This window comes from Nocardia sp. NPDC059177, from assembly GCF_042755165.1.
Taxonomy (GTDB): domain Bacteria; phylum Actinomycetota; class Actinomycetes; order Mycobacteriales; family Mycobacteriaceae; genus Nocardia.
In genome coordinates this window covers 112849-169973 of sequence record NZ_JBHZBX010000005.1, presented here as the reverse complement: position 1 = coordinate 169973, position 57125 = coordinate 112849, and the positions used below count along the sequence as shown (strand labels likewise).

Genomic DNA, 57125 nt, shown 5'->3' with positions numbered 1-57125 from the left:
TACACCCATCCGGAGTTCTCCAACTTCGGGTCCTTCCTCGGCTGGGCCCGCGCGCAGGGCAAGCACAGCAATATCGGCTACGACGCACCGAAGGGCATGGAGGAGAACCAGGCCAAGCTGCGTGTCGGCGGCGGCACCGATGCCCGCGTCTCCACCGCCCAGCTGCAGAACTTCACCTGGGAGAACGCCAACACCAACACCACCCGCACCCTGGTCGACGTCGCCAACCGGCTGGTCGACGAACTGCCCGAGGGCACCCCGTCGGACCAGGTGCTGCGCTACTGGCTCGAGACCGCCAGGGCCGAGGACCAGGCGCGCGGGGTCGACTGGCCCAAGGTCGAACCCGATATCGTCGCCAAGAGCGGCACCGCCTGGCAGATCTTCCCGAACTTCCAGATCGGGCACGCGGTCAACAACATGCTGTGCTACCGGTTCCGCCCCTACGGCACCGATCCGGACCAGTGCATTTTCGAGGCCGCGGTCTTCGAACTGTTCCCGGAAGGCGAAGAGCCGCAGACCGAATGGGAGTACACCCCGGTCGGTGACCCCGGCTGGCGCACCGTGCTGCCGCAGGACTTCGACAATATGGCCGCGGTCCAGCAGGGCATGAAGTCGCGCGGGTTCTCCGGTCCCAAGCCCAACCCCTATCGCGAACGCAGCGTGGTCAACCTGCACCACAACCTCGCCCGGTACATGGACACCGGCGCGCCCCGCGATCTCGCCTGAACCACCCTCCAGCAAGGACATCCGCAATGAGCGACTGCGCACCCACGCAGACCCCCGAGGTCGATATCGAGGAACTCCGGGCCACCTACCTCGCCGAACGCGACAAGCGCGTGCGCACCGAGGGCCAGGGCCAGTACCTGGTGACCGACGACGGCTTCACCGACTTCTACGAGGGCGACCCGTACACGAGGGTGGTGCCGAGGGAACCGATCACCGACGACATCGGCATCGCGATCCTGGGTGGCGGCTGGGCCGGTCTGCTCGCCGCCGCCCGGCTCGAGGAGGCCGGGGTCACCGACTTCCGGATCATCGAGCTGGCAGGCGATTTCGGCGGCGCCTGGTATTGGAACCGGTACCCCGGCATCCAGTGCGACACCGACAGCTACGCCTATCTGCCGCTGCTCGAGGAAACCGGCTACATGCCGACCGAGAAGTACGCGCGCGGCGACGAGTGTTTCGAGCACGCGCAGCGCATCGGCAAGCACTACAACCTCTACGGCCGTTCGATCTTCAGCACGCTGGTGACCTCGCTGCGCTGGGACGACGAGCTCGACCGCTGGCGGATCGGCACCAACCGCGGCGACGACCTGCGCGCCCGCTTCGTGATTATGGCGCAGGGCCCGTTCAACAAGCCCAAACTGCCTGGTATCCCGGGCATCTCGGAGTTCACCGGGCACACCTTCCACAGCGCGCGCTGGGACTACGAGTACACCGGCGGCGGTATGCACGGCGGGCTGGACAAGCTCGCGGGCAAGAAGGTCGCGGTGATCGGCACCGGCGCCAGCGGTATCCAGATCGTGCCGCACCTGGCCGAATCGGCCGAGCACCTCTATGTCTTCCAGCGCACCCCGTCCTATGTCTACGAGCGCGGTGACGTGCCGACCGATCCCGACTGGGCGGCGTCGGTGCAGCCGGGCTGGACCCGGGAACGCAAGCGCAACTTCCACACCGCCGCCTTCGAGGCGTTCACTCCCGGCCAGCCCGATCTGATCTGTGACGGCTGGACCGAGGTCAGCCGCAACCTCGAGGCGCACCTGAGCGCCACCGGTGGGTGGGCGACGCTGACCCCGGAGAAGTTCATGGAGCTGCGCGAGCTCGAGGACTACAAGGCGATGGAGCGGGTGCGCCGGCGCGTCGACGAGATCGTCACCGATCCGGCGACCGCCGCCGCGCTCAAGCCGTACTACCGGTTCCTGTGCAAGCGGCCGTGTTTCAACGACCAGTACCTGCCCACCTTCAACCGCGACAACGTGACCCTGGTCGACGTATCGAAAACCAAAGGCGTGGAACGTATCACAGCCAAGGGCATCGTCGCCGACGGCGTCGAGCACGAGGTGGACTGCATCATTTTCGCCAGCGGTTTCGAGATCACCACCGATCTGGACCGCCGCTTCGGCATCGCGCCGTTCGCCGGCCGCGACGGGCTCTCGCTCTACGAACACTGGGGCGCGGGCTACCAGACCCTGCACGGCCTGACCACCCGTGGTTTCCCGAACCTGTTCTTCACCGGGTTCCTGCAGGGCGGAGTCACCGCGAGCACCACCGACATGTTCGACCAGCAGGCCGAGCACATCGCCTACATCCTGAAACAGGCCGTCGACACCGGGGCCACCACCGTCGAGCCCACCGCCGACGCAGTCCGGGACTGGGTGAGCACGGTGCGCGAGACCGCCGTCGACAACAGCACCTTCCAGCGCGAGTGCACGCCCGGCTACTACAACAACGAGGGCGAGCAGAGCATCCGCTCGCATCTCGGCGAACCGTACTGGCCCGGCTTCTACGCCTTCGGCGAGCTGCTGCAGACCTGGCGCGACAGCGGCGAGCTGCCCGGCTTGGAGCTGGGCAGATGAGCGGCGGAGACCGGATGGGGAGGCGAATGCCGTGGCGGAGCTGAGATTCGACGATCGCGTCGCCGTCGTCACCGGCGCGGGCCGTGGCCTCGGCCGCGCCTACGCGCTGCTGCTGGCCGAGCGCGGGGCCAAGGTGGTGGTCAACGATCTGGGCAGCAGTGTCCGCGGCGACACCGTCGAGGGTGATCCCGCCGCCGAGGTGGTGGCCGAGATCCGCGCCGCCGGTGGCGAAGCCGTCGCGTGCGGCGAGTCCGTCGCCACGCCGGCGGGCGGGCAGGCGATCATAAATGCCGCGCTCGCGCACTTCGGGCGCCTCGACATCCTCATCCACAACGCCGGCAATGTCCGCTACGGAACGCTCGGCGAGCTGAGCTACGAGGATTTCGAGTCGGTGCTCGACGTGCACCTGCGCGGGGCATTCCACGTGGTGCGCCCGGCCTTTCCGGTGATGGCCGAGGCCGGGTACGGCCGCGTCGTGCTCACTTCCTCGATCGGCGGGCTCTACGGCAACAAGGGCGTCGCCAATTACGCTGTCGCCAAGGCGGGCATGATCGGGCTGTCCAATGTCGTCGCGCTCGAGGGCGCGGACGTGGGCATCACCAGCAATGTCATCGTGCCCGCCGCGGTGACCCGGCTGGCGGACGGGATCGACACCTCCGCCTATCCGCCGATGGGACCCGAACTCACCGCTCCGGCGGTCGGCTGGCTCGCCCATGAATCCTGCTCGATCACCGGCGAGATGCTGGTGGCCGTCGCCGGACGGGTGGGGCGGGCCTATATCGCCGAAACCCCGGGGGTCCATCGGCCCTCGTGGACGATCGAGCAGGTCGGCGCGCAGATCGACGCCATCCGTGACACCACGGATTCGTGGATCCTGCCGCCGGTTCCGGCCGGTCACACAGATCACCTCAGGAAGAGTTTCGCGCTAGTGACGGAGGCACACCGGCATGTCGGTCAAGGTCTATGAACGGATCCTTCAGCTCTTCGAAGCCGAAGGTATCACTACGATTTTCGGTATCCCCGATCCGAACTTCGTGCACATGTTCCATCTCGCGGAGGAACGCGGCTGGAACGTCATCGCACCGCATCACGAGGAGTCGGCCGGTTTCATGGCCGAGGCGGTCTCCCGGATGACCGGCAAGGCCGCGGTGTGCATCGGCACCCTCGGTCCCGGTGTCGCCAATCTCGCGGGCGCGATGATGTGCGCGAAGGTGGAGAACTCGCCGGTGATCTTCCTGGGCGGTCAGCGTGCCCGGATCACCGAGCAGCGGGTGCGGCGTGGACGCATCCAGTTCGTCAAACAGGCTGCGCTGTTCGAGAATTCGGTGAAGTACAGCGCCAGTATCGAATACGCCGACCAGACCGACGAGATCATTCGCGAGGGCCTGCGCAAGGCGCTCACCGGAACGCCCGGCCCGGTCTATATCGAATACCCCTCGCATGTCATCCTCGAAGAACTCGACGTGCCCGCTCCCCTGCCGCCCTCGGCGTATCGCCTGGTCGGTCAGACGGCGGGTGCGGACAAGATCGCCGAGGCGGCCGAGCTGCTGCGGGCGGCGAAGCAGCCGATCCTGCTGGTCGGTCACGGCGCGCACACCGCGCGCGCCGGTGCGTCCGTGCGCGAACTGGCCGAGCTGCTGGCGGTGCCGGTGATCCAGACCTCCGGCGGCACCTCCTATATCGAGGGCCTCGAGGACCGCACCTTCCCGTACGGCTTCTCCCCCTCGGCGGTGGAGGCCGTGGTGCAGTCGGATCTGTGCCTGGCGATCGGCACCGAGCTGGGTGAGCCCGTGCACTACGGGCGCGGCAGGCACTGGGTCGCCAACGAGGCGAACCGGAAATGGATTCTGATCGAACAGGATCCAACCGCGATCGGGGTCAACCGGCCGATCGATGTGCCGCTGGTCGGCGACCTGCGCGCGGTCGTACCGCAGCTGGTCGAAGCTATGCGCGACACTCCGCGCACCGCAACCCCGGAACTGGCCGGCTGGATCGAGCAGGATGCCGCCCGCCTGGCCGAACTCGCCGAGACCGCACCGTCCGGCCGCACGCCCGTGCATCCGGCGCGCCTGATCGTGGAGGCCACCAAGGCTTTTCCCGCCGACGGCATCATGGTGCGCGACGGCGGCGCCACCACGATCTTCGGCTGGACCTACTCCCAGGCCAAGCCGCACGACGTGATCTGGAACCAGAACTTCGGTCATCTCGGCACCGGGCTGCCCTACGCGGTCGGCGCCTCGGTCGCCGAGGGCCGCAAGCGCCCGGTGATGCTGATCTCGGGTGACTCCTCGTTCCAGTTCCAGATCGCCGAACTGGAAACCGCTGTGCGGCTGAATCTTCCGCTGGTCTCGGTGGTCGCCGTCGACTACGCGTGGGGCCTCGAGGTCGGCGTCTACAAGCGCACCTTCGGGCAGGGCTCACTCGAGACCGGCGTGCACTGGGGCACCGGCACCCGGTTGGACAAGGTCGCCGAGGGCTTCGGCTGCTACGGCGAATACGTCGAACGCGAGGAAGACATCGCGCCGGCGATCAAACGGGCCTACGCCAGCGGCAAACCCGGCGTGATCCACGTGGCCGTCGACCCGAAGGCGAACTCCGAGGAGATGCCCTCCTACGACGAGTTCCGCACCTGGTACGCGGAAGGAACCCAGTAGCCATGCCCACTATCTCCACGTTCTATGTCGGCGGCAAGTGGATCGAGCCGGCAGGCACCGCGACCTTCGAGGTCGTCGATCCGGCCACCGAGGAGGTCTACGGCACCGTCGCCGCGGGCACCGCGGCCGATGTCGACCGGGCGGTGGCTGCCGCGCGCGGCGCGTTCGCGAGCTGGTCGGCGAGCACGGTCGACGAGCGTCTGGCCGTCCTCACCGCGATCGGCACCGAGTTCGAGCGCCGCCGTGGCGACATCGCCGCGGCACTGACCGCCGAGATGGGCGCCCCGGCGGCGCTGGCCAACGGATTCCAGCTGAATCTCGTTGCAGGACATCTCGATACGGCGATAGAAGTGCTCCGCGACTACCCGTTCACCGAGCAGCGCGGCGCCACCCTGATCGCCCGCGAACCGATCGGCGTCGCCGGACTGATCACACCATGGAACTGGCCGTTGAGCCTGATCGCGGTGAAGGTGTTCCCGGCATTGGCGGCCGGCTGCACCGTCGTGCTGAAGCCCTCGGAGCAGTCACCGTTCAGCGCGCAGATCTTCGCCGAGGTCCTCGACGCCGCCGGGGTGCCCGCCGGCGTGTTCAACCTCGTCCACGGCGACGGGCCCGGTGTGGGCGCACCGCTGGCTGCGCACCCGGATGTCGACGTCATCTCCTTCACCGGCTCCACCCGGGCCGGAATCGAGGTGGCCCGCGCCGCGGCACCCAGCGTCAAACGGGTCACCCAGGAACTGGGCGGCAAGAGCCCCAATATCGTCCTCGACGACGACCAGTTCGCTGCCAATGTCGCGGCAGGCATCGGCCCGCTGATGATGAACTCCGGCCAGACCTGTAGCGCGCTGACCCGGATGCTCGTACCGCGCGCCCGGATGAACGAGGCGATCGCCGCGGCGAAAGCAGCCGCCGAACAACTCACGGTCGGCGACCCGACCACCGAGGTCACCCTCGGCCCGGTCGTATCGAAAGCACAGTTCGACAAGGTCCAGGGCCTCATCCAGCGCGGCATCGACGAGGGCGCGACCCTGGTCGTCGGCGGCACCGGCCGCCCCGACGGCCTGACCAAGGGCTACTACGTCAAACCGACGGTATTCGCGAACGTCACCAACGACATGACGATCGCCCGCGAAGAAATCTTCGGCCCCGTCCTGACAATCCTCGCCTACGACAGCATCGACCACGCCGTAGACATCGCCAACGACACCGAATACGGCCTGGCCGGCAACGTCGCCGGCGCCGACCTCGACCAGGCCCGATCAGTAGCCCACCGCATCCGCGCCGGCTACGTCTCGATCAACGACGGCTTCGACTTCCACTGCCCCTTCGGCGGCTATGGCAAGAGCGGCAACGGCCGAGAATGGGGCGCCTTCGGTTTCGACGACTACCTCGAGATCAAGGGCATCCTCGGCTACACCCCGACCACCTGAGGTGACGAGCCCTTTCATCAAGCGCTGCAAGACTTTCCAGAGCTTGATGAAAGGGCCGTGCCCATGAGATCGGACGAGGTCAGACCAGCCTTTCCATCGCACGTTTCGCCTGCTCGCGCACTGGCGGGTGCGGATCATCGAGCAGTGGCTCGATCAGCTGCCGGACATCGGCAGCTTTCATCTGCACCAGCGCTTTGATCGCCGCTTCTCGGGTCGGTCCGTCGAGGTATTCGACCGCAAGATCACGTGCTCGGCGGGTCTTGACCTTGCCGAGAAATTCGATCAGCGGGATCGTCGGCGTTGCCACCGGGAGTTCAGCGAGAAGTTCGGCAATCTGGTCGAAGTTCTTCGCGGTCGCAATGACACGGAGACCCTGGCACGCCCAGTCCTGAATACGGGTGGGCAGCGGCGGCTCATAGCGCATCTGGGCGATGAGCAGGTCGATCGCCCGCTGGTTTCCCCGCGCGGCGGGATCGATGAGATTGCGGACAAGTCCGGACCGGATGGCGGAGCGATGGTCGGTCTCAGGTCCAGGAATTCTCGACTCGAGCTCGCCAAGCCAGTCCACGAAGATCGGGATCCCCTGCGGGATGGTCCGTGGCCCGTTGGCCAAGTCTCCCAGCGTGTAACAGGGCACACCGACGGCCGCGAGTTCTTCCATGATCCGTCGGTCGAAACCTCGCTGACCGTCCACATAGCGAGCCGGTAGATCATTCATCCATGCGGTACCACCGTCCTCACTACCGGGAGGCATCCGCATATATTTTATCTGTTCACGCCGGGGGGTAGGCAAGGGTGTCCAGCTCTTTCCGGATCAGTTGGATTTGTCCTGTATCGGCATAGCCTCGGATGACAGGGGCATCGATTATCGCATCGAATGGGCGGCTGTCGGCACAGGCAAGGTGCGTGTTGGCGCATCAGATATCGGTGCGCTACACGCGACCGACCACGCCGCCGCGCGCCCACTACCAAGGCGCGGGCCGCCCCGAACCGAGTTCTCACTCCCCCTGTCGGTGTCGGATCCTTATACTACCCGCTACGCGCAGCCAGCCATTGCTCCTCAAACTCTTCTGCGGAAATCTCCTCAGCGTCGAACTCTTGCTGCAATCGGATCTCATCCACGGGAGCGATTTCGATTTCAGCCAACCCTGCCGTTGGGGACTCATTATTCTCATCAGCCCACTCGCGGTGACCGTCGCGATAGATTTGAACGCGTCGTGTCTCCCAATTGTCGTCACCGACTTCGTGAAAGTAGACGACCGGCTCTTCATCAAAGTCGTGGTGCCACGCAACCCTGACATACCTCATAGTTTAGCTCCTTCCTGAGCTGACAATTCTTCCAGCGATATCCAGCGGTCCACTGTTTGGAACTACGAAGACACCAGTCCTCCCTTGCACGACATCGAGTCCGGTTACGTCGATTTCGATGAAGTGCGTAAATTTCTGCCCCGCCCATGGTACCCGCAGGAAGGCGGCCGAGAGTTGGCCGAGGGTGCGTGTTCCTGGCACAATGTCCGTGAGATATTGGCCATCACCATATCGAGCATCCTTTGGGTTTTGCTCACGGAGAGACGGCCACATCTCCTGACTGTCAAGTATCCCATCGTGGCCGTCTTGGTTTGTGTAGTGGTAGAGAGTTCGTGGAACCTCTGGAGTCTGACCTGCCGGATTGTTCTGGCCATCGCCTTCACATCCTTCGGGCATCAATCCAAGCGGATCACACCATCTCGCCGGGTTGTGCGGATACCCATACTGGTTCGGAGCCGGAGACAAGCCGAGTGGATCCTGAGATAAATACCTTCCGTGCGTCGGATCAAAGAACCTGTGAAGATTGTAGTGCAGTCCAGTTTCTGCATCGAAATACTGACCAGGGTATCGCACCGGCGTTTTGCATTCACCCCTCCAGGTCACCCTCCCCCACAAGTTGCTGTTTCCCTCAGAAGTAACACGGCCAGTCGCCGGGTCAATCAGCGCTGTAGGAAGTCCGGAGATTTCCACGATCACTGCATGCGAATTTGCTCCTTGAGATTCAGGTGACGCGTCGGTTTGCAACACCGGCACGAATGAATCCGGCAAGTATTGCCACCTGCTGATACCGCCGCGATTCGACTCCTCAATTATTTGAGTTCCATCATATTCGAAGGAAGAGTAATCAAGCCGCTCACCATCGTTGCCGACGCAATGTTTCGCCGTGCGCCGACTCGCCGCATCATAGGCATACTTCCACCAATGACCATCGGGCGTGTAGACGTCGGTTAGCTGATCGAATGCATTGTAGCGAAAGTGCCAAACGGCAGGTTTGCGGGAGATGCGGGTGGTGACCTTGCGAATTAGGCGGCCAGCAGAGTCATAGTAGTAGTGAGTGCGACCGTCTTGGACTAGGAGATTGTTATGATACTCACGCACTTCCACGGACGCAGCAGAGGAAAGCGCCGACTGCGGCTCCGCAGCGAAATCTGGAAGGCTTGCGGTGATATTGGAAAGGGCATCGTATTCATATGCTTCGGCAGTCTGGTTATCGCGGGTGATGGTGTTGACGCGACCAAGGGCGTCGAGGCCGTAGGTTGCGAGTGAGGGCTCTGTACCAGGTCCAGTCGTCGTGTGGTGGGTGAGGTAGTCATCAGGACGGTAGCTGTAGTCGTCTCGACGAATTGTGAAAGGGTCGGGCCGGGCCGTTGGGGTATCGCCGAAGTCGAGAGATGAGGTGGTGGCGGGGAAGCCTGTGACTTCTTGGGTGGCGAGATTGCCATTGGGAGTGAAGGTTCGGTCGATTTGGACGTCGCCGATGCGCCAGCCCGTGAGGCGACCTACGCGGTCGTGGTTGAACGAGATATCGGTGCCGTCGGCGGAGAGGGCCGTGACTTGCCCGAGCACATTGTGACGCCAGGTGGTCACCGCGCCGGTCGGGGTGGTGCGTCGGATTCGCCGTCCGCGGTGGTCGTAGTCATTGACCATGGCGGGCTGGTCATCGAGTTTCTGGGTCGCTACTTGACCGGTAGGGGTGTAGGTGAATTCGAGGGTGTGGGTGACGGAATCATCGATGCCGTTTATCGCGGTGATGACCCGGCCCGCGGGGTCGTGGGTGTAGGCAAGGTATTCGCCGGAGTCAGCGGTGATGGAGGTGAGATTGCCGAGGATGTCGTGTCGGTGGTGACGGGTGATTCCGGTAGCCGGAGTGACGGTGGCGATGCGGCCGGTGATTGTGTGGGTGTAGGTGGTGGTGGCACCGGTGTAGTCGGTTTCCGCGCTCAGGCGCCCGGCGAGATCGTATTCGTAGGTCCATCGTTGGCCGAGGGGGTTGATGACGGCGGTCAGCTGACGCTCGGTGTTGTAGAGGTAGCGGGTGGTCGAGCCGTCCGGGTCGGTTCGGGCGGCGACCTTGTCGAATCCGCCGTAGGTGTAGCGGGTGATTCCGCCGTTGCGGTTGGTGTGGGTGACGAGATTGTTTTCGCCGTCGTAGGTCCAGGATTCGGCGAATCCATCGGGATCGACGCGACGGGCGGGGCGTCCCTCGGGCGTCCACTCGTAGCGGGTGGTGTGGCCGAGCGGGTCGGTGACCTCGGAGGGCCGGCCGAACGCGTCTCGGTGGATTGTCGTCGTCGCGCCGTAGGGATCTGTCACGGTGACAGGTAGGCCGGCGTCATCGACCTCGACGTGGGTTACGGCGCCGTCGGGGTTGCGGATTTCAGTTACCGCACCGCAGGAGCTGTGGGTGTACTCGGTCCGGGCACCGGCGGGGTCGGTCACCGCGATGAGGTTGCCTGCTTTGTCCCACTCCCTGATCGCCGTCGTGCCATCGGGATTGGTGATCGTCGTCGGGCGGTTTGCGTAGGCGTACGCGATGCGAATATCGGTGCCGTCGGGGCGGGTGATGGTCGCGACATTGCCGTTGTCGGTATAGGCGTAGTGGGTGACCGCGCCGTCGGGCTCGGTGACTCGCAGCGGTTTGCGCAGGGCGTTGTATTCGATGTGGCGGTGGCCGCCGTCGGCATTGCGGAAGTCGCGCAGGCGAAGATCGCTGTCGAACCCGTAACCCGAAACACCGCCACGTGAGTTGGTGATCCGGGTGAGCCGGCCGGTGCCGTCACCGAGTTCGAGATATTCGAAGTCGGCGTTCATCACACCGTTGGTGCCGCGCTGAGCGACTACCTGGCCGGATTCGTCGTAGGTGTTGGCGACCCAGCTGCCGTTGGAATCGGTCCACGACAGCATCCGGTGGTGCTCGTCGTAGGCGAAACGGGTCGTGCCACCGACGCCGTTGACCGTGGTGGTCAGTTCGCCGTGCTCGTAGCTGAATTCACGGACCCGGGTGAGGGTGTCGAGTCCGTCTGCTTCCCCAGCGACCGAGATCGCGGTCACACGTCCGTCAGCTGAATCCAGCACGACGCGGTAGCCGCCGGAGTGGGTGACTTCGGTCGGGTCGCCGTTGTTGTTGTAGTGGAAGCGGATTCGGTTGTGGTGGCGGTCGGTGATCGCGGAGATGGCGTAGTTGCCGAGCAGGGTGTCCAACCCGTTCAGGGTTGGTTCGGGCGCGAAATGCCATACCAGTTCCCGGTCCGGGTCCCATAGGCGGTAGCCGCCGGTGTCGGTGCGGGTCAGTTTCCAGCGCTGGCCGCCGGTGATCGGCTCCACGCCGACGCCGACCTCGGCATGCGGGTAGGCCAGCAGCATTCCGTCTTCGAAAACGACGGTGACGCAGTCGTCTTCGATGACGACGCGCATGTCGAGGGTGGCCGACCAGGACGGGCCGAACCAGCGGCCGAAGCGGTAGTTCGAATGGTGGGCGCGTTTGAGCGCCAGGCGGAGGATGCCGGGCAGATCGAGGTCGGTGAGCGGGAGCAAGAATTCACCGGTCGCGAGGTTGACCGGGTCGCCGCCTTCGGTGGTCTGGTCGCGGGTGGAGTCGGTTTCGGGCGGATTGTTCTGGGCGGTGTCGCCCGCGCTGTCCTGCCCGTTGGCGCCGTTGTCATTGCCTGCGCGTAGTTCGGGGCTGTTGTTCGGGTCGGGAGTGTCGCCGTTGTTGCCTTCCGGGCTGGTGCCGTCGTCAGCGTCGCCGTGTGCGCCGTCGTCAGGGGTCGTGGCCGGTTTACCGGAGTCCTGGTCGTCAGAGGTGTCGTCGTGGTTGGCCGGCGAATCATCGTGCTGGTCAGGAGTGGAACCGTCATTGTTCGGAGCCGGGGAGGACGGCGATTCCTGATTCGGGTTGCCGTCGTCCGTATCCGGAGTGGGTTTCGCCGCTGGTGATTCATCGGTGCCGTTCGGTGACGACGGCGCATTCTCACCGGCCTCGGGTGTCGTGTCGCCGGGGTCCGAGCCATCAGCAGCACCGTTCGGGGTCGTGCCGGGTGTGTCGGCCGGTGTGGTCGGCGGAGTGTCGCCCGCTTGCCCGGCGGAGTTCGGCTCGGGGGTGGTAGCTGCGGGGGTCGTGGCCGGCGAATCGCCGGTGTTTCCCGCAGGATCCGAGCTCGGTGTCGAGGGATTGTCCGGGGTGTGGGAGGCGGGCTGGGTGGGTGTGTTCCTGCCCGCCGCCCCGGCAGCGTTGTCGAGAATATTGCGGCCGGTGTTCGCGGTGTCCGCGACGTCGGCAACCCGGTTGACTGTGGTGGCGGCGCCTTTCGCGACACCACCGGCGCCGCCGGTCGCGATGGTGGTCAACGCGTCACCGGTGAGAGCGCCCAACGCCTCGGACGGGTTGGTCTTGAATCCCGAAAGCATCGCCGCACCCGTCGCTTTCGGGTCCGCAGCCGCCAAAACCATCCCGGTGCCCAGGTCCGACATCTTCGACATGTAGTCAGCGGGGTGGGTGATGTTGTAGATATCGACAGGGCTGATCGACCGCACGAACTGCACCATGCCGGTCAGCGAGGTCAACAACCCGGAAGTGAAGTTGACTTTCGCGTGCTCCATCGCCGCGGTCAGGTCTTCGAAGTTGCTCCCCCAGCGGGACAGGAACGGCGGTTCCGTCGGCGCGGTTTCGGTGGCGGCGGTGATCGCTGCCACCGCGGTGTTCGCGGCGTTGTCACGTTGGGTGCGGGCGCCGTCGAGGATCGCGCGGGCCTCGTCGCGGATCGTGGTCCAGGTGTCGGTGAGGGTCTTACCCTCGCGTTGCTCGTCGGTTTTGGCGTTCCAGGCGTTCTTGCGGTCCCGCTCCTCACGGTCGGCGGCTTCCCATTTCGCGATCGCGTCCGCTGCCTTCACCTGAGCGGCGGTGACCTCGTGGTACCAGGCGTCCAACGCGGATTTGGCTTTACCCATCGCGTCGGCGCCGTCCCACCACAGTTTCGGCTGCTTGGCGAACTCGTCGTGAAAGGCCGTGGACGCTTCACCGGACCACTCCGCGACGTCGATCTTTCGTAACGCGTCACCGGTTTGATCGATTGCCGTACCGATCTTGCCGAGGTGTTCGGAAACTTCCTGGATCTTGCCCGGATCGCCTCGAATCAGTTCCTTCGGATCAGTGGTTTCACCCAGTTCCTTCTCCGGGACCGCGCCACCGGTCGCATCGACGACCTTGTCCCCGAGATCATCGAGCCAGTCCGACAGTCCATCGGCGCCAACAGCTTTCGCGACCTTCGACTCCGCGTCGAGAACCGTGTTGTAGGCCTGCCCGACCTTTTCGGCCGCCGTCTCGAGCCCGTCTTCGATCTTGTCCCCGAGGCTGTTGACGAAATCCCCGATCCCCACTACGTGTTCCCCCCACGAGCTTGTTGTTGCGCTTGCTGGATCTCAGCGACCTTCGCCGCCACCCCGGTATCGGGCACGAACATGTCGCCGATGCTGTCGCGTTCCGGCACATCATCGGACACCAAGTACTGCCCCACCTGCCCCAAAGTCGAAACGTTGTCACCCATATGGGAGAACGCGTCGGTGAACGAGGACACGCTGTAATCAGGATTCCTGGCCGTGTTGAAGTTGCTGTTGTCCCAGACCTCGCCCCAGTCCATCTTCTCGATATCGGCCTTGCTCAGGTGCGGGTTGCCGGCCATATGGGTGAACATCTGCTTGAACGTGCTCGAGATCTGCTGATCGATCTCGTAGTACCGGCCCGCCGACAGGTCGAGAACCTCGGCGATCTCGTTACCCGACTGCACCAGCGCGCGCACGCCCCACGACCAGCGTTCGGCGAATGTTTCGAAGCAGGCTTGCACGTTGGCTTTGCCTGCTTCCATCGCCGACATCGTCAATTGGGCGAACCCGCGCCCGACGGCGCCGGTTTCCCCGACTCCCAGCTCGGACAGTTCGCTGATGATCCCGTTGATCCCGGCCGCGGCCTGAGTCAACAGAGCCGGATCAACATCCAAATCCGACATCAGCCATGCCCGCCGTCGCTCGACGGCTCCTCGGAGATCGCCGGCGGGAATGCCATCGGCGCAGCACCGAGCATGTCGACGGCTACCCCGGTTGGCTCCGGCTGTCCTGCTGCGAACTCCCGCAGACGCCGCCCCAGGAACGTGTGAAATCGATAGGACTCGTCGGCCACGACGCCACGCGCCGTCATGAACCGCGCATACTCCTCGACCCCGGTGAAGGCGCACAACCACGCCACCCCACCGGACTCCAGCGTGAAGACCCGGTCCTGCGGCCCTGTCAACGGCACGAGCAACGCCGACGATTCGAACGCCGCCGTCAACTCGCTCGGCACCCCGAACCCGGCGTAAAACGCCGCGATCTCCGACCTCAACCGTGCGGAATCGATATCAACCACAGACATGCCCGCTACCGCCCTCCCCCTCGGACATCATTCCGTAGTCACGGTAGCGAACGGTGCCAGGTATCGCCATTGGTCGAGAATGCGATGTCACGTGACATGGCGCACATGAATGACAGCCCAGACCGGCAAAGGGCTGAGCTCCGCGCAGAGCTCACGCCGGTCTTCGGCGCCCGGCCAGAGGGCTCCATGCCCTGAACTGCCGAAACGCCTCAATCGGTGTCAATCGTTCTCAACCGGTCGGCACTTTGCGTCCAGGATGAGGCCACCGGAATCCTGTGCTGACCGGCGCCCACATCTCATCCCGGATAGGTGTCGTGGAATGCTTCGCGCACGGTGGTCGCACTTTGGATGTCCCGCTGCTCGATGCCGGTCACGATTTCCGACACGCGCCAGTAGTGCGACGGGACCAGTCGGCCGCCGGTGACCACGCCCAGCGCCACGTTCGCCGCCTCATCCGGTTTGTCGGCGGCGACCAGCGCCAGACCCAGGTCCAAGTTCGCCATGGCGATGCGGCGCGGACGGACGCACGCGGCGCGCTCCAGGTCAGCCACGACATGGCGCGCATACACCTCGGCTGCCGGGTCACCGAGCCAGGACAGCGTGGTGGCGACGTAGGTGTCGGCCTTCGACGGGTCGTATCGGAAGTGGTGCTCCGGCCGGTCCGGGGTGCGCAGCCCGGACACCAGGCGCGCGACGCTGCGCAGCGCGCCGTATGTACCCGCACTGTCCCCTTTGCGCGCCAGCGCGCGGCCCTGCTGCGCCGTGGCCTGGATGTAGACCGAGCTGTCGGCCGGGGCGATGTCGCGCGCCGCTTGTGACAGTTCGGCCGCTTCGCCGAACTCGCGATTGATGAGGTGCTGCCATGCCCTGGTTTCCAGGGTCCAGGCCGATATTTCCGGGTGCTCGGATTCTTCGGCGATATCGCGGGCGGCGCGGAGACGGGCAGCGGCGGCCGGTAGTTCGTCCAGGTCGATGTGGCACGTCCCGGCCAGCAGCGAGAGCCACCCGGCGGTCACGAGCAGGCGGCGGTGCTGGACCAGGGTCATCTTCCCGTTCAGCAAGCGCGCGGTGTATCCCAGATGCTGACGAATGCCGACCAGTAGCTCGGCCGGCGGGGTCGTGGAGTAGGCCGATGCCAGATCGTCCACGGCTGCCTCCAGCCGGTCCAGGGTGTCCCCGCCGACATCGGACGCCGCGATCCGCCGCGTCCACTCTTGGCCGGCGCGTTCTCCATCAGCTGTTTCGCCCAGGGCTGCGGTGTAGGCGACGGCGACCTCGGCCGGTACCGGTCGCTTGCCGGACTCGATGAGCGACAGGTACGCGGGTGAGTAGTGCGTGAGCCGGGCGATTTCGCGCAGCCCTACCCCGGCCGCCGCACGCGCGGCTCTCAGCTGTGCGCCCGGTTCCATCGTTGCCCTTCGGCTCGGTCAGCTGTGAACAGTCTGTCAACACCGTAAGCCTGTGACCACCGATTACGCACGCCTAGCGTTGAATTCAGCCCCGCCGCCGGGTACTGAACCGGCTCGGCACCGGTTCCCCGGCGGTGGGCGCATTCACACAGACGACTCGCAAGGGGGACCTATGAGCGACGCGATACGGCACCGCCTCACCGAACTGACCGAGCGGGCCGCGCTGCGGTCGATGGCGATCCGGCGCGCACCCGAACCACCGTACGGCTGGGAGTTGTACAGCCCGTTCCGGGTTGTCTGCCACGGGTCGCTGGACAACGTGGCCGCATGGTTGACCGCGGCCGAACAACGATGTTGTCCACCATCCGTGACCGAAGTCGGCGGTCGGGCAGACGGGTGACCAGGTTGGGGTAACCTCCTGAACCTTGCCCGGATGTCAGTCGGCACCCCGCCCTCGTCAAGGTGCGGGTGCGACCAGTGGAGGAAAGCGGGAACTTGAGCAAATTTGACGTAGAGGACGTATATCACGTCAGTTTTCAAGAGTTTCCATTCGTTACCGGATTTGCTGATGGCAACTTTAGCATCGGACAAGATGTTGAACTCAGAAAATCCGGCGGCAGAGTTATTCACGGAGTGATGGTTGCGCTGCATATTCACCACTCAAAGGTTGCCTCGAATCATTTCTCGTTAGTGTTTTCCGAGGATATCTCGGACAACGTGCAATCTGGTGACGTGATAACTACGTCCGACGGGGAACCCGACGACATATTAAGAGCCTCCGACCGGTCATGATCGCGTCATATGGCATCCAGCGTGGTGTTTCGTGCGATCAGGTCAGGCCGAGGTCTCGGGCGATGATCATTTTCATGACTTCGCTGGTGCCTGCGTAGATGCGGGCTACGCGGGCGTCGGTGTAGAGGCGGGTGATGGGGTATTCGGTCATGTAGCCGTAGCCGCCGAAGAGTTGGAGGCAGCGGTCTACGGTGCGGGCTTGGACTTCGGTGCTGAAGAGTTTTACGCGGGCGGCGTCGGCGCCGGAGAGGGTGCCGGCGATCAGGTCGGTGACCGCGCGATCGATCATGGTTTGGGCGGCTTCGACTTCGGTGGACAGGGCTGCCAGTTCGAATTTGGTGTTCTGGAAGGAGCTGACCGGGGTGCCGAAAGCCTTGCGCTCCCTGGTGTATTCGACGGTGGCGGTGATTGCGGCGCGGGCCTGGGCTACCGAGCCGACGGCGACGGTGAGGCGTTCCTGGGGGAGGTTGTGGCCGAGGTAGCCGAAGGCGGCACCCTCCTCGCCCAGGCGGTTTTCCACCGGTACCCGGACATCGGTGAACGAGAGTTCCATGGTGTCCTGCACCTTGCAGCCCATCTTCTCCAGTTCGCGGCCGCGTTCGAAGCCGGGCATGCCGTCCTCGACGACCAGCAGGGTGAGTCCGGCGCGGCGGTTGTCGGGGTCGGTGGCGGTGCGGGCCACGACGATCACCAGGTCGGCGAGCAGGCCGCCGGTGATGAAGGTCTTGGCGCCGTTGAGGAGGTAGTGGTCGCCGTCGCGGACGGCGCTGGTGCGCATGCCTGCCAGGTCGGAGCCGGTGCCGGGTTCGGTCATGGCGATGGCGGTGAGCAGGGAGCCGTCGGCCAGGCTGGGGAACCAGCGCTCGCGTTGCGCGGGGTCGGCGTATTCGAGGAAGTACGGCAGGATGACGTCGAGCTGGGTGCGGACGGTCCCGAGCGTCACCAGGGCGCGGGCGGCCTCTTCCTGGAGGACCACGTTGTAGCGGTAGTCGCGCAGGCCGGCGCCGCCGTATTCCTCGGGCAGGGCGATGCCGAGCAGGCCGAGTTCGCCCATCTCGGTGAAGATCTCGCGGGGCATCCGCCCGGCACGTTCCCAGTCGGCGTAGTTCGGTGCGATGCGTTTCTCGACGAAGCCGCGCACCAGTTCCCGGAACGCCTCGTGATCGGGGGTGAACAATTCGCGACGCATGTGTTCTCCCAGGTCTCAGACGAGCTCGATGACGGTGGCGTTGGCGGTGCCGCCGCCCTCGCACATGGTTTGCAGGCCGTAGCGGATCCCGTTGTCGCGCATGTGATGCAGCATGCGGGTGAGCAGGACCGCGCCGGAACCGCCGAGCGGATGACCGAGCGCGATCGCCCCGCCCAGCGGGTTGAGCCGGGCCGGGTCGGCGCCGGTTTCGGCCAGCCAGGCCAGCGGCACCGGGGCGAAGGCCTCGTTCACCTCGTACACGCCGATCTCGGACAGGGCGAGCCCGGCGCGGCGCAGCACATTCTCGGTGGCGGGGATCGGGCCGGTGAGCATGAGCACCGGGTCCGCACCGGCCACCGCGCCCGCCCGATAGCGGGCCAGCGGGGTGAGTCCCAGTTCGCGGGCCTTCTCGGGGGTGGAGAGCACCAGGGCGGCGGCGCCGTCGGAGATCTGGGAAGAGTTGCCCGCGTGGATGACTCCGTCGTCGCGGAAGGCCGGTTTCAGCTTGGCGAGTTTCTCCACGCTGCTCCCCCGGCGGATGCCCTCGTCGGCCTCGACGACACCGTCCTCGGTGGTCACCGGCACGATCTGCGCGGTGAAGGCACCCGCGTCCTGGGCGGCGGCGGCACGTTCGTGCGACAGCACGGAGAACTCGTCGAGGCGGGTCCGGTCCAGGCCCCACTTCTCGGCGATGAGTTCGGCCGAGACGCCCTGGTTGAAGGAGAAACCGTCGTAGCGGGCCAGCGCCCGCGGGCCATACGGCGCGCCACCGGTTTTCGCGGCACCGAGCGGCACCCGGCTCATCACCTCGACGCCACCGGCGACGACGACATCGGCCATCCCGGACATGACCGCTTGCGCGGCGAAGTCGACGGCCTGCTGGCTGGACCCGCAGGCGCGGTTCACGGTCGTGCCGGGCACGCTCTCCGGCCAGCCGGCGGCCAGCACCGCGTACCGGCCGATATTGCTGGACTGGTCGCCCACCTGGGACACGCAGCCCCACACCACGTCGTCGACGACGGCCGGGTCGAGGCCGGTGCGTGCGGCCAGGGCGGTGAGTACCTGGGCGGACAGGTCGGCCGGGTGCACCCCGGCCAGCCCGCCGTTGCGTTTGCCGACCGCGGTGCGGACCGCGCCGGCGATGACTACCTCGGGCATGGCTATCTCCCGTTCTCGGAGCTCGTGGGACGGATCGGTGGACGATGCACCGTCCACCGCCCGGTGAAACGTGGCTCGCGCCGTTCGGCGAACGCGGCGAAGGCTTCCGGCGCGTCGGCGGTCGCGAAGTTCAGGCCCTGCGCGCGGGACTCGGCGGCGAGCGCCTGGCGCAGGGTGGTGTCGGCGCCTTCGTGCAGTAGCGCCTTGGTTTGGGCGAGGGCGATCGGTGGGCCTGCGGCCAGCCGGGTGGCGAGATCGTCGGTGAACGTGTCGATCTCGTCCGCCGAACGCACCCAGGTGACCAGACCCAGTTCGTGCGCTTCACCTGCGGAAATGGTCTCGGCCAGCAGCGTCAGCCGCTTGGCCTGCTGCATCCCGACCAGCCGGGGCAGCAACCACGAACCGCCCAGGTCGAGGGTGAGTCCCCGGGCCGTGAACACCTGCGCGAAGGTCGATTCCGGCGTCGCGACCACCAGATCGCAGCCGAGCGCCAGATTCCAGCCGGCGCCGATCGCGGGCCCGGTGACCTTGGCGACCGTGGGCAGCGGCAGTTCGTGCAGCAACGTCGCCACATCGGCGAGTGGACGCATGCGATAGACCGGGTGCGCGTTGTCGGGCACCGAGATATCGGCACCCGAGCAGAAGGCGCTGCCCGCCCCGGTGAGGACCAGCGCCCGCACGTTGCGATCGGTCGCGACCGCGCGCAACGCCTCGGCCAGCGCCCCGAAGAGTTCGGCGTCGATGGCATTGCGCCGGTGCGGACGGTTCAGGGTCAGCGTGCGTACGCCGTCGCGGTCGGCGACCAGGAGAACGGGGGCGGCGGAGTCTGCATCGGTCATGACGCCCCCGTGCCACTCTGCGACCCTGCCGGCACACAGGCACCCGCGCCTCGTCCGATCGGGGCGGCGCTCCCAGAGCTGAGATGTCGGCGCCGGCTATGAGGTGACTCGGGTGCGGGCGCAGCCGATAAACGCGCCTGCGACCGGCAGTCGCCCGCGCTGGGTCCGTGCCCCGGGATTGCTTCGGCGGTCATGTCGTGGCCTCGGCGGGGACCGGGCCGATCACTGCGGTGCTGCGCCACAGTTCGATTTCCCCTGCGGTGCAGCCTATTTCGCCGAGTACTCGGTCGGCATCGGCGCCGAGGGCAGGTACCGGACCCATCGGTGGCTCGTAGTCGGTGATCACCGCGGGTGGCAGCAGCGACGGGATGGGGCCTGCAGGGGTGTCGATGTCGCGCCAGCGGTCGCGCTGTGCCAATTGTGGGTGGGTGACGACTTCGCTGGGGCGGTTGTAGCGGGCGTTGCCGATGCCCGCGTCGTCGGCGATGCGCTGGATATCGGCCAGGTCGTGGCGGGTGCACCAGGCGGTGATGGCGGCGTCGAGTTCGGCGCGGTGGCGGGTGCGGCCGGTGTTGGTGCGGAATCGGGGGTCGGCGGCGAGATCCGGGCGTTGCAGGATGGTGGTGGCCAGGCGTTGCCATTCGCGGTCGTTGGTGGTGCCGAGGACGACGGTGTGGCCGTCGGCGGTCGGGTAGGCGCCGTAGGGGGCGACGGCGGGTGAGCTCATGCCGAGGGGTTCCTGGTCCACGCCGGCGTGGCGGGCGTAGGTGAGGTGATAGCCCATCAGTTCGGCCATGGTGTCGAACAGGCTGATGCCGATCGCGGCGCCTGTGCCGGTCGGCGACTCCGCGACGGGGCGGGGCGAGCGCTGTGTGCCTGACGGCGCTGCGGCATCACGCCGGTACAGCGCCATCATGATCGAAAGCGCCGCGTACAGCCCGGTGGTCGCATCCGCCACGGGTGGACCGGGTTTGGCGGGTTGCCCGGCTGTCCCGGTCACCGCGCAGACCCCGGCCTCGGCCTGGACGAGCAGGTCGTAGGCGCGTTTGTGCGACAGCGGCCCGTTCCGGCCGAACCCGTCGATCTCGACCGCGACGAGCGCAGGATAGCGGGCGGCGAGGTCGTCCGGTGACAGCCCCAGCCTGGCGGTGGCGCCCGGCGCGAGGTTGGACACCAGCACATCGGCGCCGTTCAGCAGTCGATGCAGAATATCCAGCCCGGCAGCGGATTTCAGATCGAGAGCAACCGATTCCTTGCCTCGGTTCACCCAGACGAAGTGGGCGGCCTGCCCGAGCACCACATCGTCGTAGTGCCGGGCGAAGTCGCCGCCCACCGGGTTCTCGATCTTGATCACGCGCGCGCCGAAATCGGCCAGCACCCGGGTGCACATGGGCGCCGAGACGGCCTGTTCCAGTGCGATCACGGTGATCCCGGCCAGCGGGGCGGCCATCAGATCACCGTGCCGCCGTCCACCGGCAGCACCTGCCCGGTGACGAAGGAGGCGGCGTCGGAGGCCAGGAACACGAACGCGCCTGCCACCTCGTCGGGTTCGGCCCAGCGGCGCAGCAGGATCCGGTCCAGCATCTGCGGGGCGAACCGGTCGTCGGTGCGGATGGCGTGGGTCATCGTGGTGGCGGCCAGCGGGGCCACCGCGTTCACCAGGATCTGTTTGCGCGCCAGTTCTTTCGCCATCGACTTGGTGATGCCGATGACCGCGGCTTTGGCCGCCGAGTAGTTCACCTGGCCGAGTGTGCCGACGATCCCGGCCGCGGAGGTGACATTGATGACGCGCCCGGTGCCGTCGGTGGGCAGGTATTCCAGTGCCGCCTGGACACACTGGATCGCGCCGAGGGCGTGGATGTCGAACAGGCGCCGCACCGATTCCCCGGTGGTCTTGTTCAGCATGGCCGGCGCGGTCACCCCGGCATTGTTGACCAGGATGTGCAGGGTGCCGTCGGCCAGCGCGGCCGCCCGTTCGGCGGCTTCGGCCGCGGCGTCGGCATCGGTGACGTCGAAGGCGAAACTCGCTGTGGTGCCGCCGTTTCCGGTGATCTTCTCCGCGACGGCGGCTGCGGCCGCACCGTCGAGATCGGTCACCAGCACGGCAGCACCCGCGGTGGCGAGTGCCTGGGCGACGGCGGCGCCGATGCCGCCCGCCGCCCCGGTCACCAGCGCGGCGCGGCCGGTGAGGTCGAACAGTGTCTGCGGTGCCATCAGTAGCTCCTCGGTAGACCAAGGGCGTGGGTGCCCAGAAAGTTCAGGATCATTTCCTGGCTGACCGGCGCGATGCGCATCACCCGCGCCTCCCGGAAGTACCGCGCGACGTGGTATTCCTCGGCGTACCCCATCCCACCGTGGGTTTGCAGGGCACGGTCGGCGGCAGTGAAGCCTGCGTCGGCGCACAGATATTTCGCCGTATTCGCTTCGCGCCCACAGGATTTGCCGTTGTCGTAGCGCCAGGTCGCCTTGCGCAGCACCAGTTCGGCCGCGTCGAGGCGGGCCAGCGAGTCGGCGAGGGGGAACTGCACGCCCTGGTTCATGCCGATCGGCCGGTCGAAGACGACGCGTTCCTTGGCGTAGCGCACCGCGCGGTCCAGTGCGACCCGGCCGAGGCCGAGTGCTTCGGCCGCGATCAGCATGCGTTCGGGGTTGAGCCCGTCGAGCAGGTAGCGGAAACCCTGTCCTTCCTCGCCGACCCGGTCCTCGACCGGTACCCGCAGATCATCGATGAACAGCTCGTTGGAGCTCACCGCATTGCGGCCCATCTTGGCGATCGGGCGGATGTCGACGTGGGCCCGGTCCAGGTCGGTCAGGAACAGGGTCATGCCGTCGGTCTTCTTCTCGACCTCGTCATAGGGCGTGGTCCGGGTGAGCAGCAGGATCTTCTCCGACTCGAGCGCCTTGGAGATCCACACCTTGCGCCCGTTCACCACATAGTGGTCGCCGTCGCGGCGCGCGGAGGTGGTGATGCGTGGAGTGTCCAGCCCCGCACCGGGTTCGGTGACGCCGAAGCACACGTGCAGCTCGCCGGCGGCGATGCGCGGGAGGGTGCGCCGTTTGAGTTCCTCGGAGCCGTGCACCACCACCGGCTGCATGCCGAAGATGGACATGTGGATCGAGCTCGCGGCGTTCATCCCGCCGCCGGAGCGCGACACCTCCTCGGCGAGCAGGGTGGCCTCGGTGATGCCGAGGCCGTGCCCGCCGTATTCCTCGGGGATGGTGATGCCGAGCCAGCCGCCGTCGGCGATCGCCCGGTAGAACTCGGTGGGGAACTGATGATCGCGGTCGTGTTCGAGCCAGTACTGGTCGTCGAACTTGCGGCACAGCTGCGCGACCGAGGAGCGGATGAGCTCCTGGTCCTCGGACAGGTCGAAATGCATGCCATCGGGCATTGGTCGGGCTCCTCGCCTCAGTCGGCCGATCCGGACGGCACCGGCTCCCGGACCGCCCGTTCGGCGCGTCCGTCCAGCTCGAAGGCCTGCCGGGCCAGCCAGAATCGCAGGAAGTTGGTCAGCGAATAACGCAGGAACACCGCACCACCACTGACGGCGACGGCCACCCCGACCAGTGCCAGCACGATGGCGTCACGCTGGGCCAGCGGATCGGTGGTGCCGTGCGACATCAGGTAGGCCAGCACGGCGAGCACCGGCCCGGCCACCAGCGCGACGACGCCGGTGCGCAGCCACAGCCCGGACCGGCCGGCCGACGGATCGGGAATCTTGAGTTCTCGCAGGTCACGAGCGAAACGGTCCGCGCGGGATTCGGTCATGATGGGTCACTTCCTAGATAGAGGGCAGCCAATTCGTTGCGAAGTCCGCTGTCCGGACGTCCTTGGCGCACAACGCTTCCCCGCACCAGGACGGCCGCGTGGTCGGCGATGTCGAGGACCGCGGCGGCGAACTGCTCGACGACGAGCACCGCCACACCTTGACGGGCGATCTCGGCGACCTGTTCGTAGAGCCGTTCGACCACCAGCGGGGCCAGGCCCATGGACAGTTCGTCGAGCAGCAGCACCGCCGGGTCGGTGGCCAGTCCCCTGGCCAGGGCCAGCATCTGCTGCTCGCCGCCGGACATGGTGCCCGCCACCTGGCTCGCCCTGGTGTGCAGGATGGGGAACCGGTCGAACGCGATCTCCTCGACGTGGGCGCGGGTGCGACCGGTGCAGGTCATCATCCAGAGGTTCTCGCGCACCGTGAGATTGGGGAACACGCCGCGACCCTCCGGGATCAGGCACACCCCGGCACCGGCCAGGTCGCGGGCCGCCGCCCCAGTGACGTCACGGCCACCCAGTTCCAAGGTGCCCGCGGCGGGCAGATGGGTGCCGGCGACCACGTTCAGCGCCGTCGTCTTGCCCGCGCCGTTAGGGCCGAGCAGCGCGACGACCTGACCGGCCGCGACCGCGAGGTCGACGCCGTGCAGCACGGTGATCGCGCCGTAGGCGGCGCGCACGCCCCGCAGGGCCAGCAGCGGCGCCGGGTCGGCTGTCCCGGTCGGGGCTGTCGTGGCGGCGGGATGCACGGTGGTCACAGGTCCCCCAGGTAGGCAGCGAGGACGGCCTCGTCCGAGCGGATGGTCGCGGGCGGACCGGTGGCGATCATCCGGCCGAGGTCGAGGACGTAGACCTCGTCGCAGATGTTCATCACCAGGCCCATGTCGTGTTCGACCAGCAGGACCGCGGTGCCTTCGTCGGCGAGGGCGCGCAGCAGCTCGCCGAAGCGTTCGGTCTCGGTGTGGTCCTGCCCTGCGGCGGGTTCGTCGAGCAGGATCACGCTCGGCCGGGCCGCGACCGCCCGGCCGACCTCGACCAGACGGCCGGTGCCGGTGGGCAGTTCGTCGGCGCAGGCGTCGGCGACCGCGGTCAGGCCGAACCGATCGAGGATGTCGTCGACGACCTGCGCGGCCCGGCGCCGGTCCGGGCCGAGTTCGGCGGCGACCAGGAGGTTGTCGCGCACACTCAGCCGCCCGAACAGTTCGAGCCGCTGGAAGGTGCGGGCCATCCCGTGCCGCGCGCGCCGGGCCGGCCCGGCGCGGGTGACATCGCGTCCGCCGAGGGTGACCCGCCCGTGCACCGAGGTGCGCAGGCCGCAGATCACGTCGAACAGCGTGCTCTTGCCGGCGCCGTTGGGGCCGATCAAGCCGGTGATCGACCCGGCTTCGGCGCGCAGGCCGGCGGCGTCCAGGGCCCGGTGGCCGCCGAACACGACGGTGACATCGTCAACTTCCAGTAGTGACGGCACGATCGAGCACCTCCTCGTCCTCGGATGTCCAGGGGCGCCGGATGCCCCACCATTCGACCGGCACCACCGCCGGATCGGCCGGGGGCCGGTGGCGCACCGAGCTCCAGATCCGCGCCGCCACGACCGCGACGACGGCACCGCCGGTGAAGGCCCAGCCGTCGATCGCCTCGAGCAGCCGCAGGCCCCACAGCCCGAGCACGACCAGTACCAGCAGTGGCGCCACCACCCGGTCGCGCAACATCGGGAACCATTCCCGGCGCAGCGGCGCGATGGCACCGTCCTTGAGTACGCCGCCGCCGAAGAGGATGCCGCCGAGGGAGGGCAGCACCTGCGAGAGATTCAGCAGTCCGGGCCACAGCACCGGGATCACGTTCAGCGGACCGGCGAACACCAGACCGGTGAACATGCCCGCCCCGATCGCGCCCAGCCCGGCGATGGTGACGATCAGGAAGATCGGCAGCCCCGCCACCAGGTTGAACTGGTCCGGCGCCACAGCCTGCAACTGCATCCCGTAGAGCGCGCCACCGAGCCCGGCGATGGCCGCCGAGAGCGCGAACACCGCGACCCGTGCCAGCAGCAGGCTGCCGCCGAGGGTGGCGTAGGCGGCTTCGCTGTCGCGCAACGCGATCAGCCTGCGACCGAATCGGCTGCGCCGCAACAGCACGACACCGAATCCGGCGACCGCGAGACAGACCGCGGCGAAGACGGTGATCCCGGCCGTGGTCTCCACTTTCAGCCCGAACAGGTCGGGTCCGACGATCGACACCGACCCCTGGTCGAACAGCGCGATCCGCACCCCGAGGATCTCGAAGGCGGGCAGCGTGAAGATCCACCGGTCGAGCACGACCGCGAAGGCCGCGGTGGCCAGTGCCATGTAGACACCCGAAAGCCGCAGTGCCGGAACGGCGATCACCACACCGACCAGGCCGGCGACACCCATGGCCGCCGGCAGCGCCCACCACTGCCCGTCCGGTCCCAGATGCCCGTAGGCGACCGCTCCGATACCGGCCAGACCGAGCTGGCACAGCGAGATCTGGCCCGCGAAGCCGAGCAGCGGCACATACGACAGCGCGATGACACCCCAGGCGAACATGGCGCCGTAGGTGATCAGATCCGGCTCGCTCAGCATGGTGGCCAGCATGAGACCGAGGGTGACCACGACCGCCGCGAAGGCCGCTGAGCCGCCGAGGGTCGGCAACGGCACCGAACCGACCCGCCGGTCCCGCCCACGCAACCGGCCGTGCGGGAACAACAGCAACGCGAGGAACAGCAGCAGCGCGGGAGCCGCGAGCCGCAACCCCGGCAGGTACTCGTTCTGCGGCAGATACCCGGTCAAGTAGCTCTCCAGCAGACCGACCACCACCGCACCGGCGAACACCATCGGCAGATTGCGCAACCGGCCGAAAATGGCGGCGGTGTAGGCACTCACGATGAGCAGCGACAGCTGCGCCGCGTCCAGGGTGACCATCGGCGCGATGAGGATGCCGCCGATCGCGGCCAGTTCGATACCGAGGATCCAGGCGATCCGGTTGGCCCGCTGCGGGTCGGCGCCGGTGAGCCCGACCAGGGCGCGGTCGTCGACGGTGGCCCGCATCTCCACGCCGGTCCTGGTGCGGTACAACAGGATCCGCAGCGCGACCGCCACCGCGACCGCCACCGCGATGGTGAGCGCCTGGTGCCAGGTCAGGGTCACCACGCCCAGGTCGATCGAGGGCTGGTCGGCGAAGAACCGCGGCAGGGTCCGGGATTCGTTCGGATCCCAGATCCAGCGCGCCAGCACGATCAACCCGCTGAGCAGGGCGATGGTCATCACCAATTTCTCGGCGTCGCCCAGCCCCTGGGTCGGGGCCAGGGTCCGGCCGAAGAACAACCCGAAGGCCGGGGCGAAGACCAGCAGCACCGCGGCCAGCGCGAGCGGGACCGGCCAGCCCCAGCCGACCGACAACTGCCAGTAGACGAAGGCCGAGACCATGCCCGCCGCACCGTGCGCGAAGTTGAACACCCCGGTGGTGGTGTAGGTGAGTACCAGTCCGCTGCCGATCACGGCGTAGATCGCGGCGGTACTCAGGCCGACGATGCCGAAGGCGAGGAATTGCTCCATCAGCGGGCGCGCTCCGTCACTTCAGATCCGCGAGGCTCTTGCCGACCGAGGCCAGGGTCGCCGGCTGCCCGAAGTCGGCGGTGTACCGGTACGGGGTGAAGCCACAGCGATAGAGCCCATCGGTGTTCGGCGAGAACTGCGCGGACTTCCAGCCGTCCGGGCCTGCCTGCTGCACATTGAAGCAGCGGGTCTGCTCGGACAGCGGCTTGGACAGATCGACCGGTGCCTGCAAACCGCCCGCGGTCCAGGCGGTTTCCTTCGCGGCGGTCCGGTAGACGCAGGCGCGCGTCAGGTCGTCACCGCACGCGGTGGCCGACTTGGCGAACAGCAGCCAGGACTGGAAGGCGCGCAGCACCTGGAAGGTGATGGCGCTGTCGGGGGCGTACTGCTCGAACAGGTCCTTCACCTGCTGGACCGCGGGCACCTTGTCGGCGGCGTCGAGCGGGGCCGTGCCGCTCATGTCGAGCAGGTTGTTCTGCTGTCCGAGTGAGCTCTTCGCCGAGTCCAGGAACACCTGGTTGTAGGAGTTGGCGTTGGCGTCGATCCAGTCCAGCTTGTAGTTCATGCTGGTCAGCACGTCCTGCAACTTGGCCAGGTAGCGGAAGTCGCCGTAGAAGATCAGGCCCTTCACCCCGGCGGCCTTGATCGCCTGGGCGTAGGGCGTCCAGTCCGAGACGCCCGAGATCGGGTAGAGGTCGCTGTAGACGATCTTCGCCCCGGCGGCGCCGAAGGACTCGGTGAGCTTGTCGCCCATGACCTTGGTGATCGGCGAGTCGCCGTTGATCATGCCGAGGGCGTTCTTGGAGTCGGGGAAGGCCTCGTTGATGAGCCAATCCTGGAATCCGGTATAGGGATTCACGTTCTCCGACATCGACGAACCCGCGCCCAGTTGCAGGTCCGAGCCGGTATTGGCGGTCTGGGAGACCTGCGCGGGGAACTCCGGCAGCAGGCATTCGAGGCGGTCCTTGACGCCGAGCCCGTCGAGCGCCGCGCTGCCGCCGACCAGGACGAAGTCCTCGCGACAGGCCTCGAGCATGCGCTGGCGGACCTCCATGAGTTTGGTGTCGCGCAGGTTGGTGACGATCTTGCGGCCGTTGATCCCGCCCGCCGCATTGCACCAGGAGGTGAAGACCTTGGCGGCATCGACGAAGTCGGGGTTCTTGGTGAAGCCGATGTCGGAGAAGACACCCACCTCGATCTCGGTCGCCGACACGCCTTGGGCCTGCGAGTCGCCCGGCGTACCGGACTTGCAGACATCGCTGAGCGTGCCGAAGTCGCCGGATGCGGCGGGCGCCGGACCGCCTGGGCCGTCCTCGCTCGCTCCGCCCTCCCGGCCGCACCCTGCCACCAGGAGAGCGACCGCCATCAGGGCGATGACTGTGCGCTGTGGTTTCACCGTAAATCCTCCTCCGTGAGCAGCGGCGGCATGGCGCCCGCTGCAACGGAAACTATCTTCTCAGAATCGGATAATCAATATCGAGTTTCCGGAGAGTATGAATCTTCCAGGTCGGCCGGGGCGGCGACCCCGACGCGCGCACCGGGCGGCCGAAGCCGCGTTTGACAGCGCTCGACCTGCATGGAAATCTAGTAGTCAGTTTTGGAGAATCGCATTCTCACGAGAGGGAGTCCCTTGGCACACTTCACCAAGCCGGCGGCCGGGAGCTGGACACAGAACTATCCCGAGCTGGGCACCGCCCCGGTGGACTACACCGATTCGATCGACCCCGCCTTCTACGAGGACGAGCGCCAGGCGATCTTCCGCCGCACCTGGCTCAATGTGGGCCGGGTCGAGCGGCTGCCCCGGATCGGCAGCTACTTCACCAAGGAACTGCCCTGCATCGGGTCCTCGGTCGTGATCAACAAGGATCGCGACGGCGAGATCCACGCCTTCCACAACATCTGCCGTCACCGCGGCAACAAGCTGGTGTGGGACGACTTCCCCAACGAGGAGACCGCGGGCTCGTGCAGGCAGTTCACCTGCAAGTACCACGCCTGGCGCTACGAGCTCAACGGTGACCTGAACTTCGTCCAGCAGGAGAAGGAGTTCTTCGACCTGGACAAGAGCAAGTACGGCCTCAAGACCATCCGCTGCGAGGTGTGGGAGGGGTTCATCTTCATCAACCTCGACCCGAACGCCAAGCCGCTGACCGACTATCTCGGCCCGATGATCAAGAGTCTCGAGGGTTACCCGTTCCACGAGATGACCGAGGTCTACAGCTACAAGGCCGAGATCGGCAGCAACTGGAAGCTGTTCATCGACGCGTTCGCCGAGTTCTACCACGCGCCGATCCTGCATCAGAAGCAGGCGGTGCAGAACGAGGCCGACAAGCTGGTCACCACCGGTTTCGAAGCGCTGCACTACGCGATCGAGGCGCCGCATTCGATGGTGTCGTCGTGGGGTGGCATGGCCCCGCCCAAGGACCCGAACATGGTCAAGCCGATCGAGCGCAAGCTGCGCAGCGGCCTGTTCGGACCGTGGGACCGGCCCGATATCGAGGGCCTGGACCCGCTGCCCGAGGGCATCAACCCCGCCCGCCATCGTGCCTGGGGTGTGGACGAATTCGAGATCTTCCCGAACATGTCGCTGCTGTTCTGGGCACCGGGCTGGTACCTGACCTACCACTACTGGCCGACCGCGGTGAACAAGCACATCTTCGAGGCCAACCTCTACTTCGTGCCTGCCAAGACCGCGCGTGAGCGGCTGGCCCAGGAGCTGGCCGCGGTGACCTTCAAGGAGTACGCGCTGCAGGACGCGAACACCCTCGAGGCCACCCAGACCATGATCGCCACCCGCGAGGTCAGCGACTTCCCGCTCAACGACCAGGAAGTCCTGCTGCGCCACCTGCACACCACCGTCCAGCGCATCGTGAAGGAATTCCGCAATGACAACGCCGACAAGTGAGGCCGCGACCGTGACCGAACAGCAGCTGCCCGCCGAGTTCGCCGATCTCGCGCGCTTCGCCGACTGGATCCTGCCGACCGAACCCGAGCGCTACACTAAGCGTCTGGCCTCCTCGATGGCGCAGATGCAGGAGCTCTACGACGCCGGGATGGAACGTCTGGACGCGGCCCTGGACTACTGCGACAAATACGACATCGACGATCTGCCCGACGAGGTGCGCAACCTGTTCAACCTGTTGCAGTCGGTGGTGATGGTGTCGTTCCCGATCGAGTGCTGGAAGCAGCCGCGGGTGCCCGACTCCGGCGCGGCCTATCTCGATATCGTCCGCGAGCCGCTGGTCTGACCCGTGGCGACGCTGACACTGAAGGCCGCCGGGCTGCTCGATGTCGACACCGGCACGATCGTGCGGCCCGGCCTGCTGCGGATCGAGGACGATCGGATCGCCGGTGTCGGCGGCGCCGAGGCCGGCGAGGTCGTCGACCTCGGTGACCTCGTCCTGCTGCCCGGCCTGATGGACATGGAAGTCAACCTGCTCATGGGCGGGCGCGGCGAGACCGGGCTGGCCTCGAGCGTGAAAGACGATCCGGCCCTGCGCATGCTGCGCGCGGTGGGCAATGCCCGCCGCACTCTGCGCGCGGGGTTCACCACCGTGCGCAATCTCGGGCTGTTCGTCAAGACCGGTGGCTATCTGCTGGATGTGGCGCTGGGCAAGGCGATCGACGCGGGCTGGATCGAGGGCCCGCGGGTGGTGCCTGCCGGGCACGCGATCACCCCGACCGGCGGGCATCTGGATCCGACCATGTTCGCCGCCTTCGCCCCCGACGTGCTGCATCTGACCATCGAGGAGGGCATCGCCAACGGGGTCGACGAGGTGCGCAAGGCGGTGCGCTACCAGATCAAGCACGGCGCGCAGTTGATCAAGATCTGCGTCTCCGGCGGGGTCATGTCGCTCACCGGAGCTCCTGGCGCACAACACTATTCGGACGAGGAACTGCGCGCGATCGTCGACGAGGCGCATCGGCGGGGGTTGCGGGTGGCCGCGCACACCCACGGCGCGGACGCGGTCAAGCACGCGGTGGCCGCCGGGATCGATTGCATCGAGCACGGTTTCCTCATCGACGACGAGGCCATCGCGCTGATGGTCGAGCACGGCACCTGGCTGGTGCCCACCACGCGGTTGGCAGACGCCATGGACGTCTCGAAGGCCGAGCCGGCCTTGCAGGCCAAGGCCGCCGAGATGTTCCCCAAGGCCCGCACCTCGGTGCTGGCCGCCTACCGGGCCGGGGTGAAGATCGCGGTCGGTACCGACGCGCCGGCGATTCCGCACGGCCGCAATGCCGATGAGCTCGTGGCGCTCGTCGAGCGGGGTCTGGCCCCGATCGATGTGCTGCGGGCGGCGACCGTGCGCGCGGCCGAACTGATCGGCGTGGACGACCGCGGCCGGCTGGCCGAGGGGCTGCTCGCCGATGTCATCGCCGTGCCCGGCGATCCCCTCTCCGACATCACCGTCACCCGGGATGTGCGATTCGTGATGAAAGGCGGCAAGATCCATGTCCAGAAGTGACGATCTGCTCGAGATCCAGCAGGTGCTGGCCCGCTACGCGGTGACCATCACCCAGGGCGATATCGACGGGCTGCTCGCGGTGTTCACCCCCGACGGCAGCTACAGCGCCTTCGGCGACACCTACACCCTCGACTTGTTCCCCGAACTCGTCGCCGCCGCCCCCAAGGGCCTGTTCCTCACCGGCCTGCCCGTCCTCGACATCGACGGCGACACCGCGACCAGCACCCAGCCGCTGTGCTTCGTCGACCACAGCACCCACGACATGCGCATCGGCTACTACACCGACACGCTGCTGCGCACCGCGGACGGCTGGCGGATCAGGACCCGGCGGATGACCTTCATCCGCCGCAACGGCGACCACGATTCCGGCATCCCGCACGCGTTCGAGCGTTCCAAGGCATGACAATGCACGAGATCGCCGCGTTCCGGGACGGGCTGCGCGCCTGGCTCGACGCCAACGATCTGACGCCGCCGCCCGACGACTCCCTCGACGGGCAGGTGGCGCAGCTGCTACAGGTGCGGAAGGCGCTGTTCGACGCGGACTGGATGCGCTACGGCTGGCCCGCCGAGGTCGGTGGTCTCGGTGGGCCGGCCGCATTGCGCGCGGTGCTCGGCGAGGAGGTCGCCACCCGCGACCTGGCCGAGCCGGGCATCTGGTCGATGATCGAGGTGCTGGCGCCGACGATGATCTCCTACGCCCCGCCCGCGCTGGCCGCGCGGATGGTGCCGCTGCTGCTGTCCGGCAGCGAGCAATGGTGCCAGGGGTTCTCCGAGCCCGGTTCGGGCAGCGATCTCGCCTCGCTCAGCACCACCGCCACCCCGCGCGGCGCGGACTGGGTGATCTCCGGTCAGAAGGTGTGGACCAGTCTCGCCCAGTACGCGTCCCGCTGCGTGCTGCTCACCCGGACCGGTCCCGGCCACGACGGCATCACCGCGTTCTTCGTCGACATGGACACCCCCGGAATCACGGTGCGCCCCTTGCGGACCATGCACGGCGTGGACGAATTCGCGGAGGTGTTCTTCGACGAGGTGGTGGTCCCGGGTGAGCGGCTGCTCGGCGCGCCCGGCGACGGCTGGCGGATCGCGATGGACCTGCTGCCGCACGAACGGTCCACCTGCTTCTGGCATCGGATCGCCTACCTGTTCACCCGCCTCGACCGCGTGCTCCCCCAGGCCGACGCCTACGACGACGATGCGCTCGGCGCCGCCTACCTCGCCCTGCACACCGTGCGCTGCCGGTCGCTGGGCACCCAGCGCCGCCTCGCCGGCGGCGCCCGGCTCGGACCGGAGACCTCGATCGACAAGGTGCTGCTGGCCGGCGCCGAACAGCAGCTGTTCGATCTCGCCCGGGATCTGCTGCCGGGCGCGGTGGAACTCGACGAGGGCCCGTGGCGCACCGAATTCCTCTATTCCCGCGCGGCGACCATCTACGGCGGCACCGCCGAGATCCAGCGCAACATCATCGCCCGCAGGCTCCTCGATCTCGGGAAGGAATGACCGTGGCAGACCAACCCGGCCTCGATCCGGCCGAGCGCGCCCTGCTCACCGATTCGCTCCGCCGCGCCATGACCGGCCACACCGGACCCGCCCTGGATACCGCGCTGCGCGAACTCGGCTGGCCCGACATCCACACGGCGGCACCCGAACTCACCGGTCCGGTCCTGTTCCGGCTGCTCGGCGAGACCGGGGCGTGCGCACCGCTGCTCCTCGACGTCCTCGACCACGCCGGGGCGGACACCACCGCTCTGCCCTTCGCGGGCGGGCGCTGGGTGCGCTGGGCTGCCCCGCCCGGTGCTTCGGTCGACGACGAACTCCCGATCCACCGGGCCGCGGCGGGCCTCACGCCCGCCGCGCAACCACTCGCCGACGGCAGGCGAGTGCTGGGCTGGTGGTTGCTCGGGACCGGGCACGCCATGCTCACCCTGGCCCGCACGCACGCGCTGGAGCGGGCCCAGTTCGGGCGCCCGCTCGCCGCGTTCCAGGCGGTGCGGCACCGTCTCGCCGAAACCCTGGTGGCCCTCGACGGCGCCGAGGCAGCACTGCTCGTCGCCGACGAGACCGCCCTCGACCCCACTCGCGCCGACGATCAGGTCCTGGCCGCGCTGCTGGCCAAGGCGGCCGCCGGACGGGCCGCGCTCACCGCGGCACGGCACTGTCAGCAGGTACTCGGTGGCATCGGCTTCACCGCCGAACACAGCTTGCACCGGCACGTCCGCCGGACGCTGGTCCTGGACGGGCTGCTCGGCAGCGCGCGTGAACTCACCAGGGCGGCGGGCGCGGCGATCCGGTTGTCCGGCAACGCCACCCGGCTCGCCGAGCTCTGACCGGCGACACGACGATCGCCCGGTACCGCTGCGGTACCGGGCGATCGCGCGGGTGGGCTCAGCAGGCGGTCGAGGTACCGCCCTGGATGGCCAGCAGCGCGCAGAAGGTGGCCGCGGCGACCTTCCAGGTGTCACCCTGCTTCACCGCCTGTCCGGTCTGATCGGGCAGTACCGGGTTGCCGCCCATCAGCAGCGTGTAGCCGACATCGGCGGTGGTGGCGCCGGTGGGTGTCACCGAGGCGACGGTGACCGAGGTGCCCGAGGTCGCCGGCGTCGCCGACTGGGCCTGCAGGATCGCCAGGAAGGCGTCGCCGCTCTCGACCAGCGCGGCCCGCTCGGTCGCGGACTTCGAGCCGTCGAAGAAGGTGGTGTAGGTCTTGGTGATCGCGGCGACGGTGGCGGCGTCGGCAGTGGGGGGCGCCGCGCTGGTGGTCACGGCGGCCGTGGTGGCGGGTGCCGCGTCGGATTCGTCGTCGGAGCCACAGCCGGCCAGGGCCGTGGCGACGACCAGACTGCAACAGACGGCGGTGGTGCGGAGCAGAGATGTGCGCATGAAACTTCCTTGTCTCACTGGAGATTCGCCTTCATGTGATCCATGTCGATCAGGATCGGATAACCGTTGACGCTCAACGCGTTTCCGTGGCCTGTCTGATGGATGTCGAAAACCGACTGGATGGCGGCATAGAAGCCCTGCACATCCAAGGTCTGGTTGACGGCCCGCTTGGCCTGGCGCAGGCCGAACGGGGGCATGCTCGCGATCTGCGTGGCCAGTTCGCGGGTGTGGTCGTCGAGTTCGGCGCGCGGGACGACCGTGTTCACCATACCGACCTGATGGGCCTCCTGGGCGGTAACCGGGCGCCCGGTGAACAGGATCTCCTTGGCCTTGCGGGCACCGAGTTCCCAGGTGTGGCCGTGGTATTCGACGCCACCGATGCCCATCAGGACCACCGGATCGGAGAACAGTGCGTCCTCGGCGGCGACGATCAGATCGCACGGCCAGCACAGCAGCAGCGCGCCCGCGATACAGCGGCCCTGCACCGCCGCGATGGACGGCTTGGGCACATTGCGCCAGCGCAGCGAGTACTCCAGGTAGCGGCGCGATTCCAGGCCGTAGATCCGGTCCAGGGTGATGGTGCTCGGATCGGGCCAGGACTTGTCCTTGAGGTCGTGACCGGCCGAGAAGTGCTTGCCCTCGGCCCGCAGCACGATCACCGCGACGTCGTCGTCGGCGGCGGCGCTGGTCCAGGCGGCGTCCAGCTCGTCGAGCAGCTCACCGTTCTGGGCGTTGGCGGCATCCGGCCGGTCGAGGGTGATCGTCGCGATGCGATCGGCGACTTCGTAACGGATGTACAAAACGATGCTCCTTGCCGGGCTGGGGGCGATCGAATGAGAATAGCATTCTCATCCCCGGAAGTAACAGTCTCGCCGATGATGCGAAATGCGGCACATGGCTACACAGTTAAACGAGGTTCTCCGGTACAGTGCATTCATGTTCTCTTCGCATGACCGGGGATCGAGGTGCCCGTGACCAGCCCGAGCGAGAAGCCGGCATGGAAACAGCGCGCGGTCGAACGATCGCTACGCACGGCGACGCTGCGCGCCGAGGAGCGGGTACAGCGATTCCTCGACGCCGCCCAGGCCATCATCACGGAAAAGGGCAGTACCGACTTCACCGTGCAGGAGGTCGTCGACCGCTCCCGCCAGTCGCTGCGTAGCTTCTACCTGCAGTTCGACGGCAAGCACGAGCTGTTGCTCGCCCTGTTCGAGGATGCGCTCTCGCGCACCTCCGAACAGCTGCGCGCGGCCGCCGACGGGCAGACCGACCCGATGGACAAGCTCCAGGTCACCGTCGAGTTGCTGTTCGAGCTGTGCCGCCCGGATCCCGCCGCCCAGCGCCCGCTGTTCACCGATTTCGCCCCGCAGCTGCTGGTGTCGCATCCCGGGCACGTCAAGGTCGCGCACGCGCCGGTGCTGGCGCTGTTCACCGAGCTGATGGACCTCGCCAAGGAGGCGGGCGAGATCACCGCCGACATGAACACACGCCGCGCCGCGGCCATGGTCATGCAGACGGTCATGTTCACCGCGCAGTCCACCGGCGCGGTCGACGAGGAGACCTCCTACCCCATCACCGCCACCGAGGTCTGGAACTTCTGCGCGCACGGCTTCGCGCGCGCCTGAGCACTGTTTCAGCCGCGGCGCGGTCGCCCGCAGAGATCGCATCATCACGAGAACCGGCAGGTCGGTCCGCACCGACCTGCCGGTTCTCACGCTGTCGGGACCACTCAGACGGTGGGCACCTCGAGCACCGTCGCCGAGCCCATCCCGCCGCCGGCGCACAGCGCCACGATGCCGAATCCGCCACCGCGACGGCGGAGTTCGTGGACCATGGTGACGATCATCCGCGCGCCGGTCGCAGCCACCGGATGGCCGAGCGAGCAGCCGCTGCCGCTGTAGTTCACGATCTCCGGGTCCAGGTCGAGGGCCCGGATCGCCGCTAGCGGCACCGAGGTGAACGCCTCGTTGATCTCGATCAACCGTACCGAGCCCAGCGAGATCCCCGCGCGCCGTACGGCTTTGGTGATCGCCTCGATCGGCGCCAGACCGGTGTCGGCGGGGTCGACGCCGACCGAGGCCCAGCCCCGGATATAGCCGAGCGCGGGCAGCCCGAGCCGGTCCGAGGCGATGGCCAGCGCGGCCGCGCCGTCGTTGGCACCGGCGGCATTGCCCGCGGTGATCGAGAACCCGTCGATCTCCGGGTGCAGGACCTTCAGCCCGGCCAGCCGTTCCAGGCTGGTGTCGCGGCGCGGATGCTCGTCGACCTCGAAGAGCCCGTGCGGGGTGTCGACGGCGAGGATCTCGTCCTTGAACAGCCCCTGGTCGATGGCGCCGATCGCGTTGCGGTGCGAGCGCAGCGCCCACTGGTCCAGCTCGTCGCGGGTGAGCCCGGCCCGGACCGCGGTGTTCCAGCCGACCGTGATCGACATGTCCATGGCGGGGGCGTCGGGGCGGTCCGGATGACTCGGTGAGACCCACGGGTCGATCCAGTCGTCCTCGCCGACCTTGAATCGCGCACGCGGCGCGGTCGAATCGCTGTTCACACCACCGGCGATGACCAGCTCGTCCATCCCGGAGCGGATACTCGCCGCCGCCGACTGCACCGCCGACATCCCCGCGGCGCAGTGCCGGTTCTGCGCGAGGCCGGGCACCGTGGTCAGGCCCGCGGTCACCGCGGCGTGCCGGGCGAGGACGCCGCCGCCGTAGCGGCCCTCCCCGAGGATCACGTCATCGATCCGGTCGGCGTCGAGTTCCGCGGCGATTCCGCTCACGACGTGGTGGGCGAGGTCGAAGGCGGTGGTGTCGCGCAGCGTTCCCTTCCGTGCGGTGCCGATCGGTGTCCGTAGGGCGGAAACGATGACGGCTTCAGGCATGAGGGCCTCCTCGGTGGATTGCCTGTAAGGGGCTGACTGATACTGTTGAGAATATTATTCTCTCTTACAGAGATTGATATTCACAAGGAGGGATCGCGCTATGCAGATCAGTGGAAGTTCCGCGCTCGTCGTGGGTGGCACCGGCGGGCTCGGCGAGGCGACGGTGCGACGGCTGCACGCCGCGGGCGCGAAGGTGGTCGTTGCCGATGTCGCCGACGACAAGGGCAAGCACCTCGTCGAGGAGCTCGGCGTCCGCTACGTGCATACCGATGCGACCGACGAGGATTCGGTGCGCGCCGCGGTCGCCGAGGCGCAATCGCTCGGCCCGCTGCGCATCTCGGTCGACACCCACGGTGGCCCGGCTACCGGCGGCAGGCTGATCGGCAAGGATGGTGCGCCGCTGGGCCTGGACGGCTTCCGGACCACCATCGAGTTCTATCTGACGGCTGTGTTCAATGTGCTGCGCCTGTCCGCCGAGGCGATGGCGACCGCCGAACCCCTCGATGAGGGCGCGCGCGGTGTCATCGTGAACACCTCCTCGATCGCCGCGTTCGAGGGCCAGATCGGGCAGCTGCCCTACGCCGCGGCCAAGGGCGGTGTCGCGGCCATGACGCTGGTCGCCGCCCGCGATCTGTCGCCGCTGGGTATCCGGGTGGTCACCATCGCCCCGGGCACCGTGAACACCCCCGCCTACGGCAAGGCGGCCGGCAAGCTCGAGGACTATTGGGGTCCGCAGGTGCCGTTCCCCAAGCGGATGGGACGCTCCGACGAATACGCCAAGCTGGCCACCGCCATCGTCGAGAACGACTATCTCAACGGCGAAGTCATCCGGCTCGACGGCGCGTTGCGCTTCCCGCCGCGCTGAAGCGCGCATCAGGAGGGGCCGGATGCGTTCCGGCCCCTCCCGGTGAGCCTATTTCCCGGCGGTGAGCCGGGAGATCACCGCGCGGAAATCCTCGGTCTGGAAGGAGAGGTCCTCGGCGGTGGTCGCGTAGTCGAGGGTGGCCAGCACCGCCCGTTCGAGATGCAGGTTCAGCAGCCGCTTGGTGCTCTCCACGGCCTGCTGGGGCAGCTCGAGCACCCGCTTGGCGCAGGCCATGGCCTCGCTCAGCGGGTCGGCGACGACATGGTTGACCAGGCCCATCTCGCGCGCTCGCGCGGCGGGGATCTTCGCGCCGGTCAGCGCGTATTCCTTGGCCAGCAGCAGGCTCGTATGCAGCGGCCAGGTGAGCGGGCCACCGTCGGCGGCGACCAGGCCGACCTGCACGTGCGGGTCCTTCAGATAGGCGTCCTCGGCGATGTAGGCGACATCGCTGAGCGCCACCAGGCTGCAGCCGAGCCCGACCGCCGGGCCGTTCACCGCCGCGATCACCGGCACCCGGCACCGCGCCATGCCGAGCACGATCTCGCGGCCGTGCGCGATGGTTTTGGCGCGCAGGTCGGCGTCGCGCGAGAGTTCGGCCAGATAGGCGAAATCGCCGCCCGCGGAGAAGGCCTTGCCCGCGCCGGTGAGCACCGCGGCCCTGGCCGAGCGGTCGGCCGAGAGCCGCGGCCACAGCGCGGCCAGGCCGGAGTGCAGCGCGTCGTCGACGGCGTTGAGCGCGTCGGGCCGGTTGAGGGTGATGATCCGCAGCGGGCCGTCGGCCTCGATGCTGATCTCGGGGGGCAGGTCGTACATGTCAGGCTCCTAGGTCGAGGATTCGCGTGGCGATGATGTTCTTCTGGATCTGCGAGGTGCCGCCCATGACGCTCTGGGCGCGGCTGTAGAGGTAGCTGCCGAGCATCTCCTCGTCGCCGGTGCCCGCCACGGCCAGCGCCGCGTGCCCGACGGACTGCTCGACCCAGGTCATCAGCAGCTTGTCCAGGGAACCGTCGGGGCCGTGTACGAGACCGTCGAGCTGCTCGGAGAGCCTGCGCCGCACATGCAGGCGCAGCATCTCCGATTCGACTGCGGCCCAGGCGAGTTCGTCGGGTACCCGGCCGGTCACCCGGGATTCGAGCTGGCGCACCGTCTTGGCGTAGCGGGCCGCGAAACCCAGGGTGGAGGGTTCGCGTTCGTGCCCGACCACCGTCATGGCGAGCTTCCAGCCGTCGCCGGGCGCACCGACCATCCGGTCGGCGGGTACCCGGGCACCGTCGAAGCGCACCTGCCCGAACTCGCGGGTGACACCGCTGATCATCTGGAGCGGCCGCTGCTCGACACCGGGCTGGTGCATCGAGACGATGAAGCCCGAAATGCCTTTGTGTCGTGGGGCATCCGGGTCGGTGCGGGCCAGCAGCAGGCACCAGTCGGCGACATCGGAGTAGCTGGTCCAGATCTTGTGCCCGTGCAGGACGTATTCGTCGCCGTCGCGGGTCGCCGTCGTGCGCAGCGAGGCCAGGTCCGAACCGGCGTCGGGCTCGCTGAAGCCCTGGCACCAGCGTTGCGAGCCGTCGATCATGCCGGGCAGGAACTGTTGCTGCAGAACCGGACTCGCGTGCCTGCCCAGTCCGTGTACCAGGTAGCCGAGGCTGGGGCGGGCCGGTGCGCCCGCCCTGGTCAGTTCCTCGTCGAGGATGACGTCGTAGACCGGGGCCAGCGCGTGCCCGCCGAATTCCTTCGGCCAGGACAGGCCGAAGAACCCGGCGCTGTAGAGCGCCCGGTGCCAGTCCCCCGCGCGCGCCCAGTACTCGTCACCGGAGGCGGGAAACGAGGCGGCGGTGCCGGCCAGCCACTCGCGCAGGCGGGTGCGGAAGGCGGCTTCGTCCGGCGAATCACGATAGTCCACGGTCGATGTCCTCCAGACGGGTTGCGAACAGTTCGGTCGAGGTCAGCACCCGGCGCAGATAGACATGCGCCAGGCACTCCCAGGTGTTGCCGATACCGCCGTGCACCTGGATCGAGGTCTCACACACCGTGCGGGCGGCGCGGGCGGTGTAGACCTTGGCCACCCGCGCCGCGCGCAGGGCCTGGGCCGGTGGCAGTTCGTCGACCGACCAGGCGGCATAGCGCAGCACGCTGATCGAGCCCTCGATCAGCGCCAGGCTCTCGGCGAGCAGGTGCGCCACCGCCTGATAGGTGCCGATGGGGTGGCCGTACTGGGCGCGGACCTTGGCGTAGTCCACCGCCAGGCGGTGGGTGCCGCGGGCCGCGCCGAGCAGATCGGCGGTGGTCGTGGTGACGGCCAGTGCCTGCCACTGGGTCAGCTGTTCGGGTGAGAGCTCGCCGAGTAGTTCGGTGGCTGTGCCGATGTCGGCGCTCACGCGGGTGAGATCCGCACCGGGCAGGCGCTCGCCGACCGCGGCGGCGCACAGTCGCCGGTCGTCGAGCAGCAGGACCTGGTCGCGGCCGTCGGCGTCGACGGCGCGGCCGTCCACCCCGATCGTCCACCGGCCCTCGGCGCCGTGCAGATCGTCGGCCAGGATCGGTCCCAGGAACGCCACATCCACCAGCCCGCGCGCGAATTCCTCGGCGACCAAGGCGACTTCGACACCGGAGGCGCCGTCGGAACGCAGCGTGCGCCACCCGGCGGCATCGACGGCCTTCTCCAGCCGTTGCCGCCGGTGCTCGTCGTCGAGCTCGGCGACCGAGCCGGGCCCGAGTTCGTCGGCCAGCCGGGCCGCGGCATCGCGCAGCTGGCGCTGCTCACTGGTCAGTCGGACGTCCATGACGCTCCTCGAGGACTCGGCGGAGCACCTTGCCCGAGGGCAGGCGCGGGATCTCGGGTACGAAAACGACACGGCGGGGCCGCTTGTAGGAGGCCAGGCGGTCACCGACCAGCGTGATCAGCTCGTCGGAGCTGACGGTGTCGTGCACGGCGACCGCGGCCACCACGGCTTCCCCGTCGTGCGGGTCGGGGGTGCCGAACACCGCGCAGTCGCTGACCAGGGGGTGCGCGTGCAGCACCGCCTCGATCTCGGCGGGGGCGACCTGGAAGCCGCGGACCTTGATCATCTCCTTGGCCCGGTCGGTGATCCGGATCCAGCCCTCGGCGTCGACATGGCCGACATCGCCGGTGCGGTACCACGATCCGTCGAAGGCGGCCGCGGTCGCCTCGGCGGGCAGATAGCCGGCCATCGTCGAGGCCGCGCGGCACTGGATCTCGCCGGTGCCGCCCGCTGCCACCGGTTTTCCGGTGTCCAGATCGACCACCCGGATCTGCACGCCCGGCGCGGCCTTGCCGACCGAGTCCAGGCGCGCGCCGTCGAGCGGATTGCACGCGATGACCGGCAGTTCGCTGGCGCCGTAGGCGGGCAGCCACGGCACCCGGGTGCGCACGGTCACCGTCTCGGCGATACTCGCCGTCACCGGGGTGGCGCCCCACATGATGTAGCGCAGCGAACTCAGGTCGTAGCGTTCGAGATCGGGGTGCGCGGCCAGAGCGATGGCGATCGGCGCGACGGCCATCTCGATGGTGATGCCGTCGTCCTGGATGCAGGTCAGCATGGTGTCGAGGTCGAAGCGGCGGTGCAGCCGCATCCACGCACCGGCCCGCAGCGCGGTGACGATATTGAGCAGGCCCAGGATGTGCGAGGGCGGGGTGGCGATCTGGATCCGGTCGGTGCCGGTGAGCCCGAGCACCTCGGTCCACTGGTCCACCGCCACCGCGAGCGAACCGTGGGTGTGCCGCACGGCTTTCGGCATGCCGGTGGTGCCGGAGCTGAACACCAGCACCGCGTCGGCGGCCGGATCCGGTTCGGCCGCACCGGGTTCCGCGGCGGTGATGGGGTCGTCGAGGTGGCGCATCGGGAGCAGGCCGGCGAGCACCGGGCTGTCGCCGAGGGCGGCGACCGGCCCGGTCAGCGTCACGGCGTGGGCGACCTCGTCATGTTTCCAGGCCGGGCTGATCAGCACGACGCAGGCGCCGATCCGCCACACGGCCAGGACCGCGACGACGAACTCGGGCCGGTTCGATGACATGAGCGCCACCCGGTCCCCCGCCCGGACACCCCGGGCGGTGAGTTCTGCGCCGAGTCCGGCCGCGAGGGCGTCGAGTGCGTCCGCGGTGTAGGCCCGATCCTCGAATACGAGCGCGCTGGAAGCGGTATCCGCCATCTTGGAAGGTTCCCGTCTCATGAGAGAGAATACTATTCTCATTTCGATAGAATCTTCATACCAGGAGGACGCGGTCCATGGCGACACTCTCTTCATATCTGCGAGCGACCGTGACCCGGGTGGTGGCCGAGAGCCCGGACGCGCGGACCTTCGTGCTCGCTCCGCACGACGGTCCGCTGAGCTATCGGGCGGGACAGTTCTGCACCTTCCGGGTGACCGTCGACGGCACCGAACTGTTCCGCTCGTACTCGATGTCGAGCGCGCCGGAAACCGACACCGAGCTGATGACCACCGTCAAACGCGTCCCCGGCGGCGCGGTGTCGAACTGGCTGCTCGACACCGTCGCCGCGGGCGACGAGGTGGAGCTGTCCAAGGCCGCGGGCCGGTTCTGCCTGCGCGACACCGAGGTCCCACTCCTCGGCTTCAGCGGCGGCAGCGGCATCACCCCGATCCTGTCGCTCACCAAGGCGGCGCTGGCGAGCACCGGGCGCCGGGTGCGGCTGCTGTGCGCGGACCGCGACCGGGCATCGATGCTGTTCGAGCAGGCCCTCGACGACCTGGTCGCCCGCTATCCGGACCGTCTCCACGTGGTCCGCCACCTCGACAGCGAGCGCGGTTTCCTCGACGCGGCGGCCGTGCGTGCCTTCGTCGGCGCCGACACGACAGCCGACCACTACCTCTGCGGCCCCGAGGCGTTCATGGAACTGGTCGAGCGCGCGCTGCCCGGACCGGGCCAGGTTTTCAGCGAACGCTTCGGCACACCCGTCACCGAGAACGCCACACCGGCGACCCCGATGGCAGAACCGGATTCCGGCGGCACCATCACGGTGATCCTCAACGGCAAGAAGCGGTCGGTGCCCCGCAAGGGTGGCGAAACGCTGCTGGAGAGCGCGCGCCGCGGCGGACTCACGCCGCCGTTCTCCTGCGAACAGGGCAACTGCGCGACCTGCATCGCCAAGGTGACCGCGGGCCGGGCCACCATGCGCCAGAACAACGCCCTAGCGGACGACGAGGTGGCCGACGGCTACATCCTGACCTGCCAGGCCGTCTCCGAATCCACCGACCTCACCGTCGACTACGAGTGAATTCCGGTGGCGCCCAGGCGAACAGCACCGGGCGCCACCGGGGTCGTCAATCGCGCAGCTGCCTGGCCAGCTCGGCGATCATCGTCCTGGTGCGCTGCTTGGAGGCCACCAGTGCGTCGCGATCGTCGCCGATCGGCAACAGCCGCACCGAGATATCGGTCGCGCCCGCCTCGGCGTAGCGGCGCAGACCGGCCGCGATGGCGTCCTCGTCACCGGCCAGGCACAGGTCACCGATGGTGCGCGCGTCACCCTGTTCGAGCAGCCGCTGATAATTGGGCGAGACCTCGGCCTCGCCGAGAATCCGGTTCGCCCGCTCGCGCGCCTCGTCCACCCGGCCCGGCTCGCACAGGCACACCGGCAGTCCGGCGACCACCCGTGGCGCCGGCCTGCCCGCGTCGGCGGCGGCCTTGGTGATCCGCGGTACGACGTGCTCGGCGATGGCGCGTTCGTCGGCCATCCAGAGGACGGTGCCGTCGGCCTGCTCCCCCGCGATCCGCAACATCACCGGCCCCAGTGCCGCGACCAGCACCGGCACGGGCGCGACCGGGCCGAGATCGAGCGGGTTGTGCACGGTGAAGGTGTCGTTCTCGACGTCGACCGCGCCGCTGCCGGTGAGCCCGGCGGCGAGCACTTCGAGATAGTCGCGGGTATAGGCCGCGGGCTTGTCGTAGGGCAGGCCGAGCATGTCGCGCACGATCCAGTGGTGCGAGGGCCCGACTCCGAGGGCGAGCCTGCCGCCGGCCGCCGCGTGCGCCGAGAGCGCCTGGCGCGCCAGGGCCACCGGGTGCTGGGCCTGGAGCGGGACCACGGCGGTGCCCAGTTCGATCCGCGACGTCGCCAGCCCCATGGCCGCGACGGTGATGAGCGCGTCGAAGTCGGTGGGGATCTGGGGGATCCAGGCGGTGTCCAGGCCCGCCGACTCCGCCCAGGCGATATCGCGCAGCATGCGCTCGAGCTTGCGCCCCGAGTCGCCCTTCTCTGGGCCGATCATCACGCCGATACGCACGGTTCCTCCAAGTGTGTCGCTGTGAATGAATATGCTACTTGCATAGAATGAGAACACCAATACCACATTTGGAGAATAAGATGCCTGACCAGGATCACCCGCTACGCGACCGCACCGTGCTCATCTCCGGCGCCAGCCGGGGTATCGGCGCGGCCATTGCCGTGGCCGCCGCCGAGCAGGGCGCCGCTGTCGTGCTGTTGGCCAAGACCGACACACCGCATCCCCGCCTGCCCGGCACCGTGCACACCGTCGCCGCCGAGGTCGAGGCGGCAGGCGGCCGGGCCGCGGCGGTGGTGGGCGATGTGCGTCGCGAGGAGGATGTCGCGCGGGCCGTCGCCACCGCGGTCGACCGGTTCGGCGGCATCGACGTGTGCGTGAACAACGCGGGCGCCATCGCCACCGAGCCCACCGAATCGCTCACCCTCAAGCGCTTCGATCTGCTGCACGACATCAATGTGCGAGGCACGTTCGCGCTCACCACGGCCTGTCTGCCGTATCTGCGCAAGTCGGCCGACCCGCATGTGCTGAGCATTTCTCCGCCGGTCAATCTCGCCCCGCACTGGCTGGGCGCGCACCCGGCCTACACCCAGTCCAAGTACGCCATGACCCTGCTCAGCCAGGGGTGGGCGGCCGAATTCGGCGCGGCCGGAATCGGATTCACCTGCCTGTGGCCGCAGACGTTCATCGCCACCTCGGCCGTGGCGGCACTCGAGGACGGCGCCGAGCAGCTCGCCGCGGCCCGCAGTCCCCGGATCATGGCCGACGCCGCCGTGGCGATCATGGCCCAGCCGGCGCGCGAGGTCACCGGCCGGTGTTTCCTCGACGCGGAGGCCGTCACGCGGTTCGCCGGAATCGATGACCTGTCCCGCTACGGCGGCGGCGCCAACCCCACGCGTGACCTGTTCGTGGACTGACCCACGAACGCGAGCAGCGGCGGCCGGGACACCCGCCGCCGCTTCTCGCTACCGGTTCAGAGCTGGGCCCAGACCGACTTCGTCTTCATGTACGACTCGACGCCTTCACGCCCGAACTCGTGACCCCAGCCGGACTGCTTGTAGCCGCCGAAGGGCACCCCGTGGTCGAACACCAGCTGGCAGTTCAGCGAGACAGTGCCGGCCTGTAGCCGCTTGGCGAGCCGGTGCGCGCGGCTGAGATTGGTGGTCCACGCGGTGGCGGCCAGGCCGTAGGAGGTGTCGTTGGCCAGCGCGACCGCCTCGTCCTCGTCGTCGAACGGCAGGATCGTCACCACGGGGCCGAAGATCTCCTCGCGGTAGAGCCTGCTCGTGGCCGGATCGACATCGGTGAGCACGGTCGGATGCACGAAATAGCCGCTGCGGTCGAGGCGGTGACCACCGGTGACCACCTCGACACCGTCGGACTTGCCCTCGTCGATGTAGCCCATGACGCGCGAGAGCTGCTTGGCGCTGATCAGCGGGCCGATCATGCTGCCCTCTTCCTTGGGGCCGCCCAGTTTGAGGTTGTTCGCCACGGTGGCGATGCCCTCCACGACGCGCTCGTACACCCCGCGCTGCACGAAGATCCGGGAACCGCAGACGCAGCCCTGGCCCGAATGCACGAAGATGCCCATCGCGGCCATCATCACCGCCATGTCCAGGTCGGCGTCGTCGAAGATCAGCACCGGCGACTTGCCGCCGAGCTCGAGCATCACCTTCTTGAGGTTGCCTGCCGAGGCCGTCACGATCTGCTTGCCGACCTCGGTGGAGCCGGTGAAGGCCACCTTCTCCACATCGGGGTGCGCGGTGATCGCGGCACCGGCGGTGTGCCCGTAGCCGGTCAGCAGGTTCACCACGCCGTCGGGCACGCCGGCCTCGGCGATGAGCCGGTCCAGCAGCAGCGCCGACAGCGGCGTCTCCTCGGCGGGTTTCACCACGCTGCTGCAACCGGCGGCGAGCGCGGGGGCCAGCTTCGCGCAGGCGTTGAACACCGGCCCGTTCCACGGGAAGATCAGGCCGACCACGCCGTAGGGCTCTTTGAGGGTGTAGGCGTGCATGTCGGCGTAGGCGCCGGACACCCCGCCGGTCATCTGGACCTCGTAGGCCGAGCCGTTGAGTTTGGTACACCAGCCCGCGTAGTAGCGGAAGAACTCGGCGCAGGTGGGAACGATCATATTCGCCTGAGCAAGTGGCATTCCCGTGTTGAGGGAGTCCAGTTCAGCGAGCTCGGTGGCGTGCTCGTCCATGAGGTCGGCGATCCGCCACATGATCTTGGCCCGCTCCCGTCCGGGCAGCCCCTGCCAGACGCCGGATTCGAAGGAGGTTTTCGCCCGGGCCACCGCCTCGTCGACCGCCTCGGGCCCACAGTCGGTGAACTCGGTGATCTGCTCCTCGGTCACCGGGTCGATGATCGGGATGACCTCGCCTTTTCCGGGTCGCTCACGTATTTCGTCCAGTACCGATCGCAGCGTCATCGCGGATCCCCTTCGGCGTCACAGCCAGCATGGCCACTTGTCTCGAAGTCAGGCTTAACACCGGAGCGAGACCACGGTCAAGAGTTTCGTTCTAATTTTCGGAAATCAGATTCTCCTCTCGACGGCCGGCCACTCCCCCCGCCCCATACCAGGTCAACCGTCCAGATTTGTCCGTTCGTACAGCTTCCCGATTTTCCGTCTCAGGGCCGGTGGACTTGTAGTACGACTGCTGAAAAGCGCTTCGATCTCTCGGAATGGAATGTTCGTGGATGCTGCCCAGGGCGCAGGACCGATCGTCGACTGGTGGGCGTACGCGCACCGGCACCCGCTGCGGTGCCGGCTGGCCGTACTGGGGACCGACGCCCGCGAGGTGGTCACCCATGCCGGTGGCTGGCTGTTCGACCGGTCGATGGCGGGCTGGGACGTGAATGCCGTTCTCGCCGATGTCACCGATCTGCGGCCACTGCAGATCCTCGGCGCGAGCGTGCTCGAACTCGAAGGCCCGCTGGCCGTTCCGGTGCACCACACCTGGCCCGACGCGCTGGCCGTCGCACCGGATCTGCTCCGCACCGATAGCCGGGTCCGCGACGGTGTGCGCAACTGCCTGGAGCACGATCTGATCGAGATCGTGCTGTGGGGCCCGCTGCCCGAAGAGTTCGCGAGCCACGTCGAGGTGATGAGCCATCGCCTCAGCAGTGCCGCGCGCGCGTTCAAGGAACGCGCGCTCGCCGCGACCGACCTCGAGACCGGCACGGTGCCGGTGATCGAGGGCTTCCACAGCAATGCCGCCTCCCTCGCCACCGCGCGGGGTGCGGTGAACGTCCCCTCGGTGCGCTGACCGCTAGCCCGCCGTGGCGGTCCTGCGCCCTTCGAGTGCGGCGCCCTCCACGTCCACGTTCGGGAGCACCCGATCCAGCCACGCGGGCAACCGCCAGGCGCTCTCGCCGAGCAGATGCAGCAGGGCGGGCATGAGCAGCATCCGGATGGCGAAGGCGTCGAAGAGGATGCCGACGGCCAGCCCGAACCCGATCGAGCGGACGATGCCGGACTCGGCGAAGACGAAACTGCCGAACACCAGCGCCATGATCAGCGCCGCCGCCGAGACCACCGCGCGGCCCGCGCGCAGGCCTTCCATCACCGCGACCCTGGCCGGTGCGCCGTGCACCCGCGCCTCGCGCATCCCGGAGGCGAGGAACAGCTGATAGTCCATGGCGAGCCCGAACAGGAAGCCCACCAGGATGATCGGCAGGAAGTTCAGTACCGGCCCCGGCGTCTGCAACCCGATGATCGCCGAGCCCCACCCCCACTGGAACACCGCGACCAGCGCACCGTAGGTGGCCGCCAGCGACAGCACGAAACCCGCGGTCGCCACCAGCGGCACCAGCAGCGACCGGAACACCATGATCATGATCAGCAGCGAGAGCCCGATGATGACCGCCAGATAGCGCGGCAGCACCTGCGCCAGCCGTTCGGAGATGTCGATGTCGATGGCCGCCTGCCCGGCGACACCGAGCGTGATCGCCCCGTCGATCGGCTCCCGCGCCCGCAATTCCCGCACCACGTGCGCGGTCTCGTCACTGTTCGGGCCACCGGCCGGGATCACCTGGAACGCCGCCAGTCCCCCGGTGTCGGCGACCGCGACCGCCGCGACCCCGACCACCCCGTCCACCTCGGCGATCGCCGTCGCGACCCGCCGCTGCGCGGCCAGCTCGCCCGCCTCGTCGAGGTCGGCGGGCAGCTGGGCGGTCACCAGCAGTGGACTGTTGGCCCCCGCCCCGAATTCGGTCTCGGTGATGACATAGGCGCGCTGCGCGTGCGACCCGGCGGGCTCGGTGGAGCCGTCGGGCAGCCCGACGCGCATGTCCAGCAGCGGCGCGGCGATCAGCAGCAAGACCACCGCCACACCGATCACCGTCCCCACCGCACGCCGGTTCCGCATCGGCTCGACCGTCGCCTGCGCCGCACCCGATCCGCCCCGCCCGATCACCCGCTGCCCGGCCAGCCCGAGCAGCGCCGGTGTCAGGGTGATGGCCAGCAGCACCGCGACGGCCACCGCGAACGCGCCGACCGTACCCATCAAGCCGAGGAACGGGATGCCGACTACATTGAGCGCCAGCAGCGCGATGACCACCGTCGCGCCCGCGAAAACGACCGCGTTGCCCGAGGTTCCGTTGGCCAGGCCGATCGACTCGACAAGATCGGTGCCGTCGAGCACCTGGCGCCGATGCCGGTTGACCACGAACAGCGAATAGTCGATGCCGACCGCCAGCCCGAGCATGATGGCGAGGATGGGCGTGGTCATCATCATCTGCACGACCCCGGAGAACGACAGCGCGACCAGCAGCGCCACCACGACCCCGGTCGTGGCGCTGACCAGCGGAATCGCCGCCCCGACCAGTGTGCGCAGCACCACCCCGAGCACCACCGCCGCGAACCCGATGCCGACCAGTTCGGCGACCCCGAAGATCGCGGGCATGCCCTGCGCGATCTCCCCGGAGATCCCGGCCTCGACGCCCTCGATCGGATGGCTGTCGACATATTCGATGACGGCGCGTTTGGAACTGTCGGCCAGTTCCAGCCGTGGCTCGGTGAAGCTCACGGTCACCACCGCGGTCGAACCGTCCGCCGAGACGGCGCGGATCGGTTCGGCCAGTGCGAGAATCGCCCTGCCGTCCTCGAGCATGGCCGCCTGCCGGTCCAGTCCGGTCCTGGTCGCGGCCAGTCGCGCCGCTTCCGCGTCGACATCGGCCTCCTCGTCGGCGAGCACGCGCAACCGCTCGCGCAGTGATCCGGCCGGGTCGCCGGTCGCGGCGATGCGGGCTTCGACATCGGTGCGTTCGGACCGCACCCGGGCCAGCGCGGCGTCGAGCTGCGCCTGTTCGGCGTCCGAGCGCGCCCGGCCCGCCGAGATGAACTGGGCGCCGCCGGTGACCTGGGCCCGGCCGGCCACCCGCTCCTGTTCCATCCGGAACGGGTCGAAAACCTTTGCCACATCCTTCGATTCGGTCAGGCCGCCCGCCAGTTCGGTGATCGCGGCCCGCTGCGGTTCGGTCAGCGGGTTCCCGTCCGTCGTGCGGAACACGACGCTGCCCGAGGCACCCGCGTAGTCCGGCAGCGCGCCTTCGAGTTCGGTGATCACCGTCGACGACGGCAGACCGGGAATGTCGAACGAGGTTGCCAGCCCGGCGAATCCGATCCCGAATCCCGCACCCCCGAGCCCGAGAATCACCAGCCAGCTGCTGATCACGGTCCACGGCCTGCGCGCGCAGCGATTGCCCAACCGGTACAGAAATTCCGCCATTGCCGTCCTCACCTCGGGGGTGCACCAACTATACGAGACGGTCCGTATAGGTAATCGAGGTATCATCTCGACCATGACGCAGGGACGGCGCGGAGCGGTGCGCAGCGAGGCGGCCAGGATCTCGATCCTCCAGGCCACCGCTGCCCAGTTCGCGGCACGCGGCTGGGATCACCTGGCCATCGAGGGCATCGCCGCCGCGGCCGGAGTCAGCAAGCAGACCATCTACCGGTGGTGGCCCTCCAAGGCCGGGCTCGTCGCCGACTGCCTGCTCGAGGGCCTGCTGCTGCCCGAGTCGTTCGTCCCGGCCGACACCGGCGACCTGCGCGCCGATCTCACCGCCTGGCTCACCACGGTGTTCGTCTTCGCCGACGAGCCGGGCAACGCGGTGCTGTTCCGCTCACTGGTCGCGGCCGCGGCCGAGGACGAGCAGGTCGGCCTGCAGGTGCGCGATGCGCTGGGTGCGTCCTCGGCGCTACAGGCCCGCCTCGAAACGGCGCGCGCGCTCGGCGAACTGGACGCCGACGCGCCACTGCAGCAGATCTCCGACGCGCTGGTCGGGGTGATCGTGCTGCACGTGATCACCCGCGCGAGCACCGCGCCCGAACTGCCCGGCCGGCTCGTGCACGCCGTCACCGGATCGCACCGCTCACCCCGAGGCTGACTCCGGCCCGCGAGTCGCGTTGTGTTCCAGCCACGTCGTGAGCGAGCGACCCGCATCGAGCACATGCCGTTCGCCGATCTCCCTGGCGCGCACCGCGTCCCGCTCACCGAGCGCGTCGATGAGCTGGTCGTGATCGTCGAGTGAGTGCTGCTCGTGCTCGGGGAACAGCCGCAGAAAGTTCGACGGCACCACCCGCACAGCCTGTTTGATCTGGGTCAGCAGCCGTGGCGAGTGCGCGGCCCGGTGCACTTCCTGATGGAAGCGCCAGTTGGCGTCGCCGATGGCGTCGTCCCCGGCGCGTGCGGCGACGTCGGCGGCGAGTGCGCGCAGCTGGTCCAGTTCCGGGGTGCTCGCGCGCAGCGCCGCCCATGCCGCGGCCTGCCCGGTGAGGATGCCGAGGAGGGTGAAGCTGTCCATGATGTCGGCCGGGCTGATCCCGATCACGGTGATCCCGCTGCGCGGCGCGACCCGCACCAGGCCCTCGTAGGACAGTTCGAGCAGGGCCTCGCGCACCGGTGTGCGGCTGGTCGCGAACTCGTCGGTGATGGCGTCGAGGTCGATGCGGGTGCCGGCGGGCAGCGCCCCGGTGAGGATGCGATCGCGCAGCTCTCGCGCCGCCCGTTCGCGCACGGTCCCTGCGATGTCGGTTGCCATCCGCGAAGCTTAACAGGCCAGAGGTACCAGGTTTGAAATCTGATATGTCAGATGTTAGATTCCAATGATGGCGATGAGGCACGGCGACCGGATGACGTTGGTCGCATTCATGCAGGCGGGCAACACCTCGGTCTATTCGGGTTCCTGGCGGCACCCGGCTACCGAGCACGGCTATCTCGACGCGTCGTATTACGCGAAGATCGGGCGGCAATTGGAGGAGGGCTGCTTCGATCTGATGTTCTTCGACGACCGGCTGGCCATGCCCGGCATCTATGGCGGGTCGGTCGAGGAGGCGGTGCGCACCGGCGCCCGTCCGGTGAAGCTGGACCTGGGGGTGGTGCTGGGGGTGCTGGCCCAGAGCACCTCCCACATCGGTTTGGGCGCAACCTATTCCACGACCTACTACGCGCCGTTCCATGTCGCCCGGACCTTCGCGACCCTCGATCACCTCTCCGCCGGCCGGGCGGCGTGGAACGTGGTGACCTCGGTCAACGACAGCGAGGCACAGAACTTCGGCGTGGACGCCCATCTCGGGCACGACGAGCGCTATGACCGCGCCGACGAATTCCTCGAGGTGGTCGCCGGCCTGTGGGACACCTGGGACGACGGCGCGATCGTGCACGACCGGGCGGCGGGCTACTTCGCCGATCCGGCCAAGGTGCACGAACTGCGGCACTCCGGCCGGTTCTTCTCCGCGCGCGGACCGCTCACCGTGCCGCGCACGCCGCAGGGCAGGCCGGTGATCATCCAGGCGGGTTCGTCCGGGCGTGGCCGCGAATTCGCTTCGCGCTGGGCGGAATTGATCTTCACCGGTGATCCGGGCCTGGAGGTGGCCCGCAACCACTACGCCGATCAGAAGGCCAGGATCGCCGACGCGGGCCGTGATCCGGCCTCGGTGCGGATCTGCCCGATGGCCTACGCGGTGGTCGGCGAATCCGAACAGCACGCCAGGGAACGCGAGGCCATGCTGCTCGAGGATCTGGTGCATCCGATGGCGTCGCTGACGTTGCTCTCGGAGCTGATGAACTACGACTTCGCCCAGCACGATCTCGACGACCCGGTCACCGACGAGCTGATCGCCTCGGTCTCGGGTATCCGCGGGCTGGTGCAGAACCTGCGCACCCATATCGGCGGCACCGTCACCGTGCGGGATCTGGCCGGGCATCGCGCCACCCTGCTGCAGGGGCCGCGGTTCGTCGGCACCGGCGAGCAGGTCGCCGATCAGATGGCGGAGTGGTTCCACGGTGACGCCTGCGACGGTTTCGTGCTGGCCGCCACGCATATGCCCGGCTCGTTCGAGGACGTCGTCCGGATGGTGGTGCCCCGGCTGCAACAGCGCGGCCTGTTCCGCACCGCCTACGAGGGCACGACCCTGCGCGAGCATCTCGGCCTGTCCCGGCCCGCGCCCGTCCGCCCCAGCAGCACCGTGGTGTGAGATGAGCCAAGCCATGCTCGACGGCGTGCGGGTGCTCGATCTCGCCACGCTCGCGGCGGCGCCCCTGGCCGCCACCTATCTCGGGGAATTCGGTGCCGAGGTGATCAAGATCGAGCAGCCCACCGGCGGCGACCCGATCCGCACCTGGGGCGCGCAACGCGGCGATGTCGGGCTGATGTGGAAGTCGGTGTCGCGCAACAAGCGATCGATCACCCTGGATCTGCGCGTGCCCGAAGGTCAGGCGCTGCTGCGCGAGCTGGTCGCGACCGCCGATGTGGTGGTCACCAACACCCGGCCGCAGACTCTGCGCAAGTGGGGTCTGGACTACGACAGCCTGCGCGCGGTCAACGAGCGCATGATCATGTTGCACATCACCGGTTTCGGGCTGACCGGCCCCAAGAGCGAGCGTCCCGGATTCGGCACGCTGGGCGAGGCGATGAGCGGGTTCGCCCACATCACCGGCGAGGCACAGGGCCCGCCGACGCTGCCACCGTTCATGCTGGCCGACGGCGTGGCCTCACTCAATGCCGCCTATGCCGTGCTCATGGCGCTCTATCACCGCGACGTGCACGGCGGGCCGGGTCAGCTGATCGATATCAATCTGGTCGATCCGCTCACCCGGCTGCTGGAACAGACGCTGCTCAGCTACGACCAGCTCGGCATCGTGGCCCAGCGCGCGGGCAACCGCTGGGACATCTCGGCCCCCCGCAACACCTATCGCACGGCCGACGGGAAATGGCTGGCGATGTCGGGCAGCTCGCCCGCGCTGGCCCTGCGGGTGTTCCGCGCGATCGGCCGCGCCGACCTGGTCGACGATGTCGACTTCGGTGATCCGCAACGCCGCCTCGCCCGGGCTCGTGAGGTGGACGATGTTGTCGCCGAATGGGTTTCGCGTCAAACCCTTACCGAGGCGATGAAGGTGTTCGACGCCGAACAGGTGGCCGCGGCCCCCGTGTACGACATCACCGATCTCGTCGAGGACGAACAGTTGCGCCACCGCGAGGTGTTCGTGCCCGTCGCCGACGACGAACTGGGCACCATGACCGTGCAGGCACCGGTGCCGCGTTTCTCCGCCGCGCAGGGCCGGATCGCGCACCTCGGGCCCCGGCTCGGCGAGCACAACGCCGAGGTCTACGGCGAGCTGCTCGGCCTCGACGCCGCGACCATCGACGACCTGCACCGCCGCGGCGTGCTGTGAGTCTCCCCCCACGACAAAGGATTCCACGATGACCCTGCTGATCCGGCGCTCCGAACTCGCGCTGCCCGCCTGCAACGACCACATGTTCGCCAAGGCCCTGTCCAGCGGCGCCGACCTGGTGTTCCTCGACCTCGAGGACGCGACCCCGGAGGCGCTCAAGGAGCAGTCACGGGAGAAGGCCATCTCCGCGCTGACCGAACTCGATTGGGGCCGCACGGTTCCCGCGATCCGGATCAACGCCCTCGACACCCGCTGGTGCCACGACGACATCATCGAGGTGGTCAGCCGCGCCGGCGCGCACCTGCGCACCATCGTGGTGCCCAAGGCGCGCACCGCCCGCGACGTGTGGTGGGTCGATGTGCTGCTGACCCAGCTCGAGGACAAACTCGGGCTCGAACACAAGATCCGCCTCGAGGTGCTGATCGAAGAGGTCGAGGGTCTGGCCAATGCCGAGGCGATCGCCGTCGCCAGCCCGCGGGTGGACACCCTGATCTTCGGTGTCGGCGATTTCTCGCTGTCCCAGGGTGCGCGGGTGGACACCAATTTCGAACCGCTCGGCGACTATCCCGGCGACTTCTGGCATTACGCCCGCAACAAGGTGCTGGTCGCGGCCCGTATCGCGGGCATCGATGCCATCGACGCGCCGTTCCCCGACTACGGCAATCTCGCCGGTTACGAGCGCGACGCCCAGCGCGCCTCGCTGCTCGGCTACACGGGCAAGTGGGCGATCCACCCGAGCCAGGTGCCGATCGCCAATGCCGTCTACTCCCCCACCGCGGCGGAAATCGCACTGGCGGAACGTAATATCGCGGCCTACCGGGAGGCCGAAGCGGCCGGACGCGGCGCCGTCGGTGTGGACGGTGTGCTTGTCGACGCCGCGCACATCAAGATGGCGCGGGCGACGCTGGCCCGCGCCGCCGCGATCGATCCCGCCGACACCACCGTGTCGGTCTGAGGGCCGGGGCCGCCGGTCGCACCCGACCGGCGGTCCCACCGTCAGTCACACAGCGCGCGCAGCAGCAGCGCGCGGCACTTCTTCGCGACCGACGGCCGCTCCTGTTCGGGGGTCTTGTTCAGCAGTCCCGCCAGCATGCCGACCGACAGGAAGATGTCCTCGGCGGTGACACCGCGGCGGATGCTGCCCCGGCTGCTGTCGTCGCCGAGCTTCTCGTCGAGCAGGGCGTAGAGGCGGCCGATGATCTCGGCCAGCCGCGGGTCGCTGCTGTCGGCGAACCGGAACAGCTCGAACAGCACCGCGACATCGACGATCTGGTCGAACATCTCGGCCAGCAGCTCGTCGAGGGTCGAGTCGACCTTGGCGACCATGGCCTCCAGCTGTCCGAGGTTCTCGTCGAACACCGCCAGGATGATCGCCTCCCTGGTGGGGAAATGCCGGTAGAGGCTGCCCTGCCCGACGCCGGCCGCGCGCGCGATCTGGTTCAGCGGTGCGTCCAGCCCGTGCTCGACGAAGGTGGCCTTCGCCGCGGCGAGCAGGGCGACGCGATTCTCGGCGGCGGCAGCTGGTCCCCGGTTGGCACGGCGTGGCGAACTCATCCGTCAACGCTACCCACCGCCGGTTCCGGCGCGGAGGCGAACCGCGCCCGCGCGTTCGCCGGGGCGGACACCGTGCGCGATACCCCGTAAAATCGAGCCGACGTCTGGCGGCTTTCCGGTACGACGCTGTACGGGATGCGTGTACCGCCGGACGTCGACCGGTAGGAAGGTAGCAGCGCCGCCCCGCCGCACCAACCGGGCTTTCCGGATTTGTCGGCGGCGCCAAGCACGCACCGGTGACTGGTGTGCGCACACAATGCCCCGGCGAACCCGGAAAACATCCGGACAGGCAAGTCCGGTTGGGTTAGGGTGCTGACATGCCGGCATCCGCTCACCTCGACAGCACACCCACGCCCACCGGGCAGGCACCTCGGCTCGACCACCACGCCGCGCAGTGAGGACGGCGCGCCCTGGCACGGAACGCCGTGGTGAATCGACCACCGCCGCCGACAAGGCCCTCGCCCTCGAGTGGCTGACCGCCTTCGCCCAGCGGATGCGCAGCGAGTCGGCGAGCGAACTGGTGCTGGCCGCGGTCGATGCCGCGATCCAGGAGACCTTCCCCCACTACCTCACCGATGCCGAACTCCATCGGGAAGTCCGCGCGGCCACCAGGGCGCACTGGCTGAGTTTTCTCGCGGTGATCGGCCGCACGCATTTCGAGGCGCACCCGCCGACCGAAGCCGTCGACGGTGCCCGCACCGTCGCGCGCCGCGGCTACGGCGTGGACATGCTGCTCAAGTCCTATCGTGCCGCCCAGCGCGGGCTGTGGCGCTACATCACGCGGGTGCTGCACCAGCAGATCCCCGATGCCGAGCTGCGCGGGCTGGTCCTGGTCACCTTCTGGGAACGCAGCACGCTGTGGCTCGACACCTGCCTCGACGACATCGTCGCCGCGTACATGGACGAGCACGAGTACCACACGCGCAGCGCCGACGCCCATCGCGCCGAGACCGTCCAGGCCATTCTGCGCGGGGAGCCCGCGCCGACGGCCGATTCCCCCGACCATCTCGATCATCGGATGGACGACTATCAGACGGCCCTGGTCCTGTGGACCGACCGCGAGGTGCCCGCCCGGCAGGCCGGACACATGTTGCGCGAGCACGCGAACCGGGTCGCCGAGGCACTCGGCGCCGCGCCGCCGCTGCTTGTCGACAGTGGCGCGCACGGCTTGTGGGCCTGGGTCGGCACCCGGCATCGCCCGGCCGTCGCCGAGCTGCCCACACCGCCGATCCCGCACATCCACCTCGCCGTCGGCACCCCGGCGCCCGGCGTGGACGGTTTTCGCCGCAGCTATCTGGAAGCCCGTGCGGCGCACCGGATCGCGACCAGCGCCCGCATCGCCGCACCGGTCACCGCCTACCAGGACGTCGACCTGGTCTGCCTGCTCACCGGCGACGGCAATCTCGACTCCGTCCGCGCCCTCATCGCACGCGAACTCGGCCCACTGGCCGACC

The 57125-nt window shown here is 68.1% G+C and carries 51 protein-coding genes (2 of these 51 only partly in view); 22 read left to right on the top strand and 29 right to left on the bottom strand.

Annotated features, from left to right (window positions below):
- The 5 genes in view from ACFXK0_RS08725 to ACFXK0_RS08705 are tightly spaced (at most 31 nt apart) and all read left to right on the top strand, a layout consistent with a single transcriptional unit that may run on beyond the window.
- On the top strand, window positions 1-726 hold the 3' portion of the coding sequence (locus tag ACFXK0_RS08725) for an SRPBCC family protein (protein ID WP_379409386.1). It extends 636 nt beyond the left edge of the window; only the last 726 of its 1362 coding nucleotides appear in the window; its start codon lies beyond the left edge, outside the window; it ends in the stop codon at window positions 724-726.
- Window positions 727-752: 26 nt separating this feature from the next.
- Entirely contained in the window at window positions 753-2576 is a 1824-nt protein-coding gene (locus ACFXK0_RS08720) for a flavin-containing monooxygenase (protein WP_379409385.1), read from the top strand.
- A gap of 31 nt (window positions 2577-2607) precedes the next feature.
- On the top strand, window positions 2608-3543 hold the full coding sequence (locus ACFXK0_RS08715) for an SDR family NAD(P)-dependent oxidoreductase (protein ID WP_379409383.1): 936 nt from the start codon (window positions 2608-2610) through the stop codon (window positions 3541-3543).
- Window positions 3524-5230, top strand: coding sequence for a thiamine pyrophosphate-binding protein (locus tag ACFXK0_RS08710; RefSeq protein WP_379409382.1), 1707 nt, complete (start codon window positions 3524-3526; stop codon window positions 5228-5230). Before ACFXK0_RS08715 ends, ACFXK0_RS08710 begins: the two co-directional genes overlap by 20 nt.
- 2 nt (window positions 5231-5232) lie before the next feature.
- Window positions 5233-6660: an aldehyde dehydrogenase family protein gene (locus ACFXK0_RS08705; RefSeq protein WP_379409381.1), complete on the top strand. Its 1428-nt coding sequence runs from the start codon at window positions 5233-5235 to the stop codon at window positions 6658-6660.
- A gap of 79 nt (window positions 6661-6739) precedes the next feature.
- Here ACFXK0_RS08705 and ACFXK0_RS08700 read toward each other — a convergent pair whose 3' ends face one another.
- The 6 genes from ACFXK0_RS08700 to ACFXK0_RS08675 form a co-directional block, all read right to left on the bottom strand.
- Window positions 6740-7378 carry a HEAT repeat domain-containing protein gene (locus ACFXK0_RS08700; protein WP_379409380.1) on the bottom strand — a complete coding sequence of 213 codons (639 nt, stop codon included), beginning with the start codon at window positions 7376-7378 and terminating at the stop codon, window positions 6740-6742.
- A gap of 311 nt (window positions 7379-7689) precedes the next feature.
- Window positions 7690-7968 (bottom strand): DUF6881 domain-containing protein, encoded by a 279-nt coding sequence (locus tag ACFXK0_RS08695; protein ID WP_379409379.1) that lies wholly within the window; start codon window positions 7966-7968, stop codon window positions 7690-7692.
- A 3-nt stretch (window positions 7969-7971) separates the two neighbouring features.
- A complete protein-coding gene (locus ACFXK0_RS08690) occupies window positions 7972-13344 on the bottom strand; it encodes a putative T7SS-secreted protein (RefSeq protein ID WP_379409378.1) in 5373 nt (1790 codons plus the stop codon).
- Complete coding sequence (locus ACFXK0_RS08685) at window positions 13344-13940, bottom strand: hypothetical protein (protein WP_379409376.1); 597 nt, start codon at window positions 13938-13940, stop codon at window positions 13344-13346. The genes ACFXK0_RS08690 and ACFXK0_RS08685 overlap by 1 nt, the downstream gene beginning before the upstream one ends.
- Before the next feature lie 29 nt (window positions 13941-13969).
- A complete protein-coding gene (locus ACFXK0_RS08680; protein ID WP_379409375.1) occupies window positions 13970-14371 on the bottom strand; it encodes a hypothetical protein in 402 nt (133 codons plus the stop codon).
- A gap of 296 nt (window positions 14372-14667) precedes the next feature.
- Window positions 14668-15780: a helix-turn-helix domain-containing protein gene (locus ACFXK0_RS08675; protein WP_379409373.1), complete on the bottom strand. Its 1113-nt coding sequence runs from the start codon at window positions 15778-15780 to the stop codon at window positions 14668-14670.
- Between the two features lie 172 nt (window positions 15781-15952).
- On the opposite strand from ACFXK0_RS08675, the gene ACFXK0_RS08670 reads away from it, so the two are divergent.
- Window positions 15953-16180: a hypothetical protein gene (locus ACFXK0_RS08670; protein WP_379409372.1), complete on the top strand. Its 228-nt coding sequence runs from the start codon at window positions 15953-15955 to the stop codon at window positions 16178-16180.
- Between the two features lie 429 nt (window positions 16181-16609).
- On the opposite strand, the gene ACFXK0_RS08665 is transcribed toward ACFXK0_RS08670, so the two are convergent.
- From ACFXK0_RS08665 to ACFXK0_RS08615, 11 genes are all read right to left on the bottom strand, one after another.
- Window positions 16610-17761, bottom strand: coding sequence for an acyl-CoA dehydrogenase family protein (locus ACFXK0_RS08665; protein ID WP_379409371.1), 1152 nt, complete (start codon window positions 17759-17761; stop codon window positions 16610-16612).
- Window positions 17762-17776: 15 nt separating this feature from the next.
- Window positions 17777-18919, bottom strand: a complete 1143-nt coding sequence (locus ACFXK0_RS08660) for a thiolase family protein (RefSeq protein WP_379409369.1) — start codon at window positions 18917-18919, stop codon at window positions 17777-17779.
- A 2-nt stretch (window positions 18920-18921) separates the two neighbouring features.
- Window positions 18922-19758, bottom strand: a complete 837-nt coding sequence (locus ACFXK0_RS08655; RefSeq protein WP_379409368.1) for an enoyl-CoA hydratase/isomerase family protein — start codon at window positions 19756-19758, stop codon at window positions 18922-18924.
- A 190-nt stretch (window positions 19759-19948) separates the two neighbouring features.
- The gene (locus ACFXK0_RS08650; RefSeq protein WP_379409367.1) at window positions 19949-21208 is read right to left on the bottom strand and encodes a CaiB/BaiF CoA transferase family protein; all 1260 of its coding nucleotides are present in this window, start codon (window positions 21206-21208) and stop codon (window positions 19949-19951) included.
- Entirely contained in the window at window positions 21208-21972 is a 765-nt protein-coding gene (locus ACFXK0_RS08645; RefSeq protein WP_379409365.1) for an SDR family NAD(P)-dependent oxidoreductase, read from the bottom strand. Before ACFXK0_RS08645 ends, ACFXK0_RS08650 begins: the two co-directional genes overlap by 1 nt.
- Window positions 21972-23138, bottom strand: coding sequence for an acyl-CoA dehydrogenase family protein (locus ACFXK0_RS08640; RefSeq protein WP_379409522.1), 1167 nt, complete (start codon window positions 23136-23138; stop codon window positions 21972-21974). Before ACFXK0_RS08640 ends, ACFXK0_RS08645 begins: the two co-directional genes overlap by 1 nt.
- A gap of 29 nt (window positions 23139-23167) precedes the next feature.
- Window positions 23168-23527, bottom strand: coding sequence for a hypothetical protein (locus ACFXK0_RS08635; protein ID WP_379409364.1), 360 nt, complete (start codon window positions 23525-23527; stop codon window positions 23168-23170).
- Window positions 23524-24285: an ABC transporter ATP-binding protein gene (locus ACFXK0_RS08630; protein WP_379409363.1), complete on the bottom strand. Its 762-nt coding sequence runs from the start codon at window positions 24283-24285 to the stop codon at window positions 23524-23526. The genes ACFXK0_RS08635 and ACFXK0_RS08630 overlap by 4 nt, the downstream gene beginning before the upstream one ends.
- Window positions 24282-24995: an ABC transporter ATP-binding protein gene (locus ACFXK0_RS08625; RefSeq protein ID WP_379409362.1), complete on the bottom strand. Its 714-nt coding sequence runs from the start codon at window positions 24993-24995 to the stop codon at window positions 24282-24284. Before ACFXK0_RS08625 ends, ACFXK0_RS08630 begins: the two co-directional genes overlap by 4 nt.
- Window positions 24973-27096: an ABC transporter permease gene (locus tag ACFXK0_RS08620; protein ID WP_379409361.1), complete on the bottom strand. Its 2124-nt coding sequence runs from the start codon at window positions 27094-27096 to the stop codon at window positions 24973-24975. Before ACFXK0_RS08620 ends, ACFXK0_RS08625 begins: the two co-directional genes overlap by 23 nt.
- Window positions 27097-27112: 16 nt before the next feature.
- Window positions 27113-28492: an ABC transporter substrate-binding protein gene (locus ACFXK0_RS08615; protein WP_379409360.1), complete on the bottom strand. Its 1380-nt coding sequence runs from the start codon at window positions 28490-28492 to the stop codon at window positions 27113-27115.
- 234 nt (window positions 28493-28726) lie between these two features.
- Between ACFXK0_RS08615 and ACFXK0_RS08610 the strand changes: the two genes are divergently transcribed.
- The 6 genes from ACFXK0_RS08610 to ACFXK0_RS08585 are packed head-to-tail and all read left to right on the top strand — an operon-like array spanning window position 28727 to window position 33886.
- The gene (locus ACFXK0_RS08610; protein WP_379409358.1) at window positions 28727-29998 is read left to right on the top strand and encodes an aromatic ring-hydroxylating dioxygenase subunit alpha; all 1272 of its coding nucleotides are present in this window, start codon (window positions 28727-28729) and stop codon (window positions 29996-29998) included.
- The gene (locus tag ACFXK0_RS08605) at window positions 29979-30341 is read left to right on the top strand and encodes a hypothetical protein (RefSeq protein ID WP_379409357.1); all 363 of its coding nucleotides are present in this window, start codon (window positions 29979-29981) and stop codon (window positions 30339-30341) included. Before ACFXK0_RS08610 ends, ACFXK0_RS08605 begins: the two co-directional genes overlap by 20 nt.
- A gap of 3 nt (window positions 30342-30344) precedes the next feature.
- Window positions 30345-31562: an amidohydrolase family protein gene (locus ACFXK0_RS08600; protein WP_379409355.1), complete on the top strand. Its 1218-nt coding sequence runs from the start codon at window positions 30345-30347 to the stop codon at window positions 31560-31562.
- Window positions 31549-31965: a nuclear transport factor 2 family protein gene (locus ACFXK0_RS08595; protein WP_379409354.1), complete on the top strand. Its 417-nt coding sequence runs from the start codon at window positions 31549-31551 to the stop codon at window positions 31963-31965. The genes ACFXK0_RS08600 and ACFXK0_RS08595 overlap by 14 nt, the downstream gene beginning before the upstream one ends.
- A complete protein-coding gene (locus tag ACFXK0_RS08590) occupies window positions 31962-33059 on the top strand; it encodes an acyl-CoA dehydrogenase family protein (protein WP_379409353.1) in 1098 nt (365 codons plus the stop codon). Before ACFXK0_RS08595 ends, ACFXK0_RS08590 begins: the two co-directional genes overlap by 4 nt.
- Complete coding sequence (locus ACFXK0_RS08585) at window positions 33056-33886, top strand: acyl-CoA dehydrogenase family protein (protein ID WP_379409351.1); 831 nt, start codon at window positions 33056-33058, stop codon at window positions 33884-33886. Before ACFXK0_RS08590 ends, ACFXK0_RS08585 begins: the two co-directional genes overlap by 4 nt.
- Window positions 33887-33944: 58 nt before the next feature.
- On the opposite strand, the gene ACFXK0_RS08580 is transcribed toward ACFXK0_RS08585, so the two are convergent.
- Both ACFXK0_RS08580 and ACFXK0_RS08575 read right to left on the bottom strand, forming a co-directional pair.
- Entirely contained in the window at window positions 33945-34439 is a 495-nt protein-coding gene (locus ACFXK0_RS08580) for a hypothetical protein (protein ID WP_379409350.1), read from the bottom strand.
- Window positions 34440-34453: 14 nt separating this feature from the next.
- Window positions 34454-35239, bottom strand: coding sequence for an enoyl-CoA hydratase (locus ACFXK0_RS08575; RefSeq protein ID WP_379409349.1), 786 nt, complete (start codon window positions 35237-35239; stop codon window positions 34454-34456).
- Between the two features lie 171 nt (window positions 35240-35410).
- Between ACFXK0_RS08575 and ACFXK0_RS08570 the strand changes: the two genes are divergently transcribed.
- On the top strand, window positions 35411-36064 hold the full coding sequence (locus tag ACFXK0_RS08570; RefSeq protein WP_379409348.1) for a TetR/AcrR family transcriptional regulator: 654 nt from the start codon (window positions 35411-35413) through the stop codon (window positions 36062-36064).
- Window positions 36065-36168: 104 nt separating this feature from the next.
- On the opposite strand, the gene ACFXK0_RS08565 is transcribed toward ACFXK0_RS08570, so the two are convergent.
- Window positions 36169-37314 (bottom strand): thiolase family protein, encoded by a 1146-nt coding sequence (locus tag ACFXK0_RS08565; RefSeq protein WP_379409347.1) that lies wholly within the window; start codon window positions 37312-37314, stop codon window positions 36169-36171.
- Between the two features lie 100 nt (window positions 37315-37414).
- On the opposite strand from ACFXK0_RS08565, the gene ACFXK0_RS08560 reads away from it, so the two are divergent.
- The gene (locus ACFXK0_RS08560) at window positions 37415-38179 is read left to right on the top strand and encodes an SDR family NAD(P)-dependent oxidoreductase (RefSeq protein ID WP_379409346.1); all 765 of its coding nucleotides are present in this window, start codon (window positions 37415-37417) and stop codon (window positions 38177-38179) included.
- 48 nt (window positions 38180-38227) lie between these two features.
- Here the strand turns inward: ACFXK0_RS08560 and ACFXK0_RS08555 are convergent, their stop codons facing one another.
- Genes ACFXK0_RS08555 through ACFXK0_RS08540 form a run of 4 tightly spaced genes read right to left on the bottom strand, consistent with a single transcriptional unit; the run spans window position 38228 to window position 42349 of the window.
- Complete coding sequence (locus ACFXK0_RS08555; RefSeq protein ID WP_379409345.1) at window positions 38228-38992, bottom strand: enoyl-CoA hydratase/isomerase family protein; 765 nt, start codon at window positions 38990-38992, stop codon at window positions 38228-38230.
- Window position 38993: 1 nt separating this feature from the next.
- Entirely contained in the window at window positions 38994-40082 is a 1089-nt protein-coding gene (locus ACFXK0_RS08550) for an acyl-CoA dehydrogenase family protein (RefSeq protein WP_379409343.1), read from the bottom strand.
- The gene (locus tag ACFXK0_RS08545; RefSeq protein ID WP_379409341.1) at window positions 40069-40962 is read right to left on the bottom strand and encodes an acyl-CoA dehydrogenase family protein; all 894 of its coding nucleotides are present in this window, start codon (window positions 40960-40962) and stop codon (window positions 40069-40071) included. Before ACFXK0_RS08545 ends, ACFXK0_RS08550 begins: the two co-directional genes overlap by 14 nt.
- On the bottom strand, window positions 40940-42349 hold the full coding sequence (locus ACFXK0_RS08540; RefSeq protein ID WP_379409340.1) for a class I adenylate-forming enzyme family protein: 1410 nt from the start codon (window positions 42347-42349) through the stop codon (window positions 40940-40942). Before ACFXK0_RS08540 ends, ACFXK0_RS08545 begins: the two co-directional genes overlap by 23 nt.
- Window positions 42350-42426: 77 nt before the next feature.
- Between ACFXK0_RS08540 and ACFXK0_RS08535 the strand changes: the two genes are divergently transcribed.
- Window positions 42427-43434: a 2Fe-2S iron-sulfur cluster-binding protein gene (locus ACFXK0_RS08535; protein WP_379409338.1), complete on the top strand. Its 1008-nt coding sequence runs from the start codon at window positions 42427-42429 to the stop codon at window positions 43432-43434.
- A 46-nt stretch (window positions 43435-43480) separates the two neighbouring features.
- Here ACFXK0_RS08535 and ACFXK0_RS08530 read toward each other — a convergent pair whose 3' ends face one another.
- On the bottom strand, window positions 43481-44440 hold the full coding sequence (locus ACFXK0_RS08530) for an LLM class F420-dependent oxidoreductase (RefSeq protein WP_379409337.1): 960 nt from the start codon (window positions 44438-44440) through the stop codon (window positions 43481-43483).
- An 80-nt stretch (window positions 44441-44520) separates the two neighbouring features.
- Here ACFXK0_RS08530 and ACFXK0_RS08525 point away from each other — a divergent pair, with 80 nt between their 5' ends.
- A complete protein-coding gene (locus ACFXK0_RS08525; protein WP_379409335.1) occupies window positions 44521-45354 on the top strand; it encodes an SDR family oxidoreductase in 834 nt (277 codons plus the stop codon).
- Window positions 45355-45410: 56 nt separating this feature from the next.
- Here the strand turns inward: ACFXK0_RS08525 and ACFXK0_RS08520 are convergent, their stop codons facing one another.
- Entirely contained in the window at window positions 45411-46868 is a 1458-nt protein-coding gene (locus ACFXK0_RS08520; protein ID WP_379409334.1) for an aldehyde dehydrogenase family protein, read from the bottom strand.
- 265 nt (window positions 46869-47133) lie between these two features.
- Between ACFXK0_RS08520 and ACFXK0_RS08515 the strand changes: the two genes are divergently transcribed.
- Entirely contained in the window at window positions 47134-47706 is a 573-nt protein-coding gene (locus tag ACFXK0_RS08515) for a hypothetical protein (RefSeq protein ID WP_379409332.1), read from the top strand.
- A gap of 3 nt (window positions 47707-47709) precedes the next feature.
- Here ACFXK0_RS08515 and ACFXK0_RS08510 read toward each other — a convergent pair whose 3' ends face one another.
- Window positions 47710-50169, bottom strand: coding sequence for an MMPL family transporter (locus tag ACFXK0_RS08510; RefSeq protein WP_379409330.1), 2460 nt, complete (start codon window positions 50167-50169; stop codon window positions 47710-47712).
- 73 nt (window positions 50170-50242) lie between these two features.
- Between ACFXK0_RS08510 and ACFXK0_RS08505 the strand changes: the two genes are divergently transcribed.
- Entirely contained in the window at window positions 50243-50830 is a 588-nt protein-coding gene (locus ACFXK0_RS08505; protein ID WP_379409328.1) for a TetR/AcrR family transcriptional regulator C-terminal ligand-binding domain-containing protein, read from the top strand.
- Here ACFXK0_RS08505 and ACFXK0_RS08500 read toward each other — a convergent pair.
- The gene (locus tag ACFXK0_RS08500; RefSeq protein ID WP_379409327.1) at window positions 50816-51484 is read right to left on the bottom strand and encodes a GntR family transcriptional regulator; all 669 of its coding nucleotides are present in this window, start codon (window positions 51482-51484) and stop codon (window positions 50816-50818) included. The two genes, ACFXK0_RS08505 and ACFXK0_RS08500, sit on opposite strands and share 15 nt — an antisense overlap.
- A 73-nt stretch (window positions 51485-51557) precedes the next feature.
- Here ACFXK0_RS08500 and ACFXK0_RS08495 point away from each other — a divergent pair, with 73 nt between their 5' ends.
- From ACFXK0_RS08495 to ACFXK0_RS08485, 3 genes are read left to right on the top strand one after another with little or no spacing between them, the layout of a single operon-like run.
- Window positions 51558-52919 (top strand): LLM class flavin-dependent oxidoreductase, encoded by a 1362-nt coding sequence (locus tag ACFXK0_RS08495; protein ID WP_379409521.1) that lies wholly within the window; start codon window positions 51558-51560, stop codon window positions 52917-52919.
- Window positions 52920-52932: 13 nt separating this feature from the next.
- Window positions 52933-54117 carry a CaiB/BaiF CoA transferase family protein gene (locus ACFXK0_RS08490; RefSeq protein ID WP_379409520.1) on the top strand — a complete coding sequence of 395 codons (1185 nt, stop codon included), beginning with the start codon at window positions 52933-52935 and terminating at the stop codon, window positions 54115-54117.
- Window positions 54118-54145: 28 nt separating this feature from the next.
- Complete coding sequence (locus ACFXK0_RS08485; protein ID WP_379409326.1) at window positions 54146-55072, top strand: HpcH/HpaI aldolase/citrate lyase family protein; 927 nt, start codon at window positions 54146-54148, stop codon at window positions 55070-55072.
- 41 nt (window positions 55073-55113) lie between these two features.
- Here the strand turns inward: ACFXK0_RS08485 and ACFXK0_RS08480 are convergent, their stop codons facing one another.
- Complete coding sequence (locus tag ACFXK0_RS08480) at window positions 55114-55671, bottom strand: TetR/AcrR family transcriptional regulator (protein ID WP_379409325.1); 558 nt, start codon at window positions 55669-55671, stop codon at window positions 55114-55116.
- Window positions 55672-56065: 394 nt separating this feature from the next.
- Here ACFXK0_RS08480 and ACFXK0_RS08475 point away from each other — a divergent pair, with 394 nt between their 5' ends.
- A protein-coding gene (locus ACFXK0_RS08475) for a PucR family transcriptional regulator (protein WP_379409324.1) crosses the window boundary here: on the top strand, window positions 56066-57125 show its 5' portion. The gene runs 230 nt beyond the window's last position; only the first 1060 of its 1290 coding nucleotides appear in the window; its start codon is at window positions 56066-56068; the stop codon falls past the right edge of the window.

Excerpts from the sequence above, each read along its gene's own strand:
- ACFXK0_RS08720 (WP_379409385.1), top strand. The coding sequence starts at position 753 with ATGAGCGACTGCGCACCCACGCAGACCCCCGAGGTCGATATCGAGGAA.
- ACFXK0_RS08710 (WP_379409382.1), top strand. The coding sequence starts at position 3,524 with ATGTCGGTCAAGGTCTATGAACGGATCCTTCAGCTCTTCGAAGCCGAA.
- ACFXK0_RS08705 (WP_379409381.1), top strand. The coding sequence starts at position 5,233 with ATGCCCACTATCTCCACGTTCTATGTCGGCGGCAAGTGGATCGAGCCG.
- ACFXK0_RS08700 (WP_379409380.1), bottom strand. The coding sequence starts at position 7,378 with ATGAATGATCTACCGGCTCGCTATGTGGACGGTCAGCGAGGTTTCGAC.
- ACFXK0_RS08695 (WP_379409379.1), bottom strand. The coding sequence starts at position 7,968 with ATGAGGTATGTCAGGGTTGCGTGGCACCACGACTTTGATGAAGAGCCG.
- ACFXK0_RS08680 (WP_379409375.1), bottom strand. The coding sequence starts at position 14,371 with ATGTCTGTGGTTGATATCGATTCCGCACGGTTGAGGTCGGAGATCGCG.
- ACFXK0_RS08675 (WP_379409373.1), bottom strand. The coding sequence starts at position 15,780 with ATGGAACCGGGCGCACAGCTGAGAGCCGCGCGTGCGGCGGCCGGGGTA.
- ACFXK0_RS08670 (WP_379409372.1), top strand. The coding sequence starts at position 15,953 with ATGAGCGACGCGATACGGCACCGCCTCACCGAACTGACCGAGCGGGCC.
- ACFXK0_RS08665 (WP_379409371.1), bottom strand. The coding sequence starts at position 17,761 with ATGCGTCGCGAATTGTTCACCCCCGATCACGAGGCGTTCCGGGAACTG.
- ACFXK0_RS08660 (WP_379409369.1), bottom strand. The coding sequence starts at position 18,919 with ATGCCCGAGGTAGTCATCGCCGGCGCGGTCCGCACCGCGGTCGGCAAA.
- ACFXK0_RS08655 (WP_379409368.1), bottom strand. The coding sequence starts at position 19,758 with ATGACCGATGCAGACTCCGCCGCCCCCGTTCTCCTGGTCGCCGACCGC.
- ACFXK0_RS08650 (WP_379409367.1), bottom strand. The coding sequence starts at position 21,208 with ATGGCCGCCCCGCTGGCCGGGATCACCGTGATCGCACTGGAACAGGCC.
- ACFXK0_RS08645 (WP_379409365.1), bottom strand. The coding sequence starts at position 21,972 with ATGGCACCGCAGACACTGTTCGACCTCACCGGCCGCGCCGCGCTGGTG.
- ACFXK0_RS08640 (WP_379409522.1), bottom strand. The coding sequence starts at position 23,138 with ATGCATTTCGACCTGTCCGAGGACCAGGAGCTCATCCGCTCCTCGGTC.
- ACFXK0_RS08635 (WP_379409364.1), bottom strand. The coding sequence starts at position 23,527 with ATGACCGAATCCCGCGCGGACCGTTTCGCTCGTGACCTGCGAGAACTC.
- ACFXK0_RS08620 (WP_379409361.1), bottom strand. The coding sequence starts at position 27,096 with ATGGAGCAATTCCTCGCCTTCGGCATCGTCGGCCTGAGTACCGCCGCG.
- ACFXK0_RS08605 (WP_379409357.1), top strand. The coding sequence starts at position 29,979 with ATGACAACGCCGACAAGTGAGGCCGCGACCGTGACCGAACAGCAGCTG.
- ACFXK0_RS08595 (WP_379409354.1), top strand. The coding sequence starts at position 31,549 with ATGTCCAGAAGTGACGATCTGCTCGAGATCCAGCAGGTGCTGGCCCGC.
- ACFXK0_RS08590 (WP_379409353.1), top strand. The coding sequence starts at position 31,962 with ATGACAATGCACGAGATCGCCGCGTTCCGGGACGGGCTGCGCGCCTGG.
- ACFXK0_RS08585 (WP_379409351.1), top strand. The coding sequence starts at position 33,056 with ATGACCGTGGCAGACCAACCCGGCCTCGATCCGGCCGAGCGCGCCCTG.
- ACFXK0_RS08580 (WP_379409350.1), bottom strand. The coding sequence starts at position 34,439 with ATGCGCACATCTCTGCTCCGCACCACCGCCGTCTGTTGCAGTCTGGTC.
- ACFXK0_RS08565 (WP_379409347.1), bottom strand. The coding sequence starts at position 37,314 with ATGCCTGAAGCCGTCATCGTTTCCGCCCTACGGACACCGATCGGCACC.
- ACFXK0_RS08560 (WP_379409346.1), top strand. The coding sequence starts at position 37,415 with ATGCAGATCAGTGGAAGTTCCGCGCTCGTCGTGGGTGGCACCGGCGGG.
- ACFXK0_RS08555 (WP_379409345.1), bottom strand. The coding sequence starts at position 38,992 with ATGTACGACCTGCCCCCCGAGATCAGCATCGAGGCCGACGGCCCGCTG.
- ACFXK0_RS08545 (WP_379409341.1), bottom strand. The coding sequence starts at position 40,962 with ATGGACGTCCGACTGACCAGTGAGCAGCGCCAGCTGCGCGATGCCGCG.
- ACFXK0_RS08540 (WP_379409340.1), bottom strand. The coding sequence starts at position 42,349 with ATGGCGGATACCGCTTCCAGCGCGCTCGTATTCGAGGATCGGGCCTAC.
- ACFXK0_RS08535 (WP_379409338.1), top strand. The coding sequence starts at position 42,427 with ATGGCGACACTCTCTTCATATCTGCGAGCGACCGTGACCCGGGTGGTG.
- ACFXK0_RS08525 (WP_379409335.1), top strand. The coding sequence starts at position 44,521 with ATGCCTGACCAGGATCACCCGCTACGCGACCGCACCGTGCTCATCTCC.
- ACFXK0_RS08520 (WP_379409334.1), bottom strand. The coding sequence starts at position 46,868 with ATGACGCTGCGATCGGTACTGGACGAAATACGTGAGCGACCCGGAAAA.
- ACFXK0_RS08510 (WP_379409330.1), bottom strand. The coding sequence starts at position 50,169 with ATGGCGGAATTTCTGTACCGGTTGGGCAATCGCTGCGCGCGCAGGCCG.
- ACFXK0_RS08505 (WP_379409328.1), top strand. The coding sequence starts at position 50,243 with ATGACGCAGGGACGGCGCGGAGCGGTGCGCAGCGAGGCGGCCAGGATC.
- ACFXK0_RS08500 (WP_379409327.1), bottom strand. The coding sequence starts at position 51,484 with ATGGCAACCGACATCGCAGGGACCGTGCGCGAACGGGCGGCGCGAGAG.
- ACFXK0_RS08495 (WP_379409521.1), top strand. The coding sequence starts at position 51,558 with ATGAGGCACGGCGACCGGATGACGTTGGTCGCATTCATGCAGGCGGGC.
- ACFXK0_RS08490 (WP_379409520.1), top strand. The coding sequence starts at position 52,933 with ATGCTCGACGGCGTGCGGGTGCTCGATCTCGCCACGCTCGCGGCGGCG.
- ACFXK0_RS08485 (WP_379409326.1), top strand. The coding sequence starts at position 54,146 with ATGACCCTGCTGATCCGGCGCTCCGAACTCGCGCTGCCCGCCTGCAAC.
- ACFXK0_RS08480 (WP_379409325.1), bottom strand. The coding sequence starts at position 55,671 with ATGAGTTCGCCACGCCGTGCCAACCGGGGACCAGCTGCCGCCGCCGAG.